This is a genomic window from Methanoculleus nereidis, assembly GCF_032944295.1.
Lineage (GTDB): Archaea > Halobacteriota > Methanomicrobia > Methanomicrobiales > Methanoculleaceae > Methanoculleus > Methanoculleus nereidis.
This window is the reverse complement of the sequence record NZ_JABFFQ010000004.1, coordinates 1-56,629: the sequence shown is the minus strand read 5'-3', so window position 1 is coordinate 56,629 and position 56,629 is coordinate 1. Positions and strand designations below refer to the sequence as shown.

Genomic DNA, 56,629 nt, shown 5'->3' with positions numbered 1-56,629 from the left:
CCATCTCGAGAACCTCCTCGACAACCCCGAGTTCACGAAGATCATGGGGCTCAGCGCCCGGTTCGCCGGGGTGATGGACATCTCCGGGACGAATCTCTACAACCTTCGGAGGAAGGTCGCCGAGGCGATCGACGTGCCGGTGGAACGGCTCGAGCGGATCGTCGTCCCGATCGAGAAGGTCTACTCGATCGCCGACCACACCCGCTGCCTCGCCTACATGCTCGGCGACTGCATCGTTCCCTCGAATGTCCGGGAGGGCTACCTCGCCCGGCTCGTGCTTCGCCGGACGCTCCGGATGATGAACGACCTCTCGATGGACGATGACCTTGCCGGCCTGATCGAGGCGCAGATGCAGATCGTGGGGGCCGAGAACTTCGAGCAGGACGCCGATGTGGTCAGGGAGATCGTGGCAAACGAGGAGGCGAGGTACGCAAGTACCCTCGAGCGCGGAACCCGGATCGTCCAGAAGGTTGCCCGGAACTACAAGGCAAAGAGTTCCCGGGTTCCCCTCACGGAAGTCATCACCCTCTATGACTCGCACGGCATCCCGCCCGAGATGATAAGGGACGTCGCTGCCGCCGAGGGCGCCGTCGTGGAGATCCCCGACAACTTCTACTCGCTGATCGCCGAGTCTCACTCGGAGGCGCAGAAGGAGGCGAGGGGTGAAGACCCGCTTGCCCGCTACCGCGAGCGGGCGAAAAATCTCCCCCCGACAAAGAAGCTCTACTACGAGCTCCCGAACGAGATCGAGTTCGAGGCTATGGTGCTGGACTACTTCGACGGGATGGCGGTGCTGGACCAGACGCTCTTCTACCCCGAGGGAGGCGGCCAGCCGTCCGATACCGGCACCCTGGTGACGTCCGAGAGCATGGTGCGGGTGGAGGAAGCCGTGAAACTCGGGGAGGTCATCCTCCACCGGGTCACGGGGGGTCCCCTGAAGCGGGGCGACCGGGTGAAGGGCATGGTGGATGAGGAACGCCGGTGGTCGCTGATGCGCCACCACACGGCGACCCACGTTCTTCTGCACGCTGCTCAGCAGGTGCTCGGTGTCCACGTACACCAGGCGGGCGCCCAGAAGGGGAGCGACGCTTCCCGCCTGGATATCCGGCATTACACGCATATCACGCCCGAAGAGCTCAGGAGGATCGAGCTTGAGGCGAACCGGCTGGTCATGGCCGACACGCCGGTCTACGTCCACGTCGAGGAGCGGACGAGGGCCGAACAGAAGTACGGGTTCGGCCTCTACCAGGGCGGTGTTCCGCCGGGCCGGGAGATCCGGACGGTGCAGGTCGGCGCCGACGTGCAGGCGTGCGCGGGAACGCACGTCCGGACGACCGGCGAGATCGGGCCGATCAGGATCCTCGGTGTCGAGCACATCCAGGACGGCGTCGAGCGGCTGGTCTTTGCGGCCGGTATCGCCGCAGTACACGCTGTGCAGCGCATGGAGGGCCTCCTCCAGGCATCCGCCGACGTGGTGAGCGTCCAGCCCGAGAACCTGCCGGCGACGGTAACGCGGTTCTTTGGTGAGTGGAAGGAACAGAAGAAAGAGATCGAACGTCTCCAGAAGAAGGTGGTGGACCTCGAGATGCGCAGTCTCGACGGCGAGCTGGTGGACGGGGTCAGGGTCGTCGTCAGGCAGGTGGATGCGGGCCAGAAAGAACTCGTCGCGCTCGCCACCACCGTCGCCGACGAAGGCGGCGTGGCGCTCTTTGCGTCGGGAGACGGAAGCGTGAGAGTTGTGGCGGCGTCGGGCGCACAGGCGGTGAACGCCGCCGATATCGTGCGGGAAGCCTGCGGCATCCTCGGCGGGAAGGGCGGAGGCAAGCCGAACCTTGCACAGGGCGCAGGCCCGGACGTCTCCCGTCTCGAAGAGGCGCTCGAGCACGGGCGCAACAGAATTATTGAAGCACTCCATGGCGAATGATGTTGTAGTTGTCCAGCCGGGCGATGAGCGGGCACAGAAGATCGCCCGGGCAATGGCGAGCCAGACGGCGAACGCGATCATCCAGGCCTTCGGCGGCGGACCGCTGACGTCGTCGGAGGTTGCCCGGCAGATGAAGATCCCGATCACCACCGCTTCTTACCACATCGAGAACCTTCTCGACGCCGGGCTTCTTGAGGTTATGGAGACCCGATGGAGCGAGAAAGGGCGCGAGGTGAAGGTCTACGGCCTTGCGAACCAGGTCCTCATCATCGCGTCGCCGGCAAGCGATCTCCGGTCGGTTCTGCAAAAATACACGATGCTCTTTGGAGTTATCGTCCTCGCGAGCCTCGGGCTCTGGGCAATCCTCCCGGCGGTGCTGCCGCCGTCCTGGGGCGTGGAACCCGCCCCAAGGAGTGTCGGAGAGGATAAAGAGTTCTCGACGCTCCAGAGCCCCGCCTTCGATGCCGCCGGGATGCCGCCGGTTCACGACCTGGTGATGGGCTTCTTCTTCGGCGCCTGCGCGGTGCTTCTGGCGCTGCTGGTCTACGAGGTCTACTACTGGTGGCGCACCTCCCCGCGCCACCAGGTGGGAGAAGAACTGGATGAGTAATGGGTTTTAGGAGTCTTTACCGCCGCCCCCTTGCAACTCCGGCCTCCGGCTGTTTTCCGGTCCCTGCTTCAACTTTTGCCCCACATTTAGGGCAGCGCGTCTTCTTCGGATTGATCTCTGCTCCACAGCTGTAGCACTTCGACATGTTATATCACCACAGTATGCCTGATCATATCCTGGGACCATAATGCTATCTCATCGAGGTTATGATTGAAAACCCGGGTATATACCGAAATTTCCGGAAACCCGGGGTGAAACGCACTGTATGATGACTTTTGCGATCATGCCTGGCCTGCTCCCCGGAAGGCCGGTTACCGGCCTCTCCGGGAGATGGTGCACTCCCGGCGTGGGCGAGACGGAGTCGGCGATCCGGACATCGCGATCGCCTGCATGATCTGCGCACCCTTCGGACCTGTTTTTCAGGGCATTTTTGTTTAATATCGTCAAATAGTATTTTCCAGGAATTTTTCGTGTCCGACATATATTTGAATATGGATAAAAATATAACGCCTGCTTGTCAACCATGATCCATGCTCGGCATCGTCCCGGAGATTGACCCGGAGGTCTTCTCGCTGGTCGTAATCCCGGTATTTATCTTTCTCGCGCGTATCTGCGACGTCACCATCGGGACGATGCGGATCATCTTCGTCTCCCGGGGGATGAAGGTGATCGCCCCGGTCCTCGGATTCTTCGAGATCTTCATCTGGATCGTCGCCGTCGGGCAGATCTTTCAGAACCTCACGAACCCGTTCAACTACTTCGCCTACGCGGCCGGGTTCGCCGCCGGGAACTACATCGGGATGCTTGTCGAGGAACGGCTGGCGATGGGGCTTGCGCTCATCCGGATCATCACCCAGCGGGATGCAACGAACCTCATCGACTACCTCCGCGCCGCCGGCTACGGGGTGACGGTCCTCGACGCCCAGGGGAAACAGGGTCCCGGCAAGGTTCTCTTCTCGGTGGTCAAGAGAAAGAACATCCGCGACGTGGAGGACGCCATCCACGAGTTCAACCCCAAGGCGTTCTACTCGATCGAGGATGTCCGGCGGGCGGCGGAGGGGACGTTCCCCGTCGCCGTGCCGGGCCCGACCCCGTTCTCCTTTGGAAGGGTCATCCGGAAGGGGAAGTGACCCCTCCGTAGGTTATCCGGTAGACGGCGTTCGCCCGGTCGTCCGAGATCAGGAGCGAGCCGTCGTTCGCGACCTCGACGTCAACCGGCCGTCCCCATGCATCGCGCCCCTGGAGCCAGCCCTCCGCGAAGGTCTCGTAGGAGACGGGCGTGCCGTTCTCGAGTTCGACCATCGTCACCCGGTAGCCGATCGGCTCCGCCCGGTTCCAGGAACCGTGCTCGGCGATGAAGATCCTGTTCTGGTATTCTTCCGGGAACTGCTCGCCGTCATAGAACCGCATGCCGAGCGCGGCCACGTGCGGCCCGAGTTCCTGCTCCGGCGGCGTGAACTCGCTGCATGACCGCTCCGCCCCGAACTCCGGGTCGGGGATCGACCGCCCGTGGCAGTAGGGGAACCCAAAGTGCATCCCCACCTCAGGCGCCCGGTTCAGCTCGTCCGGCGGGACGTCGTTGCCGAGCCAGTCCCGGCCGTTGTCGGTGAACCACAGTTCACCGGTCTCCGGGTGCCAGTCGAAGCCCACGGTGTTCCTGATGCCCCGGGCGTAGACCTCGAGATCGGTTCCGTTCGGGTTCATCCGGAGGATGGTGCCGAACCGCTCGTCTTCGGGGTCGCAGACGTTGCAGGGGGCGCCTACGGGGACGTAGAGCTTCCCGTCGGGCCCGAACGCGATAAACTTCCACCCGTGCGATGCGTCGTCCGGGAAGGCGTCGCTCACCACCGCCGCCTCAGGCGGGTCGGCAAGGTTCGCCTCGATCTCGTCGTAGCGGAGGACGCGGCCGATCTCGGCAACGTAGAGAGAGCCGTTACGGAGCGCAACCCCGTTCGGGGAATTAAGACCGCTCGCGACGACGATCACCTCGTCCCCTCTCCCGTCGCCGTCGCGGTCGGGTATGGCGTAGACGTTCCCCGGGCCGCGGCTCCCGACAAAGAGCGTCCCGTTCGGGGACATGGTCATCGACCGCGCTCCGGTGACGTTGGCGTAGACGTCGATCTCAAAGCCCGGCGGGAGGGTGATCGTATCGATCGGCAGGGTTCCGGCGGTGCCCCCCGGGGGCATCACGACGGCCACGGCGATGCCGAGGAGGGCGAGCACCGCAACAGCGGCAAGGATGATAGCAGTCCGGCGTGTCATGAAGGGTCATCTCCGGACTCCGGATGCCGGGAGGGTATATAGGCGTTACTCTGCAGGTATCACCCGTTCCCGAACCGATCCCCGGTGTTCAGGTACACGACGCCCCCGATGATGACCACGAGGAACAGGAGCCATGACGCGCCGGCCACGAAGCCGGGCGCGCCTGCAACTGCCAGCAGCCCGCCGGCGAGGAGAATCGCGGACGCGGCGATCAGCAGAGCGCCCACGAATCCCGTCAGCGCTTCTTCGTCGTACTCTGCTTTCTCTTCGGCAGAAGCAGTGTTATAGCCTGCAATGAGGCCGCTTGCGTTGAATGCCCTGATGATGATCCCGAGAACCAGCACGATTGTTCCGGCCAGGATATTCGCGATCCACACGGTATACCAGGATCCTGTTTGGGTTCCCGGCGCTAAGGTGTTATGGTATTTTTCCAGAGAGAAAGGCTCCGGTAGCAGGCGAAGCGAGGAGAGTCGGCCGGAGCGATCGCGGCCCCTGCACCCGGAAAAGCCGTCCGTGCGGGTGCGTAACTATTTTACCTCTGCAAAAAGATTATCGGTGTTGCCAACCGGCAGGAAGGATGAATCTATGATAACCATTATTGCCAGATGCAGTGCCAGAGCGGGCAGGGCCGAAGAACTCGTGCAGCTCGCCGGTAACCTGGTCGATTCGAGCAGGAAGGAGGAAGGAAACGTTTCCTACGACTTCTACGCAGATGCCGCAGACCCCGCGAAGTTCACGTTCATCGAGGTCTGGAAAGACCAGGCCGCAATCGACTTCCATAATGCGACTCCGCATTTCCAGGGATTCGTGGAGAAAGCGGGCCCCTTGTTCGCCGGTCCGCTGGATGTCGCCCTGTACCGGAAGCTCTCCTGATACCGTCTCCATTAGATAGTATCATTTTTTTTGAACCACAATTGCGGTTCCATGCTCCGTGCGATTGTTTTCCCACCCATGCGTCAGGGAATATCGATATGGAGCCTGCCGGCAACTCCCTGTATCTGCTCCGGCACCTCGTTTGTCCGCTTCTCTCCCCCGGAGACCACCGTATACACCTTCGAGAGTTTCAGGAGGAGCTCCTCGGGCGAGAGATGCGCGGATAGCCCCGCCTGCTCGATCCGGTTCTGGATCCGGCAGTAAAGGTGGGAGCAGAGGAATTCGGTAAATATGTGGCCGAAGACCGCTGTGGCGTCCTGGAGGTAGGGCTTGTCTGCCAGGAGCAGGCTCTTGAACACGTCGAAATGGTCCTCAACCGTGTTGCGCGACTTATACAGTTCGTAGATCTCCTGCGGGTCCGCCATGATCGAGGAGAGGAGCAGGATCCTGCCGGCGCGTTTCATACGCTGGTTCAGCGTTTCCCGGTCGATCTGACCCACTTCCAGCAGGCGGTAGAGGGTCTTCTTCTCCTCTATCTCGAGATCGGCATCCTCGTAGAGGTAGAGCATCAGGCCGTTGACTTCGCGTTTGCCGGCACGAATGAGCCGTTTGCGGTAGAAGAAGTGGTCGGTGAGATGGATCCTGGTTGCATACCGGGCGTTGTTACGGCGCTGGAGGACGACGAACGGGATCTTTCTCTCCCGCAGGAGAGTCTCGTTCGCCTCTGAGACGGTTCGCCGGTCGAGGACAAGCGTCGTCCTTGCAGTGTCGCTCTCCGTGAGGGATGCGATGAGGGTAGCGGCGTCCCCGACCGTTCCCGGCAGGACCCGGAACATCGTGGGGAGGCGGGTATCCGTTGCGATGAAGAGCGCGATGTTGATCTGCCGCAACCAGACGTTATCCGTGTTATTGTTGAACTCGCCAAGGTTGAAGATGTCCGAGCGGGAGAAGACAAACGAGAGGTCGTAGACGAGCTGGTGCGCCTGGGTGGAGAGGTGCCGGAACACCGCCTGCTGGGCGGCATGGTCGCTGCCGATTGCAGTGAGGACCCGGGAGAGGGCGCCGAGATCACAATCCGGCGTAATGCCGAGGACGTTGTCGAGTTTCCCCCAGGCGTCCCCAACCCTCGCGAGCGGGGTGTACGCGGCGGTCCGGGTAACGGTGAGTGCGACGATCTCCTGCCAGCAGGTGGGGAACGCTTCGCGGAGGACGGGGATCAGTTCGCCGAGTTCCTCTGCCATCAGGGCGGCATTTCCGTGTTCATAAACACTGCGGGGCTGTGTAGGGGTGCCCGCGCCTCTTGTTCCCTTGGCGATGAGGCCGTGTTCTTTCGTGAGCCGCCCGAGGTAGGTGCTCACCTTCTTCGGTGATCTGGTCGTCCGGTCATAGACGCTCGTTGAGCGATAGACATATGGTTTGCCCTGGATCTCCTTGATCTCGATACATCTCTCGCCCTTTTGCCGCTGCTCTTGCAGCCATGTACGGGCCCACTCCTCCATATGATATAATATTAGGGATTATATTTCATAAAGATATTTCTATTCAGGACCGTCAAATGCCAAATCGAGATGAGTGTCGGCGAATATATGCCCTAACTGCACGAAAACCGCGCGGATCCCTCCGCTGTACCTCATTCCTGAATTCTGGATTAATTTCCGGAAATGAGCGAAAACGCCCTGAAATGGCGCTATAATCCGCGGAAGGATACATAGCAGAAATTATATATATCCCGCTCAGCAACTGGGAACTATGTCGGTTGATCATCCGGTCGCAAAAGTGCCGATCGGACGGGTATCGATCGGCACGGGTCCGTGAGCATTGCTCGCGAGGCCCGCGTGAGCCTCCGGCTCACTGACAAACGAGTGGATGGATATACCATGGCAAAGAAAATCAAAGGACTTGCAATGCGCAAGATCGGCGAAATCGGATGGATCGAGAAGGAAGCACCCACATGCGGCCCGCTTGATGCACTGGTGAGGCCGCTTGCGGTCGCACCGTGCAGCTCTGATATCCACACGGTGTGGGAGGGAGCGATCGGTGAGCGCACCGACATGATTCTTGGACACGAAGCTGTCGGAGAGGTCGTTGAAGTCGGTTCGATGGTGAAGGACTTCAAGCCCGGCGACCGTGTTATCGTCCCGGCGATCACTCCCGACTGGATGAGTGTTGAAGCCCAGGCAGGATTTGCGACGCACTCCGGCGGAATGCTCGCAGGCTGGAAGTTCTCGAACTTCAAGGACGGTGTCTTTGGCGAGATCTTCCACGTCAACGAAGCGGATGGAAACCTTGCAATTCTCCCGGACTCCATCCCGGTAGCAGAAGCGACCATGCTCGCTGACATGGTTCCGACCGGGTTCCACGCAGCGGAACTCGCTGACATCAGGCTCGGCGACACCGTCTGCTGTATCGGTATCGGCCCTGTCGGACTGATGGCGGTTGCCGGTGCAAACCTGATGGGTGCGTCCCACATCCTTGCGGTCGGCAGCAGGCCGAACTGTATAGAGGCAGCAAAGGGCTACGGCGCGACCGACATCATCAACTACAAGAACGGCGACATCGTCGAGCAGGTTCTTGAGAAGACCGACGGCAAGGGTGTCGACAAGGTCTGCATCGCCGGCGGCGATGTGACGACCATGGGCGAGGCGGTCCGTATGGTCAAGCCCGGCGGAAAGATCGGGAACGTCAACTACCTCGGCTCGGGCGAGAACGTCCTCGTCCCGCGTGTCGAGTGGGGCTGCGGTATGAGCCACAAGTTCATCCACTGCGGCCTGATGCCCGGCGGCAGGCTGCGGATGGAGAAACTCGCAAGCCTCGTTGAGGTCGGCAAGCTCAACCTCTCCCCGATGCTCACCCACCGGTTCAAGGGCTTCGACAAGATGGAAGAGGCTCTGCTCCTGATGAAGGAGAAGCCGCGCGACCTCATCAAGCCGATCGTCGTGATTGAAGAGTAAGTACTCTTCAACCATCCCTGTTTTTTTAAATAAGCCCCCAAGCAGGGTTTTTATCCTGTGCGAAACTCCGGCGCCTCCTGTGCACGGTTTACGGGTCCCGGGTGCAAGCCTGCGGGGCGGGCTGCACTCCCGGTCCCGCCGGCCTGATCTTATGCGAACCGCCGGATGCCGGCGAGCGGCGGGAGAACCACCGCCTCGCCGTCGACCTCCACCACCGGCTGCAGAGCACCCACGTCCACGCGGCGGAGGATGGGTGAGAGGAAGTCCCTGCCCCGCGCATAGTTGATCATGACGCCGGGCGAGAGGGGGTTATAGGCCGGCATCACGACGAGGTCTCGCCCACGCGCCGCGCCCTGCCCGTAGAGGAAGCACGGGAACCGGGCGAGATCGATCTCGATCGCCGGGTGGTCGTGACCGATGATGAGCGTTCCGTGGTCGTCGACCGCCTGATCGCCGTGGACCACCGTGTAGCCGCCGCGATCGTACCGCTCGACCGTCCCTCCTACGATCGCCGGCAGCATAACGTCGTGCGATCCCCGGACGAGGACAACCTCGCACTCGGCCCGGAGCGCCGCAAGGATCGTCGAGAGCGTCTCCCTCACGTCCCGGCTCACCCGGTCGAAGGCGTGGAAGATGTCCCCGTCGAGGATGAAGACCGCCGGGCGGAATCTTCCGAGGATGGCCTCGAACCGCTCGAGCAGCGTCTCCTCCTCGTGGAGGGGGAAGTGGAGCCCCTGCCGGTAGAGCGCCTCCGCAAGCCCGATATGAACGTCGGAGACGACACAGAGGGACTGTTCCCGGACAAAGAGCGCGCCCTTATAAAAGCCGAACCGGGAGAGGAGGTCGGCTTCCGTGACCGCGTTCATGCCGCCGCCTCACCTCCGATGCTGCTCATCACCCGGCGCTGGAACTCGCGGAGCATTGAGAGTTTGTCCTGTGCGTAGACCGCGTCGGAGACCCCGAGCGTCGCGATCCCGAACGCGAGCGGGCTCGGGGACGCGGCACGGGTCAGAACGACCTCGATTGTGCCCGCACCGATGCCGTCGACGATCCGCCGGATGTTCTCCACCTCGAACCGGTCCTCGATCACCTCGCGGTAGGTCTCCCGCATCACGGCGAAGCCGTCGAGCCGTTTTGCAAACTTGATCAGCATGTCGGCGCTCACCTGCTGGCGGCGGGCGCTCCTTCTTTTGCCCATGTAGTTACGGAGGATCATGAACGACCGGGCCGCGTTGATCCGGAAGACCCGCTTTAAGAGCTGGGTATCCCCGACAGCCTCCTCAAGGACCGCGCAGCACTCGTCGGCCCGGATGTCCCGGAGGATGCGCACGGGGTCGGCTTTCTTCTCGAGGGGAATCGAGACCAGAAACCCGGTATCGCTGATCCCGACCGAGACGTTCGTCGTGACGTCCCGCGCAATCATGAAGGCGACGATCCGGGAGAACCCGTCGTTGAATCGCAGCCCGTAGTTGGTCATGAAGTAGTAGAGCCGGCGGTGGTTCTCCCGGTCGACCTGCTCCTCGACGACGATCCGGCCGGGCGTGGGGACGGCCAGATCACCCATGTAGCGCACCTGCTGCTCGAAGATCGCGCAGATGCTCCGGGCACTGTTCTCGTCGATGGGGTACCCGGCAAGGAGCGTATCGACGAGGTCTTCCGTCTCCGCCGTCTGCATCGCACCGAGCATCATCTCCTTGAACCGGAGGACGTGAAGCCCGAGGTCGAACGAGAGCGGGAGTTTTTCGGAGAACCAGCTCGGTATCGTCGGGCGGTCGGTCGTCGGGTCGACGTAGAGTTTCCCGCCCCGGCGGTAGGCGAACTTGTAGCGCCGTCCCCCGAGGACGAAGACGTCGCCCTTGTTCATCCGCTCCAGATACTTCTCGTCCAGGTTGCCGGCAAAGGCCCCGTCCCGGGTGAGGACGTCGCAGGAGAACTCGTCCGGGATGGTCCCGGAGTTGAGGAAGTAGATCATCCGGGCGTTCCGTCCTCGCTTCCGGATCGTCCCTTCCTCCGCATCGTGCCAGATCTTCGCGTAGATCCGCCGCTCCTCAAGCCCCGCGTACTCTCCCGCGAGGTAGCGGACGACGCTCATGAGGTCTTCCTCCTCGAGGTCCCGGTAGCAGTAGGACCGGCGGATCACCTCAAGCATCGCATCGATCTCTGTCCTCTCCTCAAGCGCCATCCCGAAGACGTGCTGCGCAAGGACGTCGAGACAGTTCTCCGGTATGTGGATCCGGTCGACAAACCCGCTCTGCCCCTCCCGGAGCATCACCGCGCACTCCACGAGTTCGTCGCGGTCAAGGACGACGATCCGCCCCTTGACCACCTCGCCGAGGCGGTGCCCGGCCCGCCCGATGCGCTGGAGGAGCGCTGCCACGGACTTCGGGGATCCCACCTGGAGGACGAGGTCGACGTGGGGCATGTCGACCCCGAGTTCGAGCGACGTCGAGGTCGTCACCACCTTCACCCTCCCTGACTTGAGCTTCTCCTCGATGGCGAGCCTTCCCTCCGTCCCCATCGAGCCGTGGTGGCACCCCGTGTTCTCTTCCGTGTAGCACTCCGGGTAGCGGACACGGAGGTTGTGGAGGATCCGTTCTGCGCCGTTCCTGGTGTTCGTGAAGACGAGGGTATTGCTGTGCTCCTGGACGAGTCGGTGGATCGTCGAATAGAGGTGCCGCGAGAGGTCTTCGGGGGTGGTGTCGATCAGGTCGGGAACCGGGCAGAGGAGCTGTAGGTCGAACTCCCGCGCGAACCGGGTATCGACGATCTCCACCTCGCGCCCGGCGCCGACCAGGAACCGGCCGACCTCATCGAGCGGTTCGATCGTCGCCGAGCACCCGATCCGCGTAAAGCCGCCGCCGCCCTCCCTCACCAGTTCCTCGAGCCGCTCGAGGCTCACCGAGAGGTGGACGCCGCGCTTCGAGCCCGCGAGGGAGTGAATCTCGTCGACGACGACCCACCGGACCGTCCGGAGGTTCTCGCGGAACTTCGGGGAGTTTAAGAGGATCCCGAGGGTCTCGGGGGTGATGTTGAGGATGTGGGGGGGTTTTCTCGCCATCTTTGCCTTATCCGCCCTGGAGACGTCCCCGTGCCGGATCGCGTGGCGGATCGGCGTGTGCCCGACTCCCCGCTCGCGGGCGATCTCCCTGATCCCGTCGAGCGGCTGGCTGAGGTTCTTGTGGATGTCGTTTGCAAGCGACTTGAGCGGCGATATGTAGAGGCAGTAGACGCTGTCCTCGAGCCCCTCCGTCCGTGCCCGGACAAAGAGGTCGTCGATGATCGCAAGGAATGCCGAGAGGGTCTTTCCCGACCCGGTCGGCGAGCAGATGAGGACGTTTTTTTTCTTGTGGATGAGCGGGACCGCCATCCGCTGCGGCGGCGTGAAACGCCCCTTGAGTTGTTGTATGCACCATTCCCGTACGTTCTCGTCGAGGAGACCGAGGATCTCCTCATCAGAATGCCCTGCCGGCTGTTTCTCCATCCCTTCACCTGCTGTTGTCCCCCGGGTCCCGCCGTGCGCCCTCACGTATACCGGTGCGGGGAACGGCAGGCCCGCGCAATCCCTGATCTGCCCCTTGTTCAGGAGAATTTACCTACATCGGCACTTTGTGGTCGCTTAGGGGGCAAATGGTGCTGCAGAATTGTATTCAAGCAGCAATTGCCCCTGTTTTACGGCCGGAACGGCGTGCCGAATTTTGTATGTATTTTGTGATGATCGAGCATAGCCTTTTGCATCATCGGGGTTGATCGAGCGATGCGATTGGATGCTATCTGCCTGCACTATGGATGTGGATTGGCGTTTCGCGCATGAGGGCGGCGATTCCTGATCCCGCCCCATCGCCCGCGGCCGCTCCCGGAGGAAGTGTGGTTGGTCCCGGCATATCCGGTAATTGCCGCTCCCTGCTCCTGCCGGAGCCCGGGAGGTTTGGATGGCGAGAGCAATCACTCCCCGTACCGGCGCATCTGGGATATTCTAATGTAGGATCTCGTGAAACCTAACAGCGGAACTACGATGACAAATCACCCGGTTAAGAACATGATGCGGTTGATGGCGACCAAGATCAGGACCATCGCGGACGTGATGTCCGACGATGAGATCGATGCGCTCCTCGCCGAGATCCTGAACGCAGATCGCATCTATACCATGGGCGCCGGGCGCTCCGGGCTCGTAGCAAAATCGTTTGCCATGCGCCTGATTCACCTCGGGCTCGCTGCATTCGTCGTCGGGGAGACCGTGACTCCGGCCATGAAGCCGGGAGACGTCATTATCGTCTTCTCCGGATCCGGCGCGACGAAGACGGTTGCGGATATCTCGGAGACCGCAAAGGAGATTGGCGGAAGGGTCTGTCTTATCACCTCAAAGAGAGACTCTAGGATCGGCCGCATCGCCGACTGCATCGTCATCATCGAGAGCCAGCGGGATAAGGTGGCCGATGAGTCGGCTGAGTTCGAGATCCGGCAGATGATGGGCGAGCACAAGTCGTTTGCACCGCTCGGCACCATCTTCGAGACGACTGCCATGGTCTTTGCGGACGCGATCATATCCCGGCTGATGGAGATCACCCAGTGCAGGCCCGAAGACCTCCAGTGCCGGCATGCGAACATCGAGTGAGGGTATGTTATGAATGAACACAGGTACGCCGACCGGGTCCGGTCGGTGGAGATGTCGGGCATCCGGAAGCTCTTTGAAGCGGGGGGGCCTGATGCAATCAACCTCGGGATCGGGCAGCCGGACTTCGATACGCCCGACCATATCAAGATGGCCGCGATCGCCGCCATCAGGGAGGGAAGGACCGGCTACACGCCGAACGCCGGTATCCCGGAGCTCCGGGAGGCGATCTGCGAAAAGTTTGCACGGGAGAACAATCTCACCTACCGGCCGGAGCAGATCCTGGTCACGGCAGGAGGGAGCGAGGCGCTCCATCTCGTCATGGAGGCGCTCGTGGATCCGGGTGACCGGGTTCTCTTCACTGATCCGGGGTTCGTCTCCTACGCGGCCCTTGCGGCCTTCGCCGGCGGAAAGCCCGAGGGCGTGCCGCTCGATGCGGACCTGCATATCGACGTCGAGCGGGCGAAGGAGCAGATGGACGGAGCGCGGGTCTTTATCCTGAACTCCCCGGGAAATCCGACGGGCGCGGTCGAGAGCGAGGAGTCCATCCGCGCCCTCGTGGAGTACGCGGGCGACCGGGGCGTCACCGTCGTCTCCGACGAGGTCTACGAGCACTTCATCTACGAAAAAGAGCACGTCAGCGCGGCCCGGTTCGGCGAGGACGTCATCACCGTCAACGCTGCGAGCAAGACCTACGCCATGACGGGCTGGCGGGTCGGCTATCTCGCGGCGCCCGAGGACTACATCCCGGAGTTCCTCAAGGTCCACCAGTACGCCCAGGCATGCGCGACGTCGATATCGCAGTATGCTGCGTTCGCCGCGTACGCCGGCGACCAGGAACCGGTTGCGCGGATGCGCAGTGAGTACCGCGCCCGGCGGGATCTCCTCTACGACGGGCTTACCGGCATCGGGTTCGACTTCCCCCGGCCGGAAGGTGCGTTCTACATGTTCGTCCCGATGGGGCAAACCCTTATCGAGAAGGCCGTTAATGCGGGTATCATCATCGTGCCCGGCGGAGCGTTCGGCTCGCGGGCGCCTGAATACGCACGCTTCAGCTACGCGACCTCCCGGGAGAACCTCTCCCGTGCGGTCGGGCGGCTTGGGGAATTAGTGGGGTGAGAGAAGAGTGGTGAAAGAGTTACTCAGGAAGTTATCCGACGCCCACGGCGTCTCGAGCAGCGAAGGAAGCATCAGGGAGATCGTCAGGGAGGAACTTGCCGGGTCGGTCGACGAGTTCCGCGAGGACACGATGGGCAACCTGATCGCCGTGAAGCGCGGTGACGACTTCTCTATCATGCTCGCCGCCCATATGGACGAGATCGGCCTGATGGTCCAGTATATCGACGAGAAGGGGTTCATCCGGGTCGTCCCCATCGGGGGATGGTACGGGCCGGTGCTCTACTGCCAGCGGGTGATCCTGCACGGGAAGAACGGCCCGGTCCCGGGCGTCCTCGGCGCAAAACCCCCCCACGTCATGAAGGACGAGGAGCGCAAGAAAGAGATAAAGATCGAGAATATGTTTGTCGACGTGGGCGCTACGAGCGAGGAGGAGGTGAAGAACCTCGGGATCGAGATCGGCACCCCGATCACCATCGACCGCGAGTACACGGAACTTGCCGGCACCCGCGTCACGGGCAAGGCGCTCGATAACCGGGTCGGCGTCGCGATGCTCATCCGGGCCCTGCAGCAGACCGAGTCGCCCCACACGATCTACGGCGTCTTCACGGTCCAGGAGGAGCTGGGGCTCAAAGGCGCGAAGGTGAGCGCCTACTCCTTGAATCCCGACTGCGCGATCGCGACCGACGTCACCATCCCCGGCGACCATCCCGGGATCGAGAAGAAGGACGCGAGCGTCGAGATGGGCAAGGGGCCGGTCCTCGTCCTCGTCAGCGCGAGCGGGCGCGGGCTGATGGCCGACCCGCGGATGACCGCGTGGCTCCGGGAGACCGCGGAGAAGAACAACATCCCCTGCCAGCTCGAGGTGGGGACCGGCGGCAACACCGACGCGACGATCATCCATCTGGAGCGGGGCGGTATCCCGAGCATCCCGCTCTCGATCGCCGCCCGCTACATCCACTCTCCGGTCGAGGTGGTCGATGCCGGCGACATCGAGGCCGGGGTCCGGCTCCTCGTCGAGGCGCTGAAGAGCAGGCCGGCGCTCTGACTACCCATCTTTTTTGAAATCTGTTGAAACTCTGTTCCGGTCTTCATCCCAATCCTGATGAAGTTGGTGCTGGGCCGGCTTGCCCCTGGGGTCGGCCTTTTTCCTCGGGCATGTCCCCGTGCAGTGGACCGTGGTGGCTATCGCCATTGGGGGTGGCGGCTCGCGGGGAGGGGAGACCCCCTCCCCTGTCTCCACGTTGTAGTGGATCTCTGTAACCCCCACCACCCGCGCTACGCGCTCCTCCCGACCCCGGGGGGCGGGCAGTGCGTGGCGATTGCGATGGTTCGTTAGAACCGGAGCATGAGAAGACCGAAGGTCTTGGACTCGCAATGGACGGGACGTCAGGAGCATGAGCGCCGCCAGATGCGCAGCCGGGAGAAAGCCGTGCCCCGGAGTGCCCCAGGATTGCGACTATCTGGAACAAACAGGTGGAGTTCCAACAAAGCCTTTTTGACGTTTCCTGCACGGAAAGGATTAACGTATCCCCCGTGCAGTGCGGGGTATGACCGACGGATTCCTGCAGGAGATCCTCTTTGGCGACCCCGCCTTCCTGGTGCGGGTCCTGATCGTCGGCGTATGCGCGTACTTGGCCCTTGTGATCATCGTCCGCATCTCGGGAAAGCGGACGCTCTCGTCGATGAACGCCTTTGACTTCATCGTGAACGTGGCCGTCGGCTCGATCCTTGCCTCGACGATCGTCTCCAGGGACGTTTCGCTTGCGGAAGGGGTGCTCGCCTTCGGCATCCTGATCGTGCTGCAGTACGCCGTCTCCTGGTCGTCTGTCCGGTCGGAGGGAGTGCAGAAGGCGGTGAAGTCGGAGCCCCGCCTCATCTTCCACGACGGAGAGTTCCTGCACGATGCGATGCGGCGGGAACGGATCGCCGAGAGCGAGATCCGGCAGGCGTTGCGGTCGGAGGGGGTCGTTTCCCTCGAAGGCGTGCGCGCAATCGTCCTCGAGACGAACGGGAACCTCTCGGTGCTTCAGAAGAGCGACGGCACGGGATCGCTCGTCGATGTGACAGGGATCCGCCGGTGAAAACAGTGTGCCCAAGAGATAAGGCCTTACGCCCGGGCACACTTCGGTTCATGGTGCAGTGTTTTATTTGTGTTCGCAGGCCGTAACCGTCCTTGCCTGTGAACCCGCTGCATCATGTGATGATGTGCCTTCTGGTTGACCCCACTCTCAGGCAAGATCCCCCATAACGCTGAAAGTATATAATTTTATCGTGGCGTGCGAATAATGATCGTCCTGTGTTCTATCACCCAGGTCGGCTTTATCCTCCCTTCAAACGATCTCACTCTTCCACAACGATGACTGCGACCGGGCACGCGTCGGCAGCCTCCAGGGCGCAGTCGGCAAGGTCGTCGGGCACGTTGCCCTCCGCGGGGTTGCCGTCAACCCGGTACTGTTCCGTGATCGAGCTCAGGCCGTCGTTTGGGTCCTCTTCGAAGATGTCCGGGCAGAGCGTCCAGCACGACTCGCAGCTGGTGCATCCCGGCCTGTCGATGGTAACTTTCACCACACTCCATACCTCCTCTGGAGCTCCGGGAGGGTACTCTTCCATGTTAAACATGACGGAAGCGGAGGGTCTGCATGGTTCGGGCAGACAAAGTATAACGCTTTCCGGACCAAACGAGAGAGGGCTCATGCAGAATACTGCCTGGATCACTCTGTTCTTCGCCGGGCTCCTGGAGGCCGGCTGGGCGCTCGGCCTCAAGTATACCGAAGGGTTCACGAAGGTCTGGCCGTCGGTGGCGACCCTCGTCGTGATGGCCGGGAGCATCTACCTCCTCTCGCGCTCGCTCTCCGGCCTTCCGCTCGGAACAGCGTATGTCGTCTGGACGGGCATCGGGGCGGTCGGAACGGTCATCGCCGGGATCATGCTCTTCGGCGAATCAAGGAGCGTCGTCCGCCTCCTCTGCATCCTCCTGATCGTATCGGGGATCGTGGGACTAAAGTTCTGTTCGGATACGTGAAGGGGGCGGCGTGGCCTCACGCGAAGATGTGAAAAATTGTGCCGATGCCGGCGATTACCCAAACGTTGGGGCAGGAGCCGGATCTACCCGCTCAGGGCAGCGGTGCCGGCGGCACGAAGGTCGGCAGGACGTCCCGGGTGACGAACGCCGGCCGCTCTGCGGGCGCTTCACCCCTGATAAAGACGCCGACGCTGTAGTATCTCGGCGAATCGGGGCCGGCAGGGTTCCCGGCCTTGTAGTCGTGCCAGGACTGCATGAACTCGTCGTGGTCCATGACGATCCGTGCCCCGAGCATGTCGGGGTCCTCGAGGAAGACGGAGCGGTCGTCCACTCCGACAACGACCATTTATCACTCTCCGATCACGATTCCGGCAGGGTAATGGCCTGCGTCTCGTCGTCCAGCGCATCGAGAAACGCCACGAGACGTGCGTGCCTCTCTTCGGCGATGCTCCGGCCGATCTCTGTGTACATCCGGTCTCTGAGGTTCAGGAGTTTGTCATGGAAGTGAGCGGTTGCGTCCGCGATGCCCCCTCCGTGTTCTCCGGCCCGGATGAACGTTCTCGCGATCCCGACTGCGCCCATCGCGTCCAGGTTGTCCGCGTCGGAGAGCACCCGGGCCTCCAGTGTCTCTGGGGCGATGCCCGAGGAGTACCGGTGCGCCCGGATGGCGTGGACGATGCCCGCGATGTGGTATTCGGGGTAACGGATGGACCGGAGATAGGACGCCGCCATCCGCGCCCCCTCTTCTTCGTGGGGGACGCCCGTCTCCTCCTCAAGGGGCCGGGCGATGTCGTGGAAGAGGGCGGCCGGGATGAGGACCGCCATATCCGCACCCTCGCGTGCGCCGATCGCCTCGCAGAGGCGCACGACCCTCCCGGTATGGTCGAACCCGTGCGCCCCGGGGTCCCGGAACGCCGCCCTGACATGCGCAACCATCCTGTCCGTTGCTTCGTCCATAACAGGTCTCTGTTTGGGGGCTGAATATGGTTCCCTTTCAGTCGCCCCTGCTCCCGTGCTCATGCCGACCGCTCTCCCCCACCGGTGTCATGCAGCCGGGTCTGCAGCCCCCGGCACTCACAGCCAGTTCCCCTCGGTGATGGCGACCAGGTGCGGGAAGACGTAGATGCTCGCGTTTCTTCCCCTTCCCTTCTGCACCAGCTGGATGGTGTCGCTCTCCTCCAGGTCCCTGAGGATCTTTGCCCCGCTCTCTTTCGGAATCGCCGACAGGTCGTAAAACCCGGACGTATCGAAGATCGGCGTCCCGAAGATGGCATCGATCGTAGCGGCGGCGTACTGCGACCGGGTTACCTCCGGCACCGTCTGCTTCATCTCGGTATAGAGGTCGAGGATTGCCTTTGTTTTCCGGCCGTTCTCCTCGGCCTGCTCCTCGATGGCGCGGAGGAAGAATGCGATCCAGCCGTTCCAGTCCCGCTCACGGGAGACCGCGAGCAGCCGCTCGTAGTAGGCCGGCCGGTGCCGCTCGAGGTAGGCGCTGATGGAGAACATAGGGCTTGCAGTCAGCTCCTTCTCGTAGAGGATCAGCGGGACGAGCATCCTCCCGATACGCCCATTGCCGTCGCAGAACGGGCGGATGAGTTCGAACTGCGCTATTAAGACGGAAAGCTGGACGAGGGTGTCTTTCCCTTCACGGTAGAGGTAGGCCTCCCAGTCCGCGAGCGCCCGGGGCACGTTCTCCGGCGCCGGCGGGACGAAGATCGCGTGCTCGATACGGGCGTCCCGGCCGATGAAGTTCTGGACCGTGCGGATGCATCCCGGCTCCCGGTCCATGCCCCGGCTGCCGGCGAGCAGGATGCGGTGCAGGTCGCAGGCGAGGGCTGCATCCAGCCGCCGGGCCTTGAGGGCGTCCACCGCAACGTTCAGCGCCTCCCGGTAGTTGATGATCTCCCGGATGTCGGCAAGGGCCTTATCGTTGATCCGTTCCCCCGGGTTCGCCCCGCACGCAGGGCATCCGCTCCCGGTGAATATGATCATGCCTTTCAAACATTATTTCGGCATCATCCGCGTGGCCGAAACGTCCGGGACGGGCACCGCCCGGCGTCCCGGTCGGCGGGAACGGGGCCGTTGATGCTGCATTCCCCGTCGGTCTCGCTCTTCTTCATATAGAGGGCGCAGTCGCTGCAGGTCGGCATAACGACCCTTTTCCCGCCCGGGAGATATAGGTTTTGCCGGCCGGGCATATGGGGACGGTTCCTCCTTCTTTGGCCGGGCCGGGTGCCCGGGCACTTCCTGAGCCCCTCCACGTCCGGATACGTGCCTATCGAGTGCCGTACGCTGCAGGTGACGCCGGGCCAGGGAAAACGGACGGCAGGACGCCTTCCCGGTGTAAGTGTTACTTTTATTGATCTATATCATATTTAGTGGAATTTTAAGGCCAGAATCCAATTATTTATTAGATTCCAGGCAGAGGTTCTTCATATCACAGGGGCGCTGCCGCCTCCGGGGGAACCATGTACGACGGTATCATTCAGACGGTGACGCTTGCTGCCGGCCTGCTCGGCGAGGTCGTCCCGATGATGGTCGCCGGGGTCTTCCTCGCCGAGGTGCTCGTCGCCCTGAAGATTGCCGGGCGGATTGCGGCCTTCTCCCGCCCGCTCACCTCGTTCGCCCGCCTGCGGGAGGAGTGCGGCACGAGTTTCCTCATGGCCTTCGTCTCGCCTCCGGCCGCGAACGCCATGCTGATGGACTACCACGCAAAGGAGATCATCACCCGCAGGGAACTCGTCATCGCTGCCGTCATGAACTCGTTTCCGACGGTTGTCATGCACTGGCGCTACCTCCTCCCGGTCTACGTCCCGCTCCTCGGCATCCCCGGCCTCATCTACTTCGGCTTGCTGATGCTCGCCGGCCTTGCCAAGACCGTGGTCATCATGCTCTTCGGCCGGGCCGTCCTCACCCCCTCGTCATGCGCACCGGCCATCCCTGCGGAGGAGCCGGCCGTCACGCTCCGGGAGGCGCTACGGACGGCGTGCACGTCCTCAAAAAAGACCCTCACGCGCCTGCTCTCGATCACCGTCCCCACCATCGTCATCGTCGCGTTCCTCATCAACGCCGGCGTCTTCGACCGGCTTGCCGGGCTGATGCAGGGCGCAGGATCGGTATTCCCCGTGCCGCCGGAGGGGTTCGCCATCATCGCGGCACAGTTCGGCAGTTTCGTCGCGGGTGCGAGCGTCGCGTCCGCCCTGCTCGCCGCCGGGGATATGACCTGGCAGCAGATCGTCCTCACCCTGCTCGTCGGCAACGTCCTCACCAGCGTGACGCGGAGCATCCGCTGGCTCGGCTCCTCGTACGTCGCGATCTTCGGGATGCGGACGGGAACGGAGATCATGCTCGTCTCGACGGCGCTCCGGAACGGGATCATGGTGCTGCTGGTCGCCGTGCTGGCATACGGGTTCGGATGGGGGTGAGGGGTTGGCGCTGCAGGCGGCGTCCTTGAGTCGAGCGTCGGGATGTATTAGCAGGCTGCTTCGCTCTTTTGGGGCTGTCAAAAAAGGTCTTTGGCGGTGCGGGAATGCCTTGAAAACGAGATTGGTGGATTAGATCTGCAAATCTCCCTTCTCCCGCAGATAATTTCCGGGGCCTGATGTTGCGAAGGTAGCAGTCAGTATGGTTTCGAGAGGTTTGAGGATCGACGTATCTTCGTCGAAAGCATCGGCAAGCAACCTCATCCCTTCCTGGATCTTTTCAAAATGCCTCGCTTCAAGTGGAACTGTGCTATCGCCGGAACGAATGCGTTTGAACCGATCCATCAACCCTGTATAGCAGGTATTGAGGACGAAATCAGCCATAAGGTAGTCATCGGTGAATGCATAGCGGAGCGTGCGGTTGGTAATGCCATATGCTGCAGAGAAATAGTAGATCTTCTTCTCAATGCTCTCTTCCTTCCGCATCATCGCTTCTACCCGCCGCAATTCAGTGACGAGTTCTTTTCTGAAGAAATCTTCCCTTGGCATAATTTTCTCCCTCACTGGAAATATCTCGGATGCTCATCGCCATAGATGCTATCTGCAGTCGCACATGGTGGGATGAACACGCGTGTCGATCCGATGACGCTGCCTCCCCAGGTCTCACCCTCAAAAGGAGTATATCCGGGAGCCCAGGCCTCCTCTGCTGAGATATCCGGCGGTGTACTGATATCTCTTTCCTGGATGTACTCGTGAATCTCTTTAAGCCGTTCTTCACCGAGCATCTTCTCGATGAGAGCATTGTTCAGGTCATCAACGCGCCGCACAATCGAAGAATCCGTATTGATCGAGTAGAGGGGAACCTTTCCAGCACCCACGTTCAGGAGGCCCCATGCAACGAATTTTTTCACGACCCTGCCTGCGGTGACACGCGAAACGCCTGCCTCTTCTGCGAGTTCGGTAACGTTAAATTCCATGTCGGATAGCGGCAGGAGGAACTCGAGAATTCTCAACTCGCAGGTGTTTCCAAATAATCCTTCAAACGGACGTGCCATAATCTCACATAATCTCATGCGGTGATCAGGAATGCTCTACGCGTACTGATAACTGATATTGTCGCAAGTGATAAAAATATTTTGCATCATGTCAGAGTTTACGATATCGCCCGTCAACAACGTTGTACCCATGGCTTTTCAGGGCAAAGATGGCGCTCTTCATGCCGGCTATGTAGTATTTCACTTTCTTTTTCCTGATCTGTGCTACATATCCGTCGTTCATCAGGATCTGAAGCGTATCTTCAATGGATAGACAGGATCGCCCCGTGAATTTCTTTATATAAATCTTGTACAGTTTTTCGGAATGGTAGCCCGCATCTGTCCGAAAGTGCCTCCCCTTGTACAAAACATTGAGAATAAAGAGCGCTTCATCAGGGAGATCGCATGACATAAGGCACTGATTTACGGTTTATTTCGTTGCTATATATAATGTGGTTGTTTGAGTTTCGTTGCTTTTGAGGGGGCGATATCGGCTTTCCTCCTTCAGCAGGGTCTGAGATCCGTTCTAGCAACGGCTTTTTTTGGGCTGCACGGAAAACCTGTGTTGTCTCGGCTTATCTGGCTTCATTGCATACAGGGGGCTCTGCAGATTGCACCGCTCACGAACGCGGCTGCTTCTCAATGACTCACCCCCCCTGCACCTCCCGCACCGCCCGTATCTCCGGGATATCCATCCCGCCGAGCCGTTCGACGATCGCCTGCACGTAGGGCTCCTGCCGGGTGCAGCTCGGGGATGCCCGGGGGTCGGTCCGCTGCCCTCGCCGCCCCATCCCGGCGTGGCCGGTGGCGATGTAGTGCAGGAAGTCCTCTTTCGGGAGGCCCCACCGGCAGTTGACCTGCAGCCGGACGAAGTCCGGGTTCTTCGGGTTCGGGAAGAGCACTGCCCGCGTCGGTGGGAGCGGGACCGGGTCGCCGCCGTTTGACTCCGCAAGATCGAGGACCCGCTGCCAGAGCCGGCCGCAGGCGACCTCCGGGCAGACCCGGCAGCAACGGTTCGACGGCGGCGTGCCGTCGCCGGTGTAGTGGCGGCAGAAGTTCGTGTCCATGGGCGTTCAGTGGTTCCGTTATGGGTCACCGGTGCCGCACAACTGCTCGACGCAGGCGTCACTGCACTGCATCAACTGCTCAGCATACGACTCGATGAGGTCCCGCATCGCAAGGCACTCCAGCCAGACCTGCGGGATCCCCGCCGCCCCGTAGTGCGCCCCGGCAAGCTGCCCGTAGATCGCCGCGGTGGTATCGGCGTCTTCCCCGAGGTTCACCGCGAGAAGACAGCCTTCCTCAAACGTGCTGCTCCGGGAAAAAGCCCAGAGCGCCGCCTCAAGCGAGGCCACGACATACCCGCGCCCCCGGATCTCGGGAGGCTCCCTATGGAGGTAGGACCCCGCCGCGACTGCATCGATCTCGCCGGTGAGCGGGTGCTCTTCCCAGTAGCCCGGAACCGGGGAGTACCGCGCCGAAAGCAGCACCTCTTTCGGCGCGCCGGCAAGGGCGCCGAGGATCAGCCCCCCGAAGAACCGGCAGGCGTCGACGACCACCGGCAGTGCGTGGGTGGTCCGCGAACTCTCGCCGGAGAGTTCGATAGCCCGAACGGGGTCGGCGGCGTAGAACATCGGCACCGGGCAGAGCCGCATCAGGGACCCGTTCCCCGCCGACCGCTCGTCCGCGAGCCCCGGAAAGGGCTCCCGGGCAACCATGAACCGCTCGAGCGCCTTCCGGGTCGTCGTCCCGATATCAAAACACGTCCCCGTGCTCGATAGGTGCCCCTCCCGGTACCAGCGCACGTAGCGCTCCAGCTGATCGATGGGGTCGAACCCCCGCTTCTCGATCAGGCTCTCGGCGAGGCAGAGGGCGAGGGAGGTGTCGTCGGTCCACTCGCCGGGCCTGAGATCATGGTACCCGCCGCCGGCCATACCGGCGACGGGCGCAAACGTCCCCGGCGGCCGGAACTCGACTGATACCCCGAGGGCGTCGCCGGCGGCGAGGCCGAGCAGGCAGCCGCGGTAACGGTCGATTCTGTCCATGATCTTCCTATGGGCATCGTCTGGAAAGAGTGCTCCGGTTTGTGCCGGTCCAAATAACAACACTCATCCCTCCTCCTTCCTAACCCCCTCACCAGGAGAGAACACCGGATGTCCCCCGCCGTTCTGTACCGCCAATTGCCCGGAGAGGGTCTCGACACGTTTATTGCGGAATTCCGGAAAGCCGCCGCCCGCGACCCCTTCGGCACCGTCTTCATCGTCCCGACGTCCTACCTCGCCCGGGAAGTCGCCCGCCGCCTCGGGGATGGTGGGGCCTCGTTCGTCGCCGACACCGTCACCACGCTTCCCGGGTTCGCCCGGAAGGTCTTCTTCGAGCACGCGGCGGCGGAGACGCCGATCTCCGCTGCCGATTCCCGGCTCATCCTCACCCGGCTGCTTGCTGCCGGCAGATACCCGCTCCTCGCCGGGACCGGGGCCGTCGACGAACTCGCGACCCTCTTTGACGTCCTCATCATGCGGAAGGTCGACTACCCGGCCGCCCTCGGCGACCTTGCAAGCGCCAAAAGCGCCGAGATCGCCGCCCTCTTCGGCGCCTACCTCCGTTTCCTCGACGGGCACGGCCTCGTCGACGAGAGCACGCTGTTCTCCCGGGCTGTCCGGCTGCTCGCGGCTGGAGAGTTCCGGACGGTCTTCGCCTACGGGCTCTTCGAACCGATGCCGCTCGAGCGGGACCTGCTTCTTGCCCTGCGGGAGTCCGCGGATGAGTTCCACTACTCATTGCCCTATGCCCCGAACCCGGCGGTCTTCCCGGACGACGGCGAGTGGCTGCACCCGGATATGGTCGTCTCCGGGGATGCCCCGGACTCCCACCTCTCGCACCTCGCCGGCCTCTTCTCCCGGCGGGAGCCCGGGGACTGCGGGAAGTTCATCCGTCTTGCGGAACGGCGCGACCGGGAGGGCGAGGTACGGGCGATCGCGCAGGAGATCCGGGACCTGCTCGCCGCCGGCGTCCGGCCGGACGAGATCATCGTCGCGTTCCCCGACCTTGCATCGGCGGTGCCCTATGTAGAAGAGGTCTTCCCCGACTTCGCCCTCCCGTACACCGCGTCCGGCGGCCGGCCGCTCTCCGCATCGCCGCTCGTCCAGGCGCTCCTTTCGGTCCTCGCCGTCCCCGCCCGCGGCTACCGGCGGGAGGACGTCGTCGCCCTCATGACCTCTCCCTACCTGCCGAACGCCGGCGGCTGCGAGCTTGACATCCTCTCCCGGGAGGCCCGGATCACCGCCGGGAACTGGGACGGGCGGCTCGCCGCGCTGATCTTTGCCCTCGAAGAAGAACGGGCGCGGCCGGACTCCGCACAATCCCGGCTCGCAGAGAAGATCGCCTCGATAGACGCGGCACGGAACACCGTCCGGGGGCTCTTTGCCGATCTCTCGGTGCTCGAGGGGACGAAGACGATCCGGGAACACCTCGCCGCCTACCGTTCGCTCCTCGAGCGGTGGCAGGCCCCGGTGATGCCGGCGGAGGGCGAACCCGATCTCCGTGAGGACGAGGCCCGGGACCTCCGCGGATTTATGGAGACCCTCGCAGCCCTCGACCGCGTCTCCCGGCTGTTCCCGGAGGAGAAGGTGGCGCTTTTAGAGTTCTCCTCCATGCTCACCCTCCTCCTCGCCGGGACCAGGACCGGCAGGCGGCGGCACGGCAACGCCGTCCGGGTGGTCGGCGTCCGGGAGGTCGCCCACCTCGCCGTCCCCTACCTTTTTGTCGGCGACCTCGTCGAGGGCACGATGCCGCGGCTCACCACCCGGCTCCCGTTCACCACCGATGCCGAGACCCGGCGCCTTGCGACACGATCGAAGGAGGACATCCTCCGGGAGGAGCGCTACCACTTTCTTGCGGCCCTCCTTGCCGCCCGGACCCGGGTCTCCCTGAGCTACCCCGCTGCCGACGGCGCAACGCCGCTGGTCCGTTCCGGGTTCGTGGACGCCGTCCGGGAGGCCTTCTCCCCGGAGACGTGGGGGAACAGCGATCTCCCGGACTCCCGGCTCGCGGCAGCCCGGCGGGCCGGCGCCCTCCTCGCCCGGGGGGAAGTCCCCGCCGGGATGCCGCCGCCCCTCACCCTCCGCGAGGCCGTCCGCCGGCTCAACGTCGAGAACTACCACCGGAAAGGCGGCTACGACTCCCCCTACGACGGCATGCTCGGGGACGACCCGGCGCTCACCGAACGCTTCGGCGACGGGGCCGTCTTCTCCCCGACGGCGCTCGAGACCTACGCGGACTGCCCGTTCCGGTTCTACCTGGAGCGGGTCCTCGGTCTGGCACCGCTGCCGCAGATCGACCCCGACCTGACGGCGCAGGAGCGGGGGGCCCTCGTCCACCGGATCGCCTACCGGTTCTACTCCGGCTGGACGTGCGACGGCAACGGGCCGGTCACCGACGCGTGCTACGCGGACGCCCTCCGGCGGATCCTCGACGCCGGCCGGGAGGAGGCGGAGCGGTTCGCGTTCGAGACCCCGGCATGGGCCGCGGATAAGGAGCACCTCCTCGGCTCGCCCGCGGCGGGGAGGGGCCTCCTCGAACGGTTCCTCCGGCACGAGGCCGAGGTCGCGGCTTCCCGCTTCGTCCCGCACGCCTTCGAGGTCTCGTTCGGCCTCCCGCTGGCGCCGGGCGAGGTCGACGCTGCCTCGGTGCCCGACGCGGTCGCGATCCCGCTCGGCGACGGGACCATCCGCCTGCGGGGCAGGGTCGACCGGGTCGACGTGATGTCCGACGGGCGGTTCATGATCACCGACTACAAGACGGGGTCCTCGCACCACCGGCTCAAGGATATCATGGCCGGAAAAGCGCTCCAGCTCCCCCTCTACCTCCGGGCGGTCGAGACCCTGACCGGGAGGGAGGGGGTCGCGGGCACCTACTACACCCTCCGGCGCGGAGAGGTCAAAAACAAACCGATCTTCTGGGATGCCGGGCTCAAGGAGTGCTTCTCCTGCTTCCCGGGCTCCGGCCGGAGCAGCGTCGGGGACGTCCGGGACCTGGTCGATACCACGCTCTCATGGGTGCAGCGGTACCTCGCCGGGATACGCGGCGGGTGCTTCCCGCCCCGGTCGGACGCCGGCCCCTGCCCGGCGTACTGCGGGTTCAAGACGGTCTGCCGGTTCGACGCCCTGCGGCTGATCACTGCGGAGGGGAATCCCGATGGGACTGACTGAACGCCAGGGGCGGGCCGCGCTCGACCACTCGATAAGCAGGTGCGTCACCGCCGGGGCCGGGACGGGGAAGACGCACGTCCTGGTGCAGAAGTACCTCAGCCTGCTCGAGTCCGGTGTCGGCGTCGGGCAGATCCTCGCGCTGACCTTCACCGAGAAGGCGGCCGGCGAGATGAAAGTCCGGGTCCGCCAGGCGATCGCGGAGAAGGAGGGCGAGCGGTGGGACGCGGTCCGCGATGAGTTTTTGTGGGCGACGGTATCGACCTTCCACTCCTTCTGCGCAGGGGTCCTCCGCGAGTTCCCGCTCGAGGCCGGCGTGGGGCCGTCCTTTGCGGTCCTCGACGAGCGGGAGGCGCTCCGGCTCCGTGAGGAGGCGATCGACGGCCTCATCCACGGCGATCCGCCCGCGGAGTGCCGGGACGCCGTGATCGGCGCTCTCCGGGCGGTCGGGGCCCACGAACTGAAAAGTTACATCGAGACGCTCTACTCGCGCCGCGGGGTTGCGGAAACGTTCTTTGCCGCCCTCGCACGGAGCGAGGAGGAGGTGCTCGACGCCTGGCAGGCGACCGTGGAGCGGCACCGGACAGAAGCCCTTGCGGCCTTCTCCGACCGTGCCGCCCCCTCACTCGAGACCCTCCGGGACCTTGCCGCCCGCTACCCCGGCGAACGGGACCCGGCCGGGGAGTATCTCCGGGCGGTCGAGCCCTGCCTCGACGGTGCGGTCGCCGAACTGGCCGATGTTCACAGCAACCCACGCTTCCGCAGGAACATGGGGCAGAAGAAGAACTGGGCGGGGGACGACCTCAACAACCTCCGGACTGCCTACGGCGTCCTCGACGGCTGCCTCAAGGACCACGCCGATGCCTGCTCGCTCACCCTCGACCCCTCCGACCCCTTCACCCGGGCGACGCTCGACTTCCTCCACGACCTCGGGACGGTCTTTTCGGCCTTCCTGGACCTGGTCGAGGCGGAGAAACGGCGGCGAAACGCCCTCGACTTCGACGACCTGGTGAACCGCACCCACCGGCTCTTTTGCGACCGCGAGGATATCGTTGAGGCGCACTTTCAGAGCCGGTTCCGGTTCATCCTGATCGACGAGTTCCAGGACACCGATCCCGTCCAGATCGCCATCATCCGCGCAGCCCTCGGAGAATCCGCGAACCTCTTCGTCGTCGGCGACCCGAAACAGTCCATCTACCTCTTCCGGGAGGCCGACGTGACGCAGTTCTCGCATACCCGCGACCTGATCGAGGGCGACCTCGGCGGGGAGACGGTCGCGCTCGACGTCAACTTCCGGAGCACGTCCGAGGTCGTCGGGTTCACGAACGCCGTTTTTTCCGCCCTGATGGCGGAGGCGGAACGCCCCTGGGAGTTCCTCTACGAACCGCTGCGTGCGAACCGGCGTGAGGACACCGGTTCGGTCGAACTCCTCCTCTGCCCGAAGACTAAAGGCCGGGCGGCCGGCCGCCGGGCCGAGGCGGAGATGGTGGCCCGCAAGATCCGCTCTCTCGTCGATCAGGGAGAAAAGCCGGTCTCCCGCGACGGGGAGACCCGGCCGGCGGGCTACGGCGACGTCGCCGTCCTGCTCGAGCGGCGGACGAACCTCGCCTACTACGAGTGGGCGCTCGCCCGTTACGGCGTCCCCTACCACGTCCACGCGGGGCTCGGGTTCTACGAGCGCCAGGAGGTCTACGACCTCTACAACATCCTCCGGTTCCTCGTAAACCACCTGGACGACGCGGCGCTCTACGGCGTGCTGCGGTCGCCCTACTTCGGGCTCTCCGACGCCCGGCTCTTCCACGTCGCCCGGGCGCCGGGGAGTTCCCTCTGGGAGCGGCTGCAGGTGGCGGCGGAGCCTGCGGCGGCGACCCTCCGGGGCTGGCTCTCGCTCTCCCGCAGGCTCCCGCCCGCCCGCCTCCTCCGCCGGATAGTCGACACCTCGGGGATCTTCGCCGTCTTCGGCGGGATGGCCGGCGGCGAACAGGCCGCGGCGAATGTCGAGAAACTGATCGCCGTCGCGAGGGAGGCCGGGTACCCTTCGCTCGGAGAGTTTACCGCGGAACTCGGCCGCTCCATCGACGACGGACAGCGCGAGGGGGACGCCCCCCTCGACCTTGCGTCGACCGACGCGGTCTTTATCATGACGGTGCACGCCGCAAAGGGGCTTGAGTTCCCGGTCGTCGTCGTCCCCGACCTTGCTGAGACGCCGCCGCCCGGCAGGGGCAGCATCATGGTGGAGGAGGGGCTGCTGCTCGGGGTCTCGATACCGAACCCGGCAAACGACCACGAGCGCGAAGAGACGCCCGTCCTCCGGCTCCTCAAGGCCGAGCACCGGCAGAAGGAGGAGGCGGAGCGTAAACGCCTCTTCTACGTCGCGGTCACCCGGGCGAAGGACCACCTCATCCTCTGCGGGGAGATGCCGGCCGAAGTCCCGGAAAGCCTCGCGGCGGGGAAGACCCGGATGGCCTGGCTCGCACACTGCCTCGGGCTCAATGATGAGGTCTATGCTCGCGGCGAAGCTGTCCTCGGGGCGCTCCGCATCCCGCTCACCCTCGACCCGGCGGCGATCCCGGTCGACGCGGAAGAGACCGCTCCGATCTACCTCCCGCTGCCCGACGACGTCCCCGCGGCGCCTGTCCCGGCGAGCATCCCCCCGGACGGGGCGGAGGAGCGTGTCTACTCGGCGAGCGAGGTCGAGGCGTACCTCCGCGGTCCGCCGGGGTCCGCCGCCAGGGAGGACCCGGTGACCCGCGGTCTCGTCGTCCACGAGGTCTTCCGCGGCCGGGATCCCGCCGCGGTGCTGCGGGAGTACGGCATGGACCCCGGCAGGGCTCCGGAATACCGGGAACTCTACGAGCGGTTCCTTGCGTCCCCCCTGATGCAGGACGTCGTCCGGGACCACCGCGAGGTGCCGTTCTCGGCGCGGGTGAACGGGTTTGCGTTCAGAGGAGCTATCGACCGGCTGGTGCAGCGGCCGGACGGTGCCTGGGTGCTCATCGACTACAAGACCGGGACGCCCGATGACGCCGACTACGCGGTCCAGATGACGGTCTACCGCCGTGTCGCTGCCCGGATCCTCAGGAGCCCGGTCACACCCTATCTCTACTTCGTCGACGCCGACCGCTGGGTGGAAGTCGATGTTGACGAGGAGCGGGTCTTTGCGGAGATCGGGCGAGCGGTCAGGGGGATGGAGGAGAGAGGATTTTGACGGCGGGAGCGGTGTCTCCTCTAATCCGAATGAGATGTACCGTGAACGAGCCGCACCCCGTGCACGGCCTCACCGCTCACTCGTACAGCCCTATCGCCAGGTAGTCGTCGTCTGAGAGTTCGTCCCAGAGATCGAGGATGACCGAGCCGTCGTCCAGGACGTCGCCGGGGATCACCCAGTCGGAATCGACTTCCCTGACCTCTTCAACCCCGTCCGGGGTCCTCACGAGCACGTTCATATTATCCCTGCTGCGGCCGGCGCCACCCGGACCACGTCCCCCCGTCATCTCTCCCTGCCGGGGGAGCGGTATGTCCCACGGTGAAGAGAATGGCTATTTATGTATGCCGGTTATCCACGACAGCCGGTTGAAGGCGATAGCGGGGGCATCCCCTTCGGAGTCCGGGGGTTTCCACAATTTTATATAAATACGCGCTTATTTCGTATGTGGAGCCCTGCCGATGACACCGTTCCCTGGCGCACCTGCCGAACCCTCTCCGCCCCTGCAGTTCCTCGACCTGCTCGATGAGGGCGTGCTCCTGATCGGTCTGGACAACCGTATCGTCTGGATCAACAGAGCACTGCAGCGCTGCCTCGGGATCGACCGGGACGCTTATGTCGGCAGCGACGCCGGGGAGTTCTTAAACCGTTTTCTTCTGCCCCGGATCATCGACGAGGAGTGCAGACAGGCGATCGCGGCATCCCTCCGCGACCGTGCCGACCTCCCTGACCTTGCCTGCACCCTCCGGACCGCCGACGGCAAAGAACGCCGGATCTGCTACTCCAGCAGGGTCGGAGAGGACGGTACGCACCTCGTCCGCCTGCGGGACCGCCGGCCGTACGGCGAGCAGGAGGTGCTGGAAACCATCCTTTCGCACCTGCCGGAGACGGTGAACATCCTGGACCGTGACCTCCGGTACGTCTACGTGGACAGGGAGTTCGCCCGTAAACTCGGCCGGGAGCCGCACGAGATGGTGGGTAAGACCTGGGAGGAGCTCGGGTTTACACTGGAGGGGGCCGGCCCCTACTTCGAGAAGGTCAGGGAGGTCTTTGCCACCGGAAAGCAGGTCCGGGGGGAGGTCCGCCATGCCGTGATCCGGGATATCGCGTACAGCGAGTACATCTCGGTCCCGATCCCCGGCCCCTCGGGCAGGATCGAACGTGTCCTGACGGTCTCCCGCGACATCACCGACCGGAAACGGGCGGAGCGGAAGATGGCGCACGAGCACGAACTGCTGCAGGCGATCATCGATGCGATCCCGGTGATGATCACGATCTACGACCCGAACCTGAAGACGTTCCGGTTCAACCGCGCCCTGCGCGAGACGCTGGGCTGGACGGAAGAAGACGCACGCGGCGGCGACTTCATGGCGCTATGCTATCCCGACCCCGGGTACCGGGAGATGGTCGGCCGGTTCATGCAGTCGCTCGAGCCCGGGTGGCGGGACTTTGTGCTGAGGGCAAAGGACGGCTCGCTGGTCGAGAGTTCCTGGGCAAACATCCGCCTCTCCGACGACACGCAGGTGGGCATCGGCATCGATATCCGCGAGCGTAAGGCCGCAGAGAGGGCGCTCCGCGAGAGCGAGGGGTGGTTCCGCGGCATCTACGAGCGGGCCGGGATCGGGATCGCTCTCGTGGGGCTGGAAGGATGCTTCATCGACAGCAATCCGGCGTTCCAGGAGATGCTCGGGTATGAGCGCGACGAGATCGCGGACATGCACTTTGCCGATATCACCTACCCCGACGACCTACCGGAAGACATGGCGCTCGCGGCATCGCTCGTCGCCGGGGAGATCGAGCAGTACCGGCTGGAGAAACGCTACGTGAGGAAGGACGGCCGGATCCTCTGGGGGATGCTGACAGGGTCCCTCGTCCGGAACGCGGAGGACGCCCCGCAGTTCCTCATCGGCATGATCGAGAACATCACCGAGCGCAAACGGGCGGAGGAAGCCCTCCGGGAGAGCGAGGAGCGATACCGTTCCCTCGTCGAACTCATGCCGGACGCCGTCGTCGTACACCAGGACGGCATCATCGTGTACGTGAATTCCGCCTGCGTCCGGATCGCCGGCGGGAGGGGTCCGGAAGACTTCGTGGGTAAACCGGTGGACCTCTTCGTCTCCCCTGAATTCCGCGAGCTCGTCGCCGGGCAGATCCGGCGTATGCAGCAGGAAGGCACGGCTACCCCGCTAACCGAACAGGAACTCAAGACGTTTGACGGCCGGACGATCCAGGTCGACATCACGGCGATCCCCATACTCTACCGGGGCCGCCCCTCTATCATGGTCGTCTTCCGGGATATCACCGAGCGCAAACGGGCGGAAGCCGTTCTCCGGGAGCAGACAGAGGAGCTCACCCGGGTTAACCGGGAACTGGATGAGGCGCACCGGGAGGCGAACCTCTACCTGGATATCCTGACACACGACGTCCGGAACGCAAACAACGTCTCCACGATGTATGCCGATCTCCTGCTCGGCCTGCTCGAGGGCGATCCGAAGACCTACGCACAGAAACTCTACGACAGCATCTGGCGGAGCACCGAGATCCTCAAGAACGTCGCAGCCATCCGCCGGATCCACCAGGAGTCGGCAGATCTCTCGTCGGTGGACCTCGACGCCGTCATACGGGAAGAGATCGGGAGGTTTCCGGCGGCCTCAATCCGCTACGACGGCCGGCCAATCGAGGTCTGCGCGGACGGCCTCCTCTCGATGGTCGTGACGAACCTGATCGGCAACGCCGTCAAGTTCGGGGGACCGGATGTCGAGATCGCCGTCACGGTCGAGGAAGAGGACGGCGAGGTGCTGGTCTCGGTTGAGGACACCGGCCCGGGGATCCCGGACGGGGTGAAGAGGCTGCTCTTCCGGCGGTTCGAGCGGGGGCTCGGGCACGGCAGGGGCGAAGGCCTCGGGCTCTACATCGTCCGGACGCTGGTGGAGCGCTACGGCGGCAGCGTCCGGGTCGAGGACCGGGTGCCCGGCCGTCCCGATCAGGGTGCGGCGTTCCGGTTCACGCTTCTTCGGGCCTCGCACGGCAGGGTGCCTGCATGCGGCCGGGCCCGCATGTGCCCGCCGCATGACCCGGCAGGGCGCCGGGATACGGAGTGCGGCTACCTCCGCCCGGTCGTCGACCTCGTGAAGGATGCCGTTCTCGTCGCAGACGATGCCGGGAGGATCCGGGAGGCCAATCCCGCGGCCTCCACTCTGCTCGGGTATACCCGGGAAGCGTTGCTGCAGCGGTCGGTCTTTGATATATGCGCAGGCGAGGATCACGAGTTCTGGCGGGAGTTCCTGGAAAGCGGCATACTGGAGGGCGAATGCGAGCTTGCGCGGAACGACGGCGCCACGGTCCGGGTGGAGTGCAGCGCCGTGGCACGGACGGCGCCCGGCACCCACGTGGCCACCATCCGCCCGGTCCCCGGAGAGGCGCAGATGGAGGAGATGCTGCAGTTCGAGCGCGACCAGCTCCTCTCCATCTTCGACGGCCTCGAGCAGATCGTCTACGTCACGGACCCCGCGACGGACGAAATCCTGTATACAAACCCCTTCTTTACAAAAGCGCTCGGGAAGGACGTCATCGGCGGGATATGCTACCGCGAGTTCCAGGGGCGCGACACGCCGTGCCCGTTCTGCACCAACGAGGTGATTCTTCGCCAGAAGCCGAAACCATACCGGTGGGAGTATTATAACCCGGTCCTCGATGTCCACCTGGATATCGTCGACCGGATCATACGGTGGCCCGACGGGCGGGACGTGCGGCTCGAGGTCGCGATCGATATCACCGAGCGGAAACGGGCCGAGATGGCCCTGCAGGAGAGTGAAGAGCAGTTCCGGGCGCTCCTGGACGCGGCGCCCGATGCCACGGTGCTCATCGACCGGGAGGGCACGATCCTTGCCCTGAACGAGGCGATGGCCGCACGGTCGGGGAAGAGTATAGAAGATCTCCGGGGGACGTGCGTCTACGACCTCTTCCCGCCCGGTCTGGCCGCGGCCCGGAAGAAGTGGGCCGAGGAAGCCTTCTCGTCAGGGAAGCCCATCCGGATGACCGACGAGCACGAGGGGAGGGTCTTTGATCATATCCTCTTCCCGGTCCGGGGTGCAAACGGGCAGGTCCGGCGGCTCGCGGTCATCTCCGCCGACGTCACCGAACGGGAGCAGGTCGAGGGGATCCGGCAGGAGGCCTACGACCGGATCGAGCAGAACATCGAGCAATTCGCGATCCTGGCGGATCACGTCCGCCAGCCGCTCCAGGTTCTGCTTGCCCGGGCCGATCTGATGGACGACGAGGGAGCCGCGGAGAGGATCCGCGAGCAGGTCCGGCGGATCGACGATATCGTCGGCCAGCTTGACCGGGGCTGGATTGAGTCGCGGAAGATCCGGGAGTTTCTGCGCCGGCACGAGGCGGGGTAGGGGTGCGTTCCTATCCGCCGCCGGGGCAGGCGAGTTCGCAGGCCCGGCAGTGGTCGATCCGTTCCCTCCCGGAGTTCTTGTCGGCGTCCATCCGGGCCAGGCACCGCGCCCGGCTGAATCTCCCGGTGGCGAAGGCGTCCATCGGGCAGGCGCGGGCGCAGTACTGCTCGCAGCCGGCGCAGGGGTCTTCTCGCACCGGTGATGGTTCTTCGGGGCAGTCGAGGTCCGCCCAGACCGCCCGGAACCGGATCCGCGGCCCGTAGCCGGGGACGAGGACGAGGTTGTTTCTTCCCATCCTCCCGATCCCCGCGAGAGAGGCCGCGTCCTTGAGGTAGATCCCGCCGTCCTCGAGCCGGTAGGGGATGAGGCGGGCCCGGACCCCATACTCTTCCTGCAGCCAGCGGGCGAGGTCTTTTCCGATTCTCGCGAGGACCCGGTCGCCGGGCGTTCCCCGGTCCGGCTCCCAGAGGTCGAGTTCGGGGTGCTCGGGGCCGTGGGAAAGGCCGAGGACGATGTAGGCCCCCCGGTCGGTCTGCGAGCCCTTCTGGCCGTCCGCGACGGCCGAGGGGCAGCCGATGAGCCTTTTGGCCGGAACGGTGCCCGCTACGTCTGCGCCGAGTTCATGCGCCTTTCGGATGGCCGCCCTGATGATCTCGGGGTCGTTGGGCATAGTGGAGAGTGGGCGCGGGGGGTAAAGAAGGGAGCGGTCATCCGGGCTACGGGGGCGCGTCACCCGTTCTACCCTGTCCGGGGGTATGGTTGTGGGTCACCTCTTTATGCGATTGTTTCCAACGGGGGGCTTGATCGCAATGACCCCAAGAATCCTCATAGCGTTTGACGGGTCCAGCACAGCCGGGCTGGCAGTAGCGCGAGCGGTTGAATGGTTCGCTGCCGATAGCGAGTTTCATGCGGTCTATGTCCACGGTACGGGCGAGACGATCCGGATCCCGGTGGCGATCCCCCCGCATGCCGCTACCAGAGGGCTTGACCCCGAGCCCGAGCTGGAGCGACGGATCGAGAAGCAGGAACGTGAGTTCATCGAGAAAAAGATCCGGGACCTGACGGATGAGCACGGGGTGCAGATCCGGCTGCACTGGCGCCGGGGTGACCCGCGGCACGAGGTTGTCCAGGCCGCAACGGATGTGAGTGCCGATGTCGTCGTGATCGGTTCCCGCGGCCATGGAAAGATATCCCGGCTCCTGCTTGGGAGCGTCAGCTCCTTTGTGGTGGAGCATGCGCCGGTCTCGACGCTCGTTGTCCGGTGATCCGGCCGGACCCGGGAGTGGTGCCGGCACCTCTCCGGCCCCTGTCAATTGACCGCCAGCGGCACAGGCAGGGTCCCGGTCGAGGTCTTCATCTCCTTGATGCCGGAGAGTCCTACCCGGTTCGGGCGAGGATGGGTTCAGGATGCTCTTCTACACCGTCCCCTCCCCCGACGACGGCCCGGCAGGATACGAAGTGCCCCGGGGGTGAAGGGGCGGGGCACATAATTTGCAGCGCCTCTGCCCCCGGGCGAAGCCATTATTACTAATCCAGATTAGTACTAATCATGATTAGGGAGTTCATCGACCGCGAGACCGAGCGTGCCCTCCTCGAGGAGGAGTGGCGAAAGGATGGTGGCCGGCTGATCATCCTCTATGGGCGGCGCCGGATCGGCAAGACGCGGCTGGTCACCGAGTTCATCCGCGGGAAAGAAGGTATCCTCCACTTTGCCGAGGACACCGCACCGCAGATCCAGATCCGGCGGCTGCAGGAGGAGGTAGCCCGGTTCTTCTCTGACCCGCTCCTTGCAACACTCGAGATCACGACCTGGGACCAGCTTTTCACCTACCTCGCCCGGATACCGCTCGCCGGGCGCCGCTACCTCGTCATCGACGAGTTCACCTACCTGATCAAGAACGACCCGGCCGTCCTCTCCGCGCTCCAGAAAGCCTGGGATACCGCCCTTGCCGGATCGAACTGGTGTATTCTCCTCTCCGGGTCGATGCTCGGCCTGATGGCGGATAGTGCGCTCTCCTACACCTCGCCTGTCTACGGGCGGCGGACCCGGGACATGCTTCTTGGCCCGCTCCGGTTCTGCGACGCACGAACGTTCCTCCCCTCGTTCTCCTTTCGGGATGCTCTCAAGGCCCACCTGACCATCGGGGGCATCCCCGAGTACCTCCTCAAGGCCGGGGATCACCCCGACTATGCCACGTTCGTCGAGCGGGAGTTCTTCAATAGGTACGGCTACTTTTACCGGGAGCCTTACTTCCTCCTCTCGCAGGAGTTTCGGGAACTCAAGACCTACCAGGCGATCCTCAACGCTATCGCCGTCGGCAACACGGCCCCTGCCACCATCGCCCAGTTCTGCGGTATGGACCCCCGCCACCTCTACCCCTACCTCGAGGCGATGACGCGGCTCGGGATCATCGAGAAGGAGTTGCCCCTCTTTGGCAGCCGGCGGCAGGGGCTGTACCGGATCAAGGACTGCATCTTCGATTTCTGGTACAACTTCGTCTTTTCGCAGCGCCAGGCGATCGAGACGGAGAACCATTCGGTCGATGCCGTCGATATGAACCCCTACTTTGGCAAGCAGTTCGAGGTCTTCGTGCGAAACGAGTTTGCCCGGAAGGTTTTTTTGGGGTATACCACCGGGCGGTGGTGGTACCGCGGCGAGGAGATCGATCTCATCGCTGTCCGGGAGAGCGACGCGAGCATTGTCTTTGGGGAGTGCAAGTGGGGGAGCCTTACGGAGAGGGAGGCCCGCGGCGTGCTCACGCGCCTCTCTCAGAAAGCGGAGCATGTCCGGCACGATACCTACACCACCGAGCGCTTCTGCCTTGTCGCCGGCGGTATCAAGGGGAAAGACCGGCTCCGCGAGGAGGGGTTCCTCGTCTACGACCTCGCGGATATCGAGGCGGCATGCACCGTCGGGTAGTTCCATCCGGGACCGGACGCTCATTCCCTCTTCTCCTCCGCCTCCCGCCGGACGTTCCCTGTACCCGGCTGGACAAATTGTAAATTCCACTTACAATTTGTCCATATAAGTATGGCTCTGTGAGGGCGATGCGAACTACCGGCTTGAGCATGCCGGACGGGTGCCGAACGCGAACAACACCCTCCGGGACTTGAGACTGCATCCGCCGGGCCTAACATTAATACCGGTGGAGCGCCAAATTCACAACGCTGGAAAGCGATCGTTACGGGAGGAGTGGAAGATGAACCCAGAAAATCGGAGAACCACCGGGAAGGAGAACGTTGCGGAACCCGGGTCTTCCTACAGCCTCCCGCGGGATTCGACCGCTCCTTCTTCCGTCGGCCCGTTCGGTAAACCGCACCCTGAAGAGTCGCCCCGCCCTTCAAAGCAGGAAGACTTCAGGATGCTCATTGAGCGGCACAGGAAGACGCTCGACCTTCTAGCGGAGTAATCGACCTCTTTTTACGACCACGTGCAGCCGTCAAGAACGTCTTTTCGGGTCTTGTCGCCCCCGGCAACGTCCCGTACAAAGGCATTGTTCTCCGCATCGGAGCTTGCGATGATGTACTGTTCCGGGGTCCTCTTCAGGATGAGGGCTGCAAGCAGAAACGCGATCCGTTTGTTCGGACGAACGGATGCCCTGCTGCAATACCATGGAGCATAAACGCGGCCCTCTCGAACGGGTCGGGAATATGGTTGCCGGCGGCGATGACGAAGTCGAGGTTTCCGGGGTTGAGCAGCCGCCCTTCGAGACCCCGGTCTTGACGCCGCTTGCCCGGATGATCTCGATCTGGAAGCCGGTGACTTCCTCGACGGTGAACTCCTCCATACGCTCTCGCAACTCCCCGCCCGCTCTCCGGGTGCCGGATCGGGCAGAATGCTGAAATGTTGGGGGGTGATTGGGAAAAAAGTTGTTCATGAGGTGCTCGTGAATACGTGTCAGGGAATCTGAGATGAGGCCCCTTCTCGATGGTTCCAGGAGGAGACCCCGGGAACAACTTATATGTGCGGGAGCATGTAGGCTGCACGACACCTGGAGGAGTTGGGAGTATGGAAGAGAGAGAATCATCGTGCCCGTTTCAGCGGGCATTCGGGCCGGGGATGTGCGAGATGCACCGGCGGCTCCACGAGATGCTCGCGGCGCCCGGGCAGCGGATGATGCCCGTGATCCGGGGTGCGGGGATCCCGGTCGATCTCTGGGACTTCGGGGATGAGGTCGCAGTCGTCGCCGACCTCCCGGGGGTGGAGAGCGGCGATGTCGCGATACGGCTCACCGGCCCTGCGACGCTGCGGATCACCGTCCGGCGGAGGGAGGAGGAAGGGCGGGAGGGTTATGCCGTCAGGGAGAGGCTCTCCGGCGAGATGACCCGGGTCGTGAACCTTCCCGCGGAGGTCACGGACGAGGGTGCGGCGGCCACCCTCCGAAACGGCGTGCTGGCGGTGCGGCTGAGGAAGGTTTTAGAAGAGCAGGGGGTCGAGATTCCGGTTCGTGAAGGATAAGGCGGTGAGTTCCGGGGGGAGGGGTGGAGAGCAAACCGGGCGGATTACGCAGGCACTGTCTGCGCGATTGATTGCCCGACGGGAACGGTTGCATCGGATTGACCGGAGAGTGTTCGGATTCGTCCAGCGAGGAAGATGCCACCCGTGACGTGGTCGAGGACCGGGCGGCCGGTCTCCCCGCGCTTGCGCTGAACCGGAGGCCAGCCCCTCGTTCTATTGTTCCGGCGCCGGAGGAGGTTACGCTCGATTGACCGCTACGTAGATGGCTGAGGACCGCGAGCGGGGAACCGGGAACCCGTCCTCCTGGAGCCCCTCGATGTGGAGTTCGATCGCCTCGTGCATTCGCTCCTCTGCTTCTTCACGGGTTGTTCCGGTGGCCACGCACCCCGGAAGGTCCGGGGAGTATGCCGAGTAGTTGCCGTCGGTCTGTTCGACGATGACAAGAAATCGATACATTATTCATCCCTCATGTTAAGTCCTGCCTGTTTGAGCACGCTGTTCAGCGTTCCCGGCGCAAGAACATCTGCCGGATGCCCGGCGATGGTGATACGGCCCACCTTGGACGGATGCTTATACTGCCGGTGACTGCCCCGGGTCGCCACCAGGTACCACCCGTCCGCTTCGATCATCTTTATGCAGTCTCTTTCATTCTTTCCCCGCCCATACCCGTTGATCCGGAACCCCGGACGCATCGTGCTGTTACCCTGTACGCATCACGGTCGGGGATTGTGATATCCCTTGTGCTCCTGGTTTCCCGATCAGTTTCTTCAGTACACCCTCTTCGCCGGGATCGCACCCCGGCCCGGGGGTCCGCCACGTCCCCGGTGTAAATGTCGGGCGAGACCCGACCGGCATCGAGCTCCCGCCCCGGCACGAGTAGCCAGCGGTAGGTCTTCTGGATCGTCCTTGCAACCGTCCTACGGACCGTATCAAGGTTATTCTCCGGGAGATCGCTTCCGTTGATGGTTGCCCCTCTTCTCGCGTGCACTTTCGGGCCGCAGGCCGCAGGTATATAAAGAGCCGTCCCGATATTGCTGTAAAGGGGATGGATCGTCACCCCGGAACGTTCAGGAGGATGAAATATGAAAAGAACGTTTTTCCGATCCGATGGAATGGAACTTGAGATCCTCTATCCCCCATATTGTCAGGTATGCGGTAATCCCATCCCTGACTGTTTTGCAGATACTTTCCCCTACTGTGCGGCATGCAGAAACAGGCCGGATAGAGACGACCCTCCCGTCCGTGTCCGGGCGTTCGGAAAATACCTTTTTGAGGAAGAATTTCCTGATGACGTTCTCAGCAGCGAGATCCGGAGGCTGAAGACGGACGAAACCCTTGTCCCGCAGCTCCTGGAATGTCTCTTCTATGCGATCGATCACCAGTACCCGGACTTCCGGGAGTATGATATTGTCGTTCCGGTTATGCGGGGTACAGGCTCCGGAGGCTACAGTCCCCCGGCGCTCCTGGCAGAAGGCGTCGCATCCCGCTATGGGATGCGATATCTGGACGCCCTGTATAAGAGTAAAGTATATCGCCCAATGCATAGCATCTCTGATCACCTCGAAAAGGAGAAGGAGATCGCAGGGAATGTTGGATGTTGGTACAGGTTCAATGGCGAGTCGGTTCTCCTGATCGACGATACCTGCATCACCGGGGCGACAAAGCGGGAGTGCGCCGCGGTGTTGCGGGCGCATGGTGCAGGTGAGGTCTGGTCGCTTGTCCTCGGGAGGATGGTCAACCGAAAACACCTGGAAATTCTCGGGAGTTACAATGGATAATCTTTCTATCAGGGAGATTGCCTTTCTTGCCGCCCTCAACGACAATCAGGCCCTGAAGCGGCAGGGGTACGCCGAATACTTCCGTGACCCGGCGGTTCTCCGCGACCTCTACGCTGATACCTTCGATCCCGGTGCGAAGCCCCGTCGGGCCTATCCCGGCCCACTTATCGCACGGGCGGAGGAGATCCGGGAGAAAGGTCTTCTTGCGTTCTATATCGATACGCTTACGGGCTACAGGCAGAACGGTGTCCGGATTCTGCCGGTCTTTGATGCCGGATACCCGGGGAGGCTTCTGGGGATTCGGGATCCCCCTTTTCTCCTCTACCAGGTGGGCCGCGAGGAGACCCTCGCAAAGCCGGCGGTTGCCGTCGTCGGCACGAGAACGATCTCCCGGGCGGGTATCGAGAGAGCCCGGGAGACGGTGGATCTTCTGGTTCGCCTCGGTTACGTGGTCGTGAGCGGGCTTGCTCTCGGGACGGATGCCTGCGCTCATACGGCCGCGATCGACTGCGGAGGCGAGACGGTGGCGGTCCTGCCGGGCGACGTCACGGTTGTTGTTCCGGGGGAAAACCGGACTCTTGCCGCGAGCATCGCCGGTTCGGGTTCGCTGCTCGGTGAAATCACACACCTTGCGGGGATGCACAAAGGCAGGTTCCTCGAGCGGAACCGCATTACGAGCGGCCTCTCCGACGGTGTGGTCGTCATCGAGACCGGCAAATCCGGGGGTTCCGTCCGGCAGGCGGAGACGGCGTTCCGGCAGGGACGACCGGTCTACGTCCTGGAGCCTGACTGTTCGGACGCAAAGGCCGTAGCCGGGTATCAGCACCTTGTCTCGTGCGGGGCGATCCCGGTCGAATCCCCCGGCGGCCTCTCCCCGCACTTTGCGAGGATGCAGCACCCGCCCTCACGAGTGACGACGCTCGCGGATTTTTGGTGAGCGATCTCTTCAATTTTTGCCTGCAATCTGGAAACGTTCACATCTCTCGAGTAGGGTTCTTTGGACCTGTTCGGATTATTTTCTCGATGAGAGCGGTTCTCACGCCGCTCCGGCAGGCTTCATTGGTCATCTGCCGACACCAGTCCGGACCTGGTGCAGGTATCTCTTTTCCGGGACCGCCCCGCGGACCCCGCCCCGGGGGTCTTCGGCGTCGCCGGCATAGCGGAGGATGAGGTGGACGTGGAGGTGCATCACCGTCTGGCCGGCGTCCTCGCCGACGTTGTAGCCGTCGGGGTGGAATTGTTCGTCGAGGAGGGTTTTTCCCTCCCGGACGAGGGCGAGGAGGGCGGCGTGTTCTTCGTCCGTTGCGTCGAAGAAGCCGGCGACGTGGCGGTAGGGGTGTTCCGATCTGAACTTCGTCTGGGTCGATAAAACATCTTATCTCCGATGTACTCTTCTGTCTTCATCTCAAGACTTCGCCTGCAACAGCGCGGTGCCATCGGCCGTGAAGGAGACGAGGGAGAGATTAAAAGTGGAATGGACTCAATCACTAATGTGAACAGAGTGGCCAGGAGAATAGGGTGATGTCTGAGGATTTGAACGCTCAAATACGAGAGATGATGGACCTTCCGGCCGAAACTGAATGTATTGAGTTTAAGGAAGTAAAAAACGATTATGGCTTCGATAAAGTCGGCAAATATTTCTCAGCATTGAGCAATGAGGCCAATCTGCATGGGAAACCGGCAGGCTGGCTGATCTTCGGTGTCACCGACAAACTGACCCGAAAGATTGTCGGCTCAAATTACCGTCTTACCCCGCCCGGTCTCGATCGTCTCAAAGAGGAGATCGCGCAGCACACCAATTATCGAATAACGTTTGTCGCCATCCACGAACTTGCGGTCGATGAGAAACGGGTAGTGATGTTTGAGATCCCTCCAGCTCCACGCGGCGTTCCGACCACATGGAAGGGTATTGCATACGGCCGGAGTCATGATTCTCTCGAACCTCTTGCCCTCTATGAGATCGAAGAGATCCGCCGGCAGGCCCCTCTGGACGACTGGTCGGCGAAGGTTTGTCAGGGGGCGACGTATGCGGATCTCGATCCTGAGGCGATCGCCTTTGCGCGGGAAAAATACAAGGAGAAATACCAGGAGAAACACCGGGATCGTGCAAAAGAGGTCGACGAGTGGGATGACCTTACTTTCCTTACGAAGGCGAAAGTATGTAGTCAGGGTCGGATTACGAATACTGCGGTCATCCTCCTTGGAAAGAGTGAGGCAGCGTCCCTTCTCTCACCCACAATTGCGCATATCACCTGGGTTCTCAGGGACAAGGATGAGATCGAAGTCGACTATGCCCACTTCGGCCCACCCCTGATCCTCGCCGTCGACAGGGTTTTTAGCAAGGTCCGAAACCTCACCGTCCGCTATATTTCAGGAGAGACGCTGTTCCCTCTTGAGGTGACACAGTATGACCCCTGGGTGATCCGTGAAGCATTGCACAACTGCATCGCCCACCAGGACTACCGGCAGGCTGCCCGCATTACCGTGACTGAGAGGCCGGGTTCCCTGATGTTCACCAATCGCGGCGATTTCATTCCTGGGACTGTCCAGAGCGTGATTGAACGGGATATGCCGTCGGATCAGTATCGAAACCCCTTCCTTGCCGGCGCCATGGTCGAGTTGAATATGATTGATACCATCGGCAGCGGGATCAAGCGGATGTTTAGAATACAGCGGGACCGCAACTTCCCGATGCCTGACTATGATCTCGACGAAGAAAGTGTGGTGCGGGTCACGATTCCCGGCCGGCTGATCGACGAGCGGTATACCCGGATGCTGATCGAGCGGAAGGATCTTACATTGATGGATGTAATCGCTCTCGATAAGGTACAGAAGGGCCGGCCGGTAACCAGAGAGGAGCGAGATGTTCTGCGCGAGAAGAAACTCATCGAGGGGCGATCTCCGAATCTGTATGTATCGGCGAGTGTCGCCGCCGAGACGGATACGCGGGCAGACTATATCCGGAAGCGGTCGTTTGACAGGGCATATTTCAAGGATATGGTGGTGGCGTACCTGCAAATGTATCATGAAGCACGACGGCCAGAGATCGAAGGCCTGTTGCTGGACAAAGTTTCCGACGCTCTGAATGAGAAGCAAAAGCGCGAGTTCATCAAGTCCCTCTTAAAGGAGATGCGAAAGGAGGGGGCGATTGTGACCGTCGGGAAGACGAGGGGCGCAAAGTGGGTGCTCGCCCCATCCTCTTCTAAGAAGGTATGATTGGGGAAGATTAATCCCAATTTCCTGCAACCGTTTGAAAAATAAATCTCTACCCTTTGGGATCTTGGTAACACGGATTGGGGAAGATTAGGGATCGGATTGGCGGAATGATCTCAAATATTTCGCCTTGGATCACACAATAAGTGGCTATGGGTTAACATTTTAAAATTAAGATTGGGGGAACGATTGGGGAATGACTGAACATGGGCATGCCATGGCACCGGAGGACCCGGGCGGCGTGCAAGGATTGTGGGGGTGCATCACCGTCTGGCCGGCGATCTTGCCGATATTGCAGCCTTCGGGGCGGAATTGTTCGTCGAGGAGGGTTTTCGCCTCCCGGACGAGGGCGAGGAGGGCGATCTGCTCTTCCTCCGTTGCGTCGAAGAGGCCGGCGACGTGGCGGTAGGGGATGAGGAGGAGGTGGCCGGGGCGATTTGGTCGAAGCCGAACTCCGAACATCTGGATACATTGCACGAGATTGCGGAACCGGTTAGATCTCTGCAGAAAGCGCCCAGAGGACTTGTTGGGGTGACGATCCTCTGCCTCTGTGAGGCGGGTTTCTGACCCTTGATGAGCCGGTAGCCCTCCTCCGGGTTTATATCCGCCGGTCGCCCGATGGAGGAGAACGGCATCCGCCGATCCGAAAGAGATAATGCTCCCTGGATGGTAAATCATCATAGAGTTGTCCGATGCACCCTCTCATCTGTGAGAAGATCTCCGAGATTGCCCACGCCGCTCGACGCCGCCGTGTAAGGAGGCTTGGGATCTTCGGCTCGGCGACGAGCGACCGGTTCGACCCTGCGGCAAGCGACATCGATTTTGTCGTCGAGTTCGAACCGATGACTCCAGCGGAGCATGCAGAGGCTTATTTTGGTCTCGCAGAAGATCTGGCCCAACTTTTTTGCCGCAAGATCGATCTCGTCGAGCGATCGGCTATCAGAAACCCGATCTTCCGTGAGTCCGTGGAAGGAACCTGCAAAGATGTCTATGCCGTCGCGTGAAGCATAGAAGTATCTCTACGATATTTCCGGGGCCGCCGACTATATCGCGCAGTTCACCGCCGGAAGATCCTTTGAGGAGTATCGTACCGATCCCATGCTGAGGTCTGCTGTCGAGCGGCAGTTCGAGATCATCGGCGAAGCATTGAACCAGCTCCTCCGGCGGGAGCCAGGCCTCGGTGAGAGGATCTCCGATGCATCTCTGATCATTGCGTTCAGGAATCGACTGATTCACGGGTATGCGAGCGTATCCGATGAGGTTGTCTGGGGTGTCGTCGAGAGGTACCTCCCGGTTCTTTCGAGCGAAGTGCGGAATCTCCTGGCAGGGGATGAGTAGGAACGGCGTCACAGAACCCGGGGGTCCCTGCTCCAACCGAATAGACTCGATCGTCTCCTCTTGAATCCGGGCTGTTCGACCTCTCCGGCCGCCGGGCACACTGCTTTTTCCTTTACTGATTCTTCCCGGCACTCTGTGCAGCCTATTAAGTACACCCTCTTCTCCGGGATCACCCCCCGCACCCCGCCCCGGGGGTCTTCGACGTCGCCGGCATACCGGGGGATGAGGTGGACGTGCATCACCGTCTGGCCGGCGGCGGGGCCGACGTTGACGCCGACGTTGTAGCCGGCAGGGTGGAATTGTTCGTCGAGGAGGGCTTTCGCCTCCCGGACGAGGGCGAGGAGGGCGGCCTGCTCCGCATCGGTCGCGTCGAAGAAGTCTGCGACGTGGCGGAAGGGGATGAGGAGGAGGTGGCCGGGACTCGCGGGGTACCGGTCATAGCGGGCGTAGCAGAGGTCGTTCTCCAGGACTATGTCTTCTGGAGATGGGTTGCAGAAGGGACAGGTCAGAGTGTCCATGCTTCATACCCCCGGACGTGGATGAGGTAAGCGCATTTTTCGGCCTCAGAATGCAGGTGATCCCATGGGCCTCAAGTGCCCATCAAGTACGGAAAAGCCGGCAGATATCCGGACATATGCAGCTCGTCGGTAATACTTCCGACATTGATCTCAGGAAGCGGGCACTCCGAATACAGCCAGTCAAGTATTCCTCCCGTCTGGTGCCGCCTACCGAACATATTTTATTTCAGGTCTCCAGTAGTCTCATTGTTTTTGTTATCCTGTTCCTCTCCTTCGGGCGGGGCGGCCTCCTTTAGCATCCGGTCGAAATCGCTCTCAAAAAGTCTGTCCTGAACAACCCGGTACTTCTCAAATTCACTCTCTGCGAACTCCTTTGCCATCTCTTTTGTGACCATTCCACGGTCTTCGAGCAGTTTGCGATCATCGAACTCAAGGAACCGGTCAAGGCGTTTTGCCCAATCCTCCATAGTCATCGGGATCTTTCTTCTGGCACGCTCTTCAGCAAGGTCAAGCCAGGCGTTGACGAGTCTTCCGAGCGATTCAAGTTCTGTTGCGTTCAGATAGTTTTTCGCAACCGAGACGTCGGTTTTGAGTATCTTCCCGTCAGGGGCTGTTTCCCAGGTGCTAAGGCCCATATGCTTCTTTCTGCTGTCGGCACGCGCCATTATTAGTTCAGCCGCAGTATTCCCATGTATCGCAAAATGTAATTTGTTCTGAACGTTTGCGAAAAACTCGCGTGTTGTTGGTGCATTCCTGTTGTAGTCGAGGCTTGTAGCATAGATGTCCGTGATCTTCTGGTAGAATCGTCTCTCACTCAGCCGTATCTCCCGAATTTCCGCCAGCAAGCGCTCGAAGTAGTCTTCCCCAAGGAACGTACCGTTCTCCATCCGCTTTTTATCAAGTACATATCCTTTAATGGCAAATTCCGTTAACACCCGAGTCGCCCACTGACGGAACTGGGTGGCTCTTCGGGAATTGACGCGATACCCAACTGAGATTGTGGCATCAAGGTTGTAGTAGTCAAGAGTCCGTGAAACTTCACGATCACCCTCGATTTGAACTGTTAGATATTTTCTAATAGTTGCATCACGGGTCAACTCGCCGCTTTCGTAGATGTTTTTCAGGTGTACGTTTATTGTCGGAACAGTCACATCGAAGAGCGCCGCCATCATCTTCTGGCTTAACCAGATGGTTTCGTCCTCGTACCTGACCTCGATTGAGTCTTCACCGGCGGCCGAGGTAAATAGCAAAAATTCAACCGTGCTGTTCCGTATCAGTTTCTTTTCATCTCCGCTCATAGTTCCACCTGCTCGTACGATATTGTGGAGACCCTGCCGATCGCCGGGCTTTCTCTTCTGTGACCCCCGGATCTTCTATGGCGGTTCATGGTGCACTCCTCGTTCATATCCGTCAGGAGAAACGCCTTCTCTTAACGGCCCGGGCGCCACCCGAGGGGGATGGCTATTCGAAGCCGGGACGATCTGCTCAAAGGACTGCCGCCCTGTTCCACGACCTCCTGCCAGACCGCAGGAGGAATGACTACTTCTGAGAAACGACGAAGCAGGCTGATACGACCGATCAGTGAGAGGTGGATGAGCGGCGAAGAATTGCTAACTGCGAGCGGCATAAGCGATGTCCTGGTCGAGGTCCTCATCGGCATAGTGCCGGGGGATCTTCCGTGCCCCGAGCAGTTCCTCCCATTCCCACCGGCTCATCTCCGCCAGCGCCGCCGCCTTCCCGGAGGAGAGGATGCCCCGCTGGTAGAGCGCCACGGCAAGCTCCCGCTGCAACTCGGCGGCAACGGCGTCGGGGGGGAGCCGAAGCGCCTGGACGATATCCTGGGGGACGGTGATGGTAATATCGGTCATAGCCGCTTCACCTGATGAATAAGGGATGGGAGGGAGAACCGATAAATTTGGTGGTGAGCGGAGGCCGGAGAAACTATCTCAATCGATCAGGTTGTTCGGCGCATCCTGTTCCGGACCTGGTGCGGGCATCCTTCAGTACACCCTCTTTTCCGGGACCGCCCCGCGGACCCCGCCGCGGGGGTCTTCGACGTCGCCGGCATACCGGGGGATGACGTGGACGTGCAGGTGCATCACCGTCTGGCCGGCGGCCTCGCTGACGTTCACGCCGACGTTGTAGCCGTCAGGGTGGAGCCGGCCGTCGAGGAAGGTTTTCGCCTCCCGGACGAGGGCGAGGAGGGCGATCTGCTCCGTATCGGTCGCGTCGAAGAGGGTGGGGATGTGCCGGTAGGGGATGAGGAGGAGGTGGCCGGGGCTGACGGGATATCGATCATAGCGGGCGTAGCAGAGGTCGTTGGCGAGCACGACCTCCTCGTCTGGAGGGGTGCAGAACGGGCAGGTCAGGGGGTCCATGCCGCGTACCCCCGGACGTCGATTAAGTAGGCGCACTTCTCGGCGAGGTGCGTAAAGGCCCGGCCCCCACTCTCTGGGTGCTCAAGCTCCGTTCGCACCTACGGTGCTCCTGCTCCAGCCCTTCGACCCGTCGCATTCCACTGGAACGTCGCATCCTACGGACAAGTCGTTCCCGCCGGAGCATCGCATCCTCCTCGCGAGGTTAAAAAGAGATGATCGGAATCACGCATGTATCACGCATCATCACGCATATATCACGCATCATCACTCCTGATCATGTCGACTCCTCTCTCGGAAGAGAGAATATAGTGGGTATCGCGCCGCGATCGGCCTCTCCGTTCAATGATGCGCTTTTTGATGAGGTCATTTAAATCGTTCACCGCGGTCCTCGCGGCAACAACGTTGAGCTCCTGATACTGGCTGTTGGTGATCGTGCCATGGACACGCAGGAAGGAGATCGCAGCAATCTGCCGCTTGTTCAACCCGAGTTCCTGCAGATACTCCTGGGTGAAGGGATCTTTGCGCATGGTGAGTGTGAATCCAAGCGGCGTGCTGGTGATCGCCGGCAACGGCAGGCTTGCTGCATTGAGCACAGTGATCATCCGCTCGATCCCTGAACCGTATCGTTCGACGAGTCCGGCCCGGTAGAAGACCTCGGCAATCTTCGGGTTGCGGTGGTAAGAGTAGTGCTCTTTCAGGATCGTCTCGATGGTGATGCCTTCGGGGAGGCGGCCGGGGTTATGGAAGCGAATATGGTCGTCGAAGATCCTGACCTGAGTCTGGACTGTGTTGTTGAAGTAGTCACGGTGGATGAGAGCGTTCAGCAGGGCCTCGCGGATGGCCGGGAGCGGGTAGTCCCAGACTTCCTTCCTCTGGAAGGACTCCTGCATCGCTTCCTCGGATATATCATACCTTACGCCAATGTAACTCTTGATGATCCGCTCGGCCTCATCGAACTGAGAGAAGAGGTTCCCCCTGATCTCGTGGTCGCCGATGATGATGTCAGCCCGCCTGAACCTGCCGATCCTGATGATGCTATTGGGGAAGTCCTTCTGTGGGTCTCTGCCGAAAAGGATGAGAGCTCCGTTCCTGATCTGCCCGTCCCTGACAAGATCAAGACGGCGGAGGACGGTATCAACCGGTTCGTCGGGAGCGATGGCGGTGATGCGACCTGCCGCCTTTGCAAGGGCAAGAAAACGCCGGACAGTCTCCTCGTCAATCTGGTCGGATGTGTATGGCCCGGTGATACCGTCCCATTCGATGCTCTGTTGAAAATACTCCCGGAGTTCATCGGGAAGCATCTCGCGGGTGGTGTCACCGACACGGGTGTAGTACCGTCCGTCATAGGCGACCGGGGCGCGGCCCTGCTCTACGGCAATAGTAAGAATATGCTTCCCATCGATCTCGTGGATATCGATGACCGGGTGGATGCCGAGCCTGGTGGTTATGCTGTCTGCAAGGACTTTGATTGCGTTATTCCTGAGATCGATGCCAGTGACGGCGTGATCCCTGTCCCTGACACCAAGAATGACCGTACCGCCGGCGGTGTTGGCGAAGGCGGGGAGGAGTTTGTAGAGATTGCTGCTCACTTCCTCCTTAAAATCGATACGCCGCCCTTCAAAGCGGGCAAGAAGGGCAGGAAGGTCATCCATGAGACGTGCCCTCACACCATCTCGAATCCGAGGATCGTATCTGCCCACGATCCCGAACCGGCAAGGAAAAATCAGTGCCCTTGAAGCGGGTATCTGCTCCGATCCCTTCAATTCTGATCATGGTGTATCTCCAGGTCTGAGTGGGTGTCATTACCGGTTTAAGCGAAAGGCAATAATCACGCTGATATTGAAAGCCGGGCATGTTAGGGTTTTCGATCCGACTCTGGAAGACTTTTAGGGATATACATACGCGAGGCAAAAATGATCCGCAACGCAACTATCATCTTCTCCGACTCAAAAGGGTGCAGATTGCGGAGCCATCAGGTCATATCATTCCTCCGATCATCCCGGTCACTCCACCCTGGAGTCCTTGTATGCCGGATACCGCTTCCACTTCTGCACCGATGCAGGGTCGATCGCGAACCCGGCGCCCGCTCCCGGATCCCCTCGTTTCGAGGGCCATCCTGGCCTGGACTCTCTGCTCCCGTCTCTCGCTCCCGGACAGGGGCCGCAGTTAGAGTCCTTCTGTTCCTGGAGGACGATCTGAAGTCCAGAGTGGAACTCTCCCGGGGGCTCGGGCAGACCGCCCCTCAGTATTTCCTCTTCTCCGGGATCACGCCCCGCACCCCGCCCCGGGGGTCCGGCATATCCCCGGCATACCGGGGGATGACGTGGACGTGCAGGTGCATCACCGTCTGGCCGGCGGTTTTTCCGACGTTCACGCCGACGTTGTAGCCGTCGGGGCGGAACCGTTCGTCGAGGAGGGCTTTCGCCTCCCGGACGAGGGCGAGGAGGGCGATCTGTTCTTCGTCGGTCGCGTCGAAGAGGGCGGGGATGTGCCGGAAGGGGATGAGGAGGAGGTGGCCGGGGCTGACGGGATATTTATCGTAGCGGGCGTAGCAGAGGTCGTTGGCGAGGACGATCTCGTCTTTTTGAGGGTTGCAGAACGGGCAGCCTACATCACCCATGCCTCGTACCCCCGGACGTGGATCAGGTAGGCGCACTTTTCGGTGAGGCGGTCGAAGAACAAGTGGACGATGCCGGTTGAAGATCTGCAGTGCTCTTCCCGGTCATCAATCTTCCCGCAATTTCTCAAGAGCCCGTTTAACCGCTGTTTTCACTGCGGGATCCCTATCCCTCTGCGCCATCGTGAGAGCTAGCCGCGCTCGCGGGTCGCCGATCGTACCCAGCGCGTCTGCAGCGCTCTTCCGTATCTCGCGGTCCGGATGGCGCAGGCATTCCGTGAGAGGATCGACTGACTTCCGGTCCCTGATGACCCTTAACCCTCGGATGATATTCACCTTCGTTCTCCTGTCTGCACTTTTCAGTTCCGCAATCAGCGGTTCGACCGCAGGCTGCCCGATATTCATCAGGTTCTGGGCGGCACGGTCTCGCTTCCTCTGGTCAGTCTCCGATTTGAGCGCTGTGATGAGTTCTGCAACCCTTCTATCGGCGGCGCCCGTTGTGTGTTCCACGATGCCTATCTTCGGGATCTCCGGTGAACCTGTCGGTTGGGGCGAGGTTTGCAGATCCCGCTTTCCGTTGAGAAGCAGGGATTGCAGCGTTTTCGAGTCTCTTCCGGAGATGATGAGAAGCCAGCGGAGGCTCGAGACGTTGTTCATCGGCTCATCGCCGTAAGCCCTCCGGAGCAGGTGGAGCCACTGCTCGTCAGTGACAGAACTCGATTGGTTTTCGAGCAGCTCGATCAACCGCCTCCGGGCCTCGCTCCTGATCGAATTGACGATGTTTTTGACATAGATCGTCCCGAAGTCATCGGTGACGATGCACTCCCGGACCCTGTAGTAGGACCGCACAACCTCCTCGGACTGCTTCTCGAGGTCGAGGATCTCGCTGTTCTCCGGGTCGTAGAGTTCCAGCGCGATGCCGAGCTTCAGGGCGATATCCTGGATCCAGGCGAGGTCACTCATGTAGGAGAAGGAGTCCTCGGCCGCAACGAAGTTCCGTGGGAGGGCGACAAAGTGGTGGAATATGGGTTGCTTATCGGGCCTGTTCCTCAATATCCGCCCCATTCTCTGGACGAGCTGCAGTCTGGTCTTTGCTGATGCGACGTTGATCCCGATCTCGGCGTCGGGGACGTCGAGGCCTTCGTCAAGCATCTTCGGGGCGATGAGCACACCTGCCGTGCAGTTCCGGAACGCATTGAGTGTTCGCTTGACGTCGTCCGGGTGCAGGTCTGAATGGACGCGGTATGCAGGTACAGAGTCCTTCACCGACCGGTAGATCCGCTCGCATGTCTCGATGTCCATCGAGAAGACGACGCACTTCTTCCGGTTCCCGAGCTGCTTGATGAGACGGATCGCCTGCTCCATCTTGGGGGCCGAGCGGTGGATGATCAGCCGCCGCCTGTAGATCAGGCCGACCAACTTCTGCCACTCTTCGGGGACTTCGGTCTCCGAGTAGCGGGAGTTCCTCATGAGTTTTACGAAGTCTCCCAGGCTCTCGAACCGGCTGAACTTGTGGCCGGAGAGGATCTGGATGAGTATCTGGTCGTTTGTGTTGATGTAGTTGAGCAGTTTTTTGATATGCTCCGAGATCTCCCTGAACTCAACGTCCTCTGCGATATCGAGGAAAGTCTTGTGGACATAGAGGTTGAAGTCCGGCACGACCCCCCGTTCGCGGGCTTCTTTGAGCGTGAACGTGTAGACGGTCTTTCCGAGATACCGGTCGAGGACCTGCCCCCGTTCGGCGCCTTCGACCGTTGCCGAAAGCCCCATCTTCCACCTGCACGGCACTTCAAGCGCTTCTCGGAACCGCAGCCCCGCTCCGTGGTGAACCTCGTCGACGATGAGGAGGTCCGTGGCGTATGCCCCGGGATTTTTGTAAACCTTCTGGAGTGTATCGAATTCGACGACAAACCTGTCGTCGTAGTTGAGCGGGCTCCTGTAGTCCCCGTTTGAACCGCCTACGAACCCCAGCTTCTCGATGGTTTCCCGCCGCCACTGGTCGAGCAGCGCCCGTGAGTGGGCGAGGACCAGCACCCGGAGTGACCCATGGAGCTTGAAGAGTTTCTCGGCAGCGGCGAGGCCGACCATCGTCTTGCCGGTCGCGGTGGCCATTTCGAGAACGCCCTTTCCGCCGCTCCCGAGCCAGGCCTCTAGCGCTGTCTTCTGGTGGTTCCAGAGGGTATAGAGCAGCACCGGCCGTGTGGAGAGGCGGGCGAGTTTCTCTTCCGTTTGGGACAGACGGCCTGCAAACGTCTCGAGATGTCCCGACTCGGCCAGCCGGGTGAAGAGTTCCATCGCAAAGACCGAACTCCCGACCGAGAAGAGATGGGCGATCTCGTCGATCATGGCAGGCTGCATCCGCAGTTCCAGTGCGATCTTCTTCAGAATCTGGATCTTCTGGAGTTCCGGGTACGGATGGAGGGCATTGACCGAACCGACCCTGAACGCGGTGAACTCCTTTGCTGCCTTCCGGAACGCTTCAGGATCCCCCATCCGCTCCCTGGCAATCCGGTACGCGGCGCCGGCGACCCAGTCTTCGAGCGTCGCGTAGTGTCCGTCGTTCGGGTCGAGCCGGAGGACGAACCTGGCGTCTTTGTGATACCGGTTGTCGTAGTAGTTCAGCAGTTCTTCATCGGCGATGCCGAGTGCTGCGGCCTCGGGGAGCGGGTCGAGGGTTTTTGCCCTGAAGTAGTCGAAGGTGAACCTCTCGGGGTGCTTCAGGTAGTCGATCTCGTCCTGACGGAGTCTCTTCATGGGCTATGCTCGCAGTTCATACCGGCCGTGGGGGTATCGTACTCGTTCTGGCCGGGAGACATGGTATGTTCTAAAAACCATTCCAGGTATAAAGGTATTTTCACCAGCGGGTGCCGGTGGGCGTTGATGTCCGGTATCAGGGAATAAGAATTGTTATTGTATCTTTTGAGGGTTCTAACGGTGTTGGGCGAAGTTTTATCTTTCCCAGTGCGAGTGAATTAATTCTATCGCTTTCCGGGCGTATCTGCGGAAGTCCATGTCCGGGTGGTTGCTGAAGGACGAGAGCAGTTCGATTGCTCGCGGATCGCCGCTCTCGCCCAGAGCCCGGATGGCGGCTAGTTGTGCTGTCCTCGCCGTCTTTCTGGTGACGATCTCGATGAGTCTCGGTTGTTCTGATAGGTTTTATTGGGCGTAGGGCGTATACCGGTTCGGATCTGGTGGGGTATCCTTCAGTACACCTGCTTCTCCGGGATCGCCCCCCTGACCCCGCCCCGGGGGTCTTCGACGTCGCCGGCATACCGGGGGATGACGTGGACGTGGAGGTGCATCACCGTCTGGCCGGCGGTTTTTCCGACGTTCACGCCGACGTTGTAGCCGTCGGGATGAAATTGTTCGTCGAGGAGGGTTTTTGCCTCGCGGACGAGGGCGAGGAGGGCGGTGTGTTCCGCGTCGGTCGCGTCGAAGAAGTTCGCGACATGGCGGAAGGGGATGATGAGGAGGTGGCCGGGGCTGACCGGGTATTTATCATAGCGGGCGTAGCAGAGGTTGTTTGCGAGCACGATCTCTTCTTCTGCAGGGTTGCAGAACGGACAGCCTATATCACCCATGCTTCGTACCCCCGAACGTGGATGAGGTAGGCGCATTTTTCGGTGAGGTGCGTAAACGCCCGGTCCTGCCAGTCGCTCCCCGGTGTTTCGAGGCCGAGGAGGGAGACCGCGATCTCCCGCTCGAAGGGGCGGGCGGCGTGGTTGTGGAGGAGGTCCCAGTAGCCGATGATGCAGTCCCGCCGGGATTCGAGGAGCGAAGGGTCGGGGATGCGGTCGCGTTTTCTAGTGTTGATGAAGTCAAGAGCGGGGAGGAGGTTCCAGAGGTCGTTGTTCTTCCAGACCGAGAACGGGAGGACGTGGTCGATGTGCATCGCTTCCGGCGAGGAGATGGCCTTCCCCGACCAGACGCAGGTGAGCGTCCCTTCCTCCGCAAAGACCGACCGGTAGAAGTTTCGTGCATCCGCGATCGCCCGTTCGGTTGTCGGGGTCTTCGTGAGCAGGGAGAGCATGCACTCCTCGGTGACGGTCCCGGTCTTGTCCGCGGCCGCGGTGAACTCGGCCCATTTCTTCAAGAGGCTCTCCTCTCCGGAGATGAACCCCCCGAAGTGCTCGAAGACCGTGCAGAGGTCGCGGGAGAGGGAGAACCGGCCGGAGTTCTCGATCAGGGAGGCCCGGTCGATGGGGCCGTCGCCGGAGATCCGGTAGAGCGGCCGGTCGTAGTCGAAGACCGAGTAGTGCTCCTTTGACTGCGAGTACCCGAGGTGCTTCATCGGCATCTCGGTGATGGTCTTCCGGATCGCTTTCACGAGCGTCCGGAACGCGGGCTGGATCCCGGCCGGCATGGTGCCGCGGGCATAGTCGTTGTAGAAGACCGAGATCCCGCCCCGGTCCCGGTAGTAGTCGATGACCGGCACGAAGTGCTTCCGGAACGAGACGGCCTTGCCGGTCTCCGGGTCCGGCGTCTCCCCGTTCTTCTGCGGGATGAACGCCGGGGCTGCAAAGATGGGATAGTAGTAGAGCAGCCACTTCTCGATGAGCAGACCGAGGGGGAACGAGACCTGATCGCCGTCGTCCTCCCGCAGGTGCGAGGACTGCTGGCAGATCTCGATGACGCCCCGGAGTAGGGCATACTTGTAGGTCGCGTCGGCGCTGTCGCGCTCGATGATGTTGTTGATCCGGCGGTACTGGGCGAGGTCCATGATGATATAGAGAAAATAGGAGAGTGGGGTGATATGAGTGCCGGTTTCATTATAGGGTCGTGGGGGATCGTCTTGTAGTTGATCTGATGTGTCTTACGTGCATCGGTGCGTTCATACGGTTCGGCTCCTGCCAGTTAGAGGACTTCTAGGAGCATTGCTTGGTTGAGGTACCTGACGATGAGGATCTTCATGCCATTCTCCTGGCCGGACGGATAATCTGCAATAAACGCTAAGAGATCCATGGTCGTGTGTCTCCTTTTGCCAAATCAGGGTTAGATCCCGGGCCAATTCAATTTCACCGAACTTTCGTTACTGGTATTATTTCGAAAAGTTAAACATCCCAGATGGTCTATTCAGCATAATTATGGTTTGTTTTGGCAGCAAGGGCATTTCATATGTAAAACCATCACTGGCCCTTTGATAGCACCCGATAGAACCGAGATGATCCGAGGAACGCATTCAAATGGACTTAAACAAAGAACTCGAAGAGTTTAATAGCACTTTACGTGAGATCGAGGTGCAAAAGGCTCGACTTAAAATCAGCATATTGTTGATGCCCTTTATTATCGGAATATTTTTGTTTTTTATTACTCGAAATCGAATCAAGACGCTATCTGTTCTTCGTGACGAGACGCTGCATGACCTTGAGTGCCGGGTTACCGAGAGCGTGCGAGAAGCAGAGTCACTGCTTGCCCAGATTGAAGACAGTGATACCAATTTACCTCATTTCAAGCGGTCGGATTACGAAAAATGTCTCTCCGGGTACCTATGTGCCTACGAACCTATCAGAGAAAGGAGTGATCTCTTTCCGGACACATTTAACCATCATGTGAACGAGTGCGGTAACGTCTCAGATCTTCTGTAATTTGTCTGAGCCCTGTCTCCTTGCCTGATCATTCCCTCTCCATGGTCAAATACCTTCTGCCGGTAACCCACTCCTCGTTGATGTCCATCAGGATGGATCCGA

At 61.8% G+C, this 56,629-nt stretch carries 54 protein-coding genes and 2 pseudogenes (1 of these 56 cut by a window edge); 24 read left to right on the top strand and 32 right to left on the bottom strand.

All coding sequences use genetic code 11. The features are described from left to right. The 3 genes from alaS to HL657_RS06765 form a co-directional block, all read left to right on the top strand. A protein-coding gene (alaS, locus tag HL657_RS06775; RefSeq protein ID WP_317296067.1) for an alanine--tRNA ligase crosses the window boundary here: on the top strand, positions 1–1,924 show its 3' portion. The gene continues 824 nt to the left of window position 1, outside the view; the window shows 1,924 of its 2,748 coding nt (coding positions 825–2,748); its start codon lies off the left edge, out of view; it ends in the stop codon at positions 1,922–1,924. Beyond that, the gene (locus HL657_RS06770; RefSeq protein WP_317296066.1) at positions 1,914–2,534 is read left to right on the top strand and encodes an ArsR/SmtB family transcription factor; all 621 of its coding nucleotides are present in this window, start codon (positions 1,914–1,916) and stop codon (positions 2,532–2,534) included. The genes alaS and HL657_RS06770 overlap by 11 nt, the downstream gene beginning before the upstream one ends. Positions 2,535–3,064: 530 nt before the next feature. Then, positions 3,065–3,664 carry a DUF2179 domain-containing protein gene (locus HL657_RS06765; RefSeq protein ID WP_317296065.1) on the top strand — a complete coding sequence of 200 codons (600 nt, stop codon included), beginning with the start codon at positions 3,065–3,067 and terminating at the stop codon, positions 3,662–3,664. Here HL657_RS06765 and HL657_RS06760 read toward each other — a convergent pair. Both HL657_RS06760 and HL657_RS06755 read right to left on the bottom strand, forming a co-directional pair. Next, positions 3,645–4,796: a PQQ-dependent sugar dehydrogenase gene (locus tag HL657_RS06760; RefSeq protein WP_317296064.1), complete on the bottom strand. Its 1,152-nt coding sequence runs from the start codon at positions 4,794–4,796 to the stop codon at positions 3,645–3,647. The two genes, HL657_RS06765 and HL657_RS06760, sit on opposite strands and share 20 nt — an antisense overlap. A 59-nt stretch (positions 4,797–4,855) precedes the next feature. After that, complete coding sequence (locus HL657_RS06755; protein ID WP_317296063.1) at positions 4,856–5,173, bottom strand: DUF3784 domain-containing protein; 318 nt, start codon at positions 5,171–5,173, stop codon at positions 4,856–4,858. Positions 5,174–5,381: 208 nt separating this feature from the next. Between HL657_RS06755 and HL657_RS06750 the strand changes: the two genes are divergently transcribed. After that, positions 5,382–5,669, top strand: a complete 288-nt coding sequence (locus HL657_RS06750) for a putative quinol monooxygenase (RefSeq protein WP_317296062.1) — start codon at positions 5,382–5,384, stop codon at positions 5,667–5,669. A gap of 83 nt (positions 5,670–5,752) precedes the next feature. Here the strand turns inward: HL657_RS06750 and HL657_RS06745 are convergent, their stop codons facing one another. Continuing rightward, complete coding sequence (locus HL657_RS06745) at positions 5,753–7,168, bottom strand: transposase (RefSeq protein ID WP_317296061.1); 1,416 nt, start codon at positions 7,166–7,168, stop codon at positions 5,753–5,755. A 378-nt stretch (positions 7,169–7,546) separates the two neighbouring features. Here HL657_RS06745 and HL657_RS06740 point away from each other — a divergent pair, with 378 nt between their 5' ends. Beyond that, the gene (locus HL657_RS06740; RefSeq protein WP_317296060.1) at positions 7,547–8,620 is read left to right on the top strand and encodes an NAD(P)-dependent alcohol dehydrogenase; all 1,074 of its coding nucleotides are present in this window, start codon (positions 7,547–7,549) and stop codon (positions 8,618–8,620) included. A gap of 149 nt (positions 8,621–8,769) precedes the next feature. On the opposite strand, the gene HL657_RS06735 is transcribed toward HL657_RS06740, so the two are convergent. Beyond that, positions 8,770–9,486 carry a metallophosphoesterase gene (locus tag HL657_RS06735; RefSeq protein WP_317296059.1) on the bottom strand — a complete coding sequence of 239 codons (717 nt, stop codon included), beginning with the start codon at positions 9,484–9,486 and terminating at the stop codon, positions 8,770–8,772. Next, a complete protein-coding gene (locus HL657_RS06730) occupies positions 9,483–12,101 on the bottom strand; it encodes an ATP-dependent helicase (protein ID WP_317296058.1) in 2,619 nt (872 codons plus the stop codon). Before HL657_RS06730 ends, HL657_RS06735 begins: the two co-directional genes overlap by 4 nt. Before the next feature lie 531 nt (positions 12,102–12,632). Between HL657_RS06730 and hxlB the strand changes: the two genes are divergently transcribed. From hxlB to HL657_RS06710, 4 genes are all read left to right on the top strand, one after another. After that, entirely contained in the window at positions 12,633–13,232 is a 600-nt protein-coding gene (gene hxlB, locus HL657_RS06725) for a 6-phospho-3-hexuloisomerase (RefSeq protein WP_317296057.1), read from the top strand. A gap of 9 nt (positions 13,233–13,241) precedes the next feature. Then, positions 13,242–14,348, top strand: coding sequence for a pyridoxal phosphate-dependent aminotransferase (locus HL657_RS06720; RefSeq protein WP_317296056.1), 1,107 nt, complete (start codon positions 13,242–13,244; stop codon positions 14,346–14,348). Positions 14,349–14,355: 7 nt separating this feature from the next. Next, positions 14,356–15,393, top strand: coding sequence for a M42 family metallopeptidase (locus HL657_RS06715; RefSeq protein ID WP_317296055.1), 1,038 nt, complete (start codon positions 14,356–14,358; stop codon positions 15,391–15,393). Positions 15,394–15,895: 502 nt separating this feature from the next. Beyond that, entirely contained in the window at positions 15,896–16,429 is a 534-nt protein-coding gene (locus HL657_RS06710) for a DUF421 domain-containing protein (RefSeq protein ID WP_317296054.1), read from the top strand. Positions 16,430–16,688: 259 nt separating this feature from the next. On the opposite strand, the gene HL657_RS06705 is transcribed toward HL657_RS06710, so the two are convergent. Continuing rightward, on the bottom strand, positions 16,689–16,916 hold the full coding sequence (locus HL657_RS06705) for a ferredoxin (protein ID WP_317296053.1): 228 nt from the start codon (positions 16,914–16,916) through the stop codon (positions 16,689–16,691). A gap of 124 nt (positions 16,917–17,040) precedes the next feature. Between HL657_RS06705 and HL657_RS06700 the strand changes: the two genes are divergently transcribed. Next, positions 17,041–17,370 carry a DMT family transporter gene (locus tag HL657_RS06700; protein WP_317296052.1) on the top strand — a complete coding sequence of 110 codons (330 nt, stop codon included), beginning with the start codon at positions 17,041–17,043 and terminating at the stop codon, positions 17,368–17,370. Between the two features lie 91 nt (positions 17,371–17,461). Here HL657_RS06700 and HL657_RS06695 read toward each other — a convergent pair whose 3' ends face one another. The 4 genes from HL657_RS06695 to HL657_RS06680 form a co-directional block, all read right to left on the bottom strand. After that, a complete protein-coding gene (locus tag HL657_RS06695) occupies positions 17,462–17,716 on the bottom strand; it encodes a hypothetical protein (protein WP_317296051.1) in 255 nt (84 codons plus the stop codon). Positions 17,717–17,730: 14 nt separating this feature from the next. Then, positions 17,731–18,327, bottom strand: coding sequence for an HD domain-containing protein (locus HL657_RS06690; RefSeq protein ID WP_317296050.1), 597 nt, complete (start codon positions 18,325–18,327; stop codon positions 17,731–17,733). Positions 18,328–18,444: 117 nt separating this feature from the next. After that, positions 18,445–19,362, bottom strand: coding sequence for a Fic family protein (locus tag HL657_RS06685; RefSeq protein WP_317296049.1), 918 nt, complete (start codon positions 19,360–19,362; stop codon positions 18,445–18,447). Between the two features lie 23 nt (positions 19,363–19,385). Beyond that, positions 19,386–19,520: a hypothetical protein gene (locus HL657_RS06680; RefSeq protein WP_317296048.1), complete on the bottom strand. Its 135-nt coding sequence runs from the start codon at positions 19,518–19,520 to the stop codon at positions 19,386–19,388. Between the two features lie 318 nt (positions 19,521–19,838). Here HL657_RS06680 and HL657_RS06675 point away from each other — a divergent pair, with 318 nt between their 5' ends. Next, positions 19,839–20,795: a nucleoside recognition domain-containing protein gene (locus HL657_RS06675; protein ID WP_317296047.1), complete on the top strand. Its 957-nt coding sequence runs from the start codon at positions 19,839–19,841 to the stop codon at positions 20,793–20,795. 129 nt (positions 20,796–20,924) lie between these two features. On the opposite strand, the gene HL657_RS06670 is transcribed toward HL657_RS06675, so the two are convergent. From HL657_RS06670 to HL657_RS06650, 5 genes are all read right to left on the bottom strand, one after another. Continuing rightward, positions 20,925–21,341 (bottom strand): hypothetical protein, encoded by a 417-nt coding sequence (locus HL657_RS06670; RefSeq protein WP_209727277.1) that lies wholly within the window; start codon positions 21,339–21,341, stop codon positions 20,925–20,927. An 11-nt stretch (positions 21,342–21,352) separates the two neighbouring features. Further along, on the bottom strand, positions 21,353–21,847 hold the full coding sequence (locus tag HL657_RS06665) for a winged helix-turn-helix domain-containing protein (RefSeq protein WP_317296046.1): 495 nt from the start codon (positions 21,845–21,847) through the stop codon (positions 21,353–21,355). Positions 21,848–21,938: 91 nt separating this feature from the next. Continuing rightward, positions 21,939–22,238: a hypothetical protein gene (locus HL657_RS06660; RefSeq protein ID WP_209727275.1), complete on the bottom strand. Its 300-nt coding sequence runs from the start codon at positions 22,236–22,238 to the stop codon at positions 21,939–21,941. Positions 22,239–22,473: 235 nt separating this feature from the next. Beyond that, positions 22,474–22,893: a hypothetical protein gene (locus HL657_RS06655; RefSeq protein ID WP_317296045.1), complete on the bottom strand. Its 420-nt coding sequence runs from the start codon at positions 22,891–22,893 to the stop codon at positions 22,474–22,476. Between the two features lie 18 nt (positions 22,894–22,911). Further along, entirely contained in the window at positions 22,912–23,871 is a 960-nt protein-coding gene (locus tag HL657_RS06650; RefSeq protein ID WP_317296044.1) for an ADP-ribosylglycohydrolase family protein, read from the bottom strand. 108 nt (positions 23,872–23,979) lie between these two features. Here HL657_RS06650 and HL657_RS06645 point away from each other — a divergent pair, with 108 nt between their 5' ends. After that, positions 23,980–27,036, top strand: a complete 3,057-nt coding sequence (locus HL657_RS06645) for a PD-(D/E)XK nuclease family protein (RefSeq protein ID WP_317296043.1) — start codon at positions 23,980–23,982, stop codon at positions 27,034–27,036. Further along, positions 27,023–30,241: a UvrD-helicase domain-containing protein gene (locus HL657_RS06640; RefSeq protein ID WP_317296042.1), complete on the top strand. Its 3,219-nt coding sequence runs from the start codon at positions 27,023–27,025 to the stop codon at positions 30,239–30,241. Before HL657_RS06645 ends, HL657_RS06640 begins: the two co-directional genes overlap by 14 nt. Positions 30,242–30,317: 76 nt before the next feature. Here the strand turns inward: HL657_RS06640 and HL657_RS06635 are convergent, their stop codons facing one another. Further along, a complete protein-coding gene (locus tag HL657_RS06635) occupies positions 30,318–30,479 on the bottom strand; it encodes a hypothetical protein (RefSeq protein ID WP_317296041.1) in 162 nt (53 codons plus the stop codon). Positions 30,480–30,699: 220 nt separating this feature from the next. Between HL657_RS06635 and HL657_RS06630 the strand changes: the two genes are divergently transcribed. Further along, a complete protein-coding gene (locus HL657_RS06630) occupies positions 30,700–34,641 on the top strand; it encodes a PAS domain S-box protein (RefSeq protein WP_317296040.1) in 3,942 nt (1,313 codons plus the stop codon). 10 nt (positions 34,642–34,651) lie between these two features. Here the strand turns inward: HL657_RS06630 and HL657_RS06625 are convergent, their stop codons facing one another. Then, positions 34,652–35,311, bottom strand: coding sequence for a hypothetical protein (locus HL657_RS06625; RefSeq protein WP_317296039.1), 660 nt, complete (start codon positions 35,309–35,311; stop codon positions 34,652–34,654). Positions 35,312–35,450: 139 nt separating this feature from the next. Between HL657_RS06625 and HL657_RS06620 the strand changes: the two genes are divergently transcribed. From HL657_RS06620 to HL657_RS06600, 5 genes are all read left to right on the top strand, one after another. After that, positions 35,451–35,906 (top strand): universal stress protein, encoded by a 456-nt coding sequence (locus tag HL657_RS06620; protein WP_301677471.1) that lies wholly within the window; start codon positions 35,451–35,453, stop codon positions 35,904–35,906. A gap of 284 nt (positions 35,907–36,190) precedes the next feature. Continuing rightward, positions 36,191–37,561 (top strand): ATP-binding protein, encoded by a 1,371-nt coding sequence (locus tag HL657_RS06615; protein ID WP_317296038.1) that lies wholly within the window; start codon positions 36,191–36,193, stop codon positions 37,559–37,561. A gap of 280 nt (positions 37,562–37,841) precedes the next feature. Beyond that, positions 37,842–38,051: a hypothetical protein gene (locus tag HL657_RS06610; protein ID WP_317296037.1), complete on the top strand. Its 210-nt coding sequence runs from the start codon at positions 37,842–37,844 to the stop codon at positions 38,049–38,051. A gap of 202 nt (positions 38,052–38,253) precedes the next feature. Beyond that, a complete protein-coding gene (locus tag HL657_RS06605; RefSeq protein ID WP_317296036.1) occupies positions 38,254–38,484 on the top strand; it encodes a hypothetical protein in 231 nt (76 codons plus the stop codon). Between the two features lie 166 nt (positions 38,485–38,650). Then, positions 38,651–39,100 (top strand): Hsp20/alpha crystallin family protein, encoded by a 450-nt coding sequence (locus tag HL657_RS06600; protein WP_317296035.1) that lies wholly within the window; start codon positions 38,651–38,653, stop codon positions 39,098–39,100. A gap of 237 nt (positions 39,101–39,337) precedes the next feature. Here the strand turns inward: HL657_RS06600 and HL657_RS06595 are convergent, their stop codons facing one another. Both HL657_RS06595 and HL657_RS06590 read right to left on the bottom strand, forming a co-directional pair. After that, positions 39,338–39,556 carry a type II toxin-antitoxin system HicB family antitoxin gene (locus HL657_RS06595; protein ID WP_317296034.1) on the bottom strand — a complete coding sequence of 73 codons (219 nt, stop codon included), beginning with the start codon at positions 39,554–39,556 and terminating at the stop codon, positions 39,338–39,340. Further along, positions 39,556–39,792: a type II toxin-antitoxin system HicA family toxin gene (locus HL657_RS06590; protein ID WP_301677475.1), complete on the bottom strand. Its 237-nt coding sequence runs from the start codon at positions 39,790–39,792 to the stop codon at positions 39,556–39,558. Before HL657_RS06590 ends, HL657_RS06595 begins: the two co-directional genes overlap by 1 nt. Before the next feature lie 420 nt (positions 39,793–40,212). Between HL657_RS06590 and HL657_RS06585 the strand changes: the two genes are divergently transcribed. Together HL657_RS06585 and HL657_RS06580 are read left to right on the top strand one after the other, a co-directional pair. Continuing rightward, positions 40,213–40,878, top strand: coding sequence for a ComF family protein (locus HL657_RS06585; RefSeq protein ID WP_317296033.1), 666 nt, complete (start codon positions 40,213–40,215; stop codon positions 40,876–40,878). Next, positions 40,871–41,815, top strand: coding sequence for a DNA-processing protein DprA (locus HL657_RS06580; protein WP_317296032.1), 945 nt, complete (start codon positions 40,871–40,873; stop codon positions 41,813–41,815). The genes HL657_RS06585 and HL657_RS06580 overlap by 8 nt, the downstream gene beginning before the upstream one ends. Positions 41,816–41,941: 126 nt before the next feature. Here HL657_RS06580 and HL657_RS06575 read toward each other — a convergent pair whose 3' ends face one another. Further along, entirely contained in the window at positions 41,942–42,067 is a 126-nt protein-coding gene (locus HL657_RS06575) for a hypothetical protein (RefSeq protein WP_317296031.1), read from the bottom strand. 27 nt (positions 42,068–42,094) lie between these two features. Further along, positions 42,095–42,154, bottom strand: a pseudogene (locus tag HL657_RS06570) (HIT family protein); the annotation flags it as partial. 245 nt (positions 42,155–42,399) lie between these two features. Between HL657_RS06570 and HL657_RS06565 the strand changes: the two are divergent. Continuing rightward, positions 42,400–44,094 carry an RNA-binding domain-containing protein gene (locus tag HL657_RS06565; RefSeq protein ID WP_317296030.1) on the top strand — a complete coding sequence of 565 codons (1,695 nt, stop codon included), beginning with the start codon at positions 42,400–42,402 and terminating at the stop codon, positions 44,092–44,094. Positions 44,095–44,262: 168 nt separating this feature from the next. Here HL657_RS06565 and HL657_RS06560 read toward each other — a convergent pair whose 3' ends face one another. Next, on the bottom strand, positions 44,263–44,553 hold the full coding sequence (locus HL657_RS06560; protein ID WP_317296029.1) for an HIT family protein: 291 nt from the start codon (positions 44,551–44,553) through the stop codon (positions 44,263–44,265). Positions 44,554–44,783: 230 nt separating this feature from the next. On the opposite strand from HL657_RS06560, the gene HL657_RS06555 reads away from it, so the two are divergent. Beyond that, positions 44,784–45,095: a nucleotidyltransferase family protein gene (locus HL657_RS06555; protein WP_317296028.1), complete on the top strand. Its 312-nt coding sequence runs from the start codon at positions 44,784–44,786 to the stop codon at positions 45,093–45,095. A 22-nt stretch (positions 45,096–45,117) separates the two neighbouring features. Continuing rightward, complete coding sequence (locus HL657_RS06550; RefSeq protein ID WP_317296190.1) at positions 45,118–45,429, top strand: HepT-like ribonuclease domain-containing protein; 312 nt, start codon at positions 45,118–45,120, stop codon at positions 45,427–45,429. 149 nt (positions 45,430–45,578) lie between these two features. On the opposite strand, the pseudogene HL657_RS06545 reads toward HL657_RS06550, so the two are convergent. The 10 genes and pseudogenes from HL657_RS06545 to HL657_RS06505 form a co-directional block, all read right to left on the bottom strand. Further along, a pseudogene (locus HL657_RS06545) lies at positions 45,579–45,947 on the bottom strand (HIT family protein); the annotation flags it as partial. 221 nt (positions 45,948–46,168) lie between these two features. Next, positions 46,169–47,245 carry a virulence RhuM family protein gene (locus HL657_RS06540; protein WP_317296027.1) on the bottom strand — a complete coding sequence of 359 codons (1,077 nt, stop codon included), beginning with the start codon at positions 47,243–47,245 and terminating at the stop codon, positions 46,169–46,171. 312 nt (positions 47,246–47,557) lie between these two features. Beyond that, on the bottom strand, positions 47,558–47,815 hold the full coding sequence (locus tag HL657_RS06535; RefSeq protein ID WP_317296026.1) for a UPF0175 family protein: 258 nt from the start codon (positions 47,813–47,815) through the stop codon (positions 47,558–47,560). Positions 47,816–47,947: 132 nt separating this feature from the next. Next, positions 47,948–48,325 (bottom strand): HIT family protein, encoded by a 378-nt coding sequence (locus HL657_RS06530; RefSeq protein ID WP_317296025.1) that lies wholly within the window; start codon positions 48,323–48,325, stop codon positions 47,948–47,950. Positions 48,326–48,579: 254 nt separating this feature from the next. After that, positions 48,580–49,977 carry an ATP-binding protein gene (locus tag HL657_RS06525; RefSeq protein ID WP_317296024.1) on the bottom strand — a complete coding sequence of 466 codons (1,398 nt, stop codon included), beginning with the start codon at positions 49,975–49,977 and terminating at the stop codon, positions 48,580–48,582. 590 nt (positions 49,978–50,567) lie between these two features. Then, entirely contained in the window at positions 50,568–50,945 is a 378-nt protein-coding gene (locus HL657_RS06520; protein WP_317296023.1) for an HIT family protein, read from the bottom strand. A 105-nt stretch (positions 50,946–51,050) separates the two neighbouring features. Then, a complete protein-coding gene (locus tag HL657_RS06515) occupies positions 51,051–53,696 on the bottom strand; it encodes a DEAD/DEAH box helicase family protein (protein ID WP_317296022.1) in 2,646 nt (881 codons plus the stop codon). Between the two features lie 195 nt (positions 53,697–53,891). Then, the gene (locus tag HL657_RS13440; protein WP_394804646.1) at positions 53,892–54,074 is read right to left on the bottom strand and encodes a HEAT repeat domain-containing protein; all 183 of its coding nucleotides are present in this window, start codon (positions 54,072–54,074) and stop codon (positions 53,892–53,894) included. 71 nt (positions 54,075–54,145) lie between these two features. Then, the gene (locus HL657_RS06510) at positions 54,146–54,523 is read right to left on the bottom strand and encodes an HIT family protein (RefSeq protein WP_317296021.1); all 378 of its coding nucleotides are present in this window, start codon (positions 54,521–54,523) and stop codon (positions 54,146–54,148) included. After that, positions 54,511–55,662, bottom strand: coding sequence for an HNH endonuclease domain-containing protein (locus HL657_RS06505; RefSeq protein WP_317296020.1), 1,152 nt, complete (start codon positions 55,660–55,662; stop codon positions 54,511–54,513). The genes HL657_RS06510 and HL657_RS06505 overlap by 13 nt, the downstream gene beginning before the upstream one ends. Positions 55,663–56,629: the final 967 nt, after the last annotated feature.

Coding starts and splice junctions, on each gene's coding strand:
- HL657_RS06770 (WP_317296066.1), top strand. CDS start 1,914: ATGGCGAATGATGTTGTAGTTGTCCAGCCGGGCGATGAGCGGGCACAG.
- HL657_RS06765 (WP_317296065.1), top strand. CDS start 3,065: ATGCTCGGCATCGTCCCGGAGATTGACCCGGAGGTCTTCTCGCTGGTC.
- HL657_RS06625 (WP_317296039.1), bottom strand. CDS start 35,311: ATGCCCAACGACCCCGAGATCATCAGGGCGGCCATCCGAAAGGCGCAT.
- HL657_RS06540 (WP_317296027.1), bottom strand. CDS start 47,245: ATGAGCGGAGATGAAAAGAAACTGATACGGAACAGCACGGTTGAATTT.
- HL657_RS06555 (WP_317296028.1), top strand. CDS start 44,784: ATGCACCCTCTCATCTGTGAGAAGATCTCCGAGATTGCCCACGCCGCT.
- HL657_RS06655 (WP_317296045.1), bottom strand. CDS start 22,893: ATGGACACGAACTTCTGCCGCCACTACACCGGCGACGGCACGCCGCCG.
- HL657_RS06535 (WP_317296026.1), bottom strand. CDS start 47,815: ATGACCGATATTACCATCACCGTCCCCCAGGATATCGTCCAGGCGCTT.
- HL657_RS06600 (WP_317296035.1), top strand. CDS start 38,651: ATGGAAGAGAGAGAATCATCGTGCCCGTTTCAGCGGGCATTCGGGCCG.
- HL657_RS06760 (WP_317296064.1), bottom strand. CDS start 4,796: ATGACACGCCGGACTGCTATCATCCTTGCCGCTGTTGCGGTGCTCGCC.
- HL657_RS06665 (WP_317296046.1), bottom strand. CDS start 21,847: ATGGCACGTCCGTTTGAAGGATTATTTGGAAACACCTGCGAGTTGAGA.
- HL657_RS06650 (WP_317296044.1), bottom strand. CDS start 23,871: ATGGACAGAATCGACCGTTACCGCGGCTGCCTGCTCGGCCTCGCCGCC.
- HL657_RS06585 (WP_317296033.1), top strand. CDS start 40,213: ATGGAACTTGAGATCCTCTATCCCCCATATTGTCAGGTATGCGGTAAT.
- hxlB (WP_317296057.1), top strand. CDS start 12,633: ATGACAAATCACCCGGTTAAGAACATGATGCGGTTGATGGCGACCAAG.
- HL657_RS06605 (WP_317296036.1), top strand. CDS start 38,254: ATGGAGCATAAACGCGGCCCTCTCGAACGGGTCGGGAATATGGTTGCC.
- HL657_RS06595 (WP_317296034.1), bottom strand. CDS start 39,556: ATGTATCGATTTCTTGTCATCGTCGAACAGACCGACGGCAACTACTCG.
- HL657_RS06505 (WP_317296020.1), bottom strand. CDS start 55,662: ATGGACCTCGCCCAGTACCGCCGGATCAACAACATCATCGAGCGCGAC.
- HL657_RS06720 (WP_317296056.1), top strand. CDS start 13,242: ATGAATGAACACAGGTACGCCGACCGGGTCCGGTCGGTGGAGATGTCG.
- HL657_RS06695 (WP_317296051.1), bottom strand. CDS start 17,716: ATGGTCGTTGTCGGAGTGGACGACCGCTCCGTCTTCCTCGAGGACCCC.
- HL657_RS06750 (WP_317296062.1), top strand. CDS start 5,382: ATGATAACCATTATTGCCAGATGCAGTGCCAGAGCGGGCAGGGCCGAA.
- HL657_RS06565 (WP_317296030.1), top strand. CDS start 42,400: ATGTCTGAGGATTTGAACGCTCAAATACGAGAGATGATGGACCTTCCG.
- HL657_RS06590 (WP_301677475.1), bottom strand. CDS start 39,792: ATGCGTCCGGGGTTCCGGATCAACGGGTATGGGCGGGGAAAGAATGAA.
- HL657_RS06640 (WP_317296042.1), top strand. CDS start 27,023: ATGGGACTGACTGAACGCCAGGGGCGGGCCGCGCTCGACCACTCGATA.
- HL657_RS06620 (WP_301677471.1), top strand. CDS start 35,451: ATGACCCCAAGAATCCTCATAGCGTTTGACGGGTCCAGCACAGCCGGG.
- HL657_RS06635 (WP_317296041.1), bottom strand. CDS start 30,479: ATGAACGTGCTCGTGAGGACCCCGGACGGGGTTGAAGAGGTCAGGGAA.
- HL657_RS06525 (WP_317296024.1), bottom strand. CDS start 49,977: ATGGATGACCTTCCTGCCCTTCTTGCCCGCTTTGAAGGGCGGCGTATC.
- HL657_RS06645 (WP_317296043.1), top strand. CDS start 23,980: ATGTCCCCCGCCGTTCTGTACCGCCAATTGCCCGGAGAGGGTCTCGAC.
- HL657_RS06580 (WP_317296032.1), top strand. CDS start 40,871: ATGGATAATCTTTCTATCAGGGAGATTGCCTTTCTTGCCGCCCTCAAC.
- HL657_RS06675 (WP_317296047.1), top strand. CDS start 19,839: ATGTACGACGGTATCATTCAGACGGTGACGCTTGCTGCCGGCCTGCTC.
- HL657_RS06710 (WP_317296054.1), top strand. CDS start 15,896: ATGACCGACGGATTCCTGCAGGAGATCCTCTTTGGCGACCCCGCCTTC.
- HL657_RS06730 (WP_317296058.1), bottom strand. CDS start 12,101: ATGGAGAAACAGCCGGCAGGGCATTCTGATGAGGAGATCCTCGGTCTC.
- HL657_RS06510 (WP_317296021.1), bottom strand. CDS start 54,523: ATGGGTGATATAGGCTGTCCGTTCTGCAACCCTGCAGAAGAAGAGATC.
- HL657_RS06680 (WP_317296048.1), bottom strand. CDS start 19,520: ATGCCGACCTGCAGCGACTGCGCCCTCTATATGAAGAAGAGCGAGACC.
- HL657_RS06575 (WP_317296031.1), bottom strand. CDS start 42,067: ATGCACCTCCACGTCCACCTCATCCTCCGCTATGCCGGCGACGCCGAA.
- HL657_RS06630 (WP_317296040.1), top strand. CDS start 30,700: ATGACACCGTTCCCTGGCGCACCTGCCGAACCCTCTCCGCCCCTGCAG.
- HL657_RS06560 (WP_317296029.1), bottom strand. CDS start 44,553: ATGTTCGGAGTTCGGCTTCGACCAAATCGCCCCGGCCACCTCCTCCTC.
- HL657_RS06615 (WP_317296038.1), top strand. CDS start 36,191: ATGATTAGGGAGTTCATCGACCGCGAGACCGAGCGTGCCCTCCTCGAG.
- HL657_RS06735 (WP_317296059.1), bottom strand. CDS start 9,486: ATGAACGCGGTCACGGAAGCCGACCTCCTCTCCCGGTTCGGCTTTTAT.
- HL657_RS06740 (WP_317296060.1), top strand. CDS start 7,547: ATGGCAAAGAAAATCAAAGGACTTGCAATGCGCAAGATCGGCGAAATC.
- HL657_RS06530 (WP_317296025.1), bottom strand. CDS start 48,325: ATGGACCCCCTGACCTGCCCGTTCTGCACCCCTCCAGACGAGGAGGTC.
- HL657_RS06520 (WP_317296023.1), bottom strand. CDS start 50,945: ATGGGTGATGTAGGCTGCCCGTTCTGCAACCCTCAAAAAGACGAGATC.
- HL657_RS06700 (WP_317296052.1), top strand. CDS start 17,041: ATGCAGAATACTGCCTGGATCACTCTGTTCTTCGCCGGGCTCCTGGAG.
- HL657_RS06685 (WP_317296049.1), bottom strand. CDS start 19,362: ATGATCATATTCACCGGGAGCGGATGCCCTGCGTGCGGGGCGAACCCG.
- HL657_RS06670 (WP_209727277.1), bottom strand. CDS start 21,341: ATGCCAAGGGAAGATTTCTTCAGAAAAGAACTCGTCACTGAATTGCGG.
- HL657_RS06610 (WP_317296037.1), top strand. CDS start 37,842: ATGAACCCAGAAAATCGGAGAACCACCGGGAAGGAGAACGTTGCGGAA.
- HL657_RS06515 (WP_317296022.1), bottom strand. CDS start 53,696: ATGAAGAGACTCCGTCAGGACGAGATCGACTACCTGAAGCACCCCGAG.
- HL657_RS06690 (WP_317296050.1), bottom strand. CDS start 18,327: ATGGACGAAGCAACGGACAGGATGGTTGCGCATGTCAGGGCGGCGTTC.
- HL657_RS06745 (WP_317296061.1), bottom strand. CDS start 7,168: ATGGAGGAGTGGGCCCGTACATGGCTGCAAGAGCAGCGGCAAAAGGGC.
- HL657_RS06660 (WP_209727275.1), bottom strand. CDS start 22,238: ATGTCATGCGATCTCCCTGATGAAGCGCTCTTTATTCTCAATGTTTTG.